Annotated in this window: 48 protein-coding genes (2 of these 48 cut by a window edge); 30 read left to right on the top strand and 18 right to left on the bottom strand. The window is 69.9% G+C overall.

What is annotated here, in order from left to right; genetic code table 11:
* The 5 genes from VPH43_RS02635 to VPH43_RS02655 all read left to right on the top strand — a co-directional run.
* Positions 1–372, top strand: the 3' portion of a protein-coding gene (locus VPH43_RS02635) for a BLUF domain-containing protein (RefSeq protein ID WP_328576204.1). 24 nt of this gene lie to the left of the window's left edge; only the last 372 of its 396 coding nucleotides appear in the window; its start codon lies beyond the left edge, outside the window; it ends in the stop codon at positions 370–372.
* An 81-nt stretch (positions 373–453) separates the two neighbouring features.
* Complete coding sequence (ku, locus tag VPH43_RS02640; protein ID WP_328576088.1) at positions 454–1371, top strand: non-homologous end joining protein Ku; 918 nt, start codon at positions 454–456, stop codon at positions 1369–1371.
* Positions 1368–2213, top strand: a complete 846-nt coding sequence (locus tag VPH43_RS02645) for a tetratricopeptide repeat protein (RefSeq protein WP_328576089.1) — start codon at positions 1368–1370, stop codon at positions 2211–2213. Before ku (VPH43_RS02640) ends, VPH43_RS02645 begins: the two co-directional genes overlap by 4 nt.
* A 5-nt stretch (positions 2214–2218) precedes the next feature.
* Entirely contained in the window at positions 2219–3103 is an 885-nt protein-coding gene (gene ku / locus VPH43_RS02650) for a non-homologous end joining protein Ku (protein ID WP_328576090.1), read from the top strand.
* Between the two features lie 91 nt (positions 3104–3194).
* Positions 3195–3935 carry an SDR family oxidoreductase gene (locus VPH43_RS02655; protein WP_328576091.1) on the top strand — a complete coding sequence of 247 codons (741 nt, stop codon included), beginning with the start codon at positions 3195–3197 and terminating at the stop codon, positions 3933–3935.
* Here the strand turns inward: VPH43_RS02655 and VPH43_RS02660 are convergent.
* Genes VPH43_RS02660 through VPH43_RS02670 form a run of 3 tightly spaced genes read right to left on the bottom strand, consistent with a single transcriptional unit; the run spans position 3816 to position 7067 of the window.
* On the bottom strand, positions 3816–4817 hold the full coding sequence (locus VPH43_RS02660; protein ID WP_328576092.1) for a LysR family transcriptional regulator: 1002 nt from the start codon (positions 4815–4817) through the stop codon (positions 3816–3818). The genes VPH43_RS02655 and VPH43_RS02660 overlap by 120 nt on opposite strands.
* Before the next feature lie 5 nt (positions 4818–4822).
* The gene (locus tag VPH43_RS02665; RefSeq protein WP_328576093.1) at positions 4823–5638 is read right to left on the bottom strand and encodes a YihY family inner membrane protein; all 816 of its coding nucleotides are present in this window, start codon (positions 5636–5638) and stop codon (positions 4823–4825) included.
* Between the two features lie 34 nt (positions 5639–5672).
* Entirely contained in the window at positions 5673–7067 is a 1395-nt protein-coding gene (locus tag VPH43_RS02670) for a peptide MFS transporter (RefSeq protein ID WP_328576094.1), read from the bottom strand.
* 191 nt (positions 7068–7258) lie between these two features.
* Here VPH43_RS02670 and VPH43_RS02675 point away from each other — a divergent pair, with 191 nt between their 5' ends.
* The 3 genes from VPH43_RS02675 to lnt are packed head-to-tail and all read left to right on the top strand — an operon-like array spanning position 7259 to position 11561.
* Entirely contained in the window at positions 7259–8362 is a 1104-nt protein-coding gene (locus tag VPH43_RS02675) for an SGNH/GDSL hydrolase family protein (RefSeq protein WP_328576095.1), read from the top strand.
* A 14-nt stretch (positions 8363–8376) separates the two neighbouring features.
* Positions 8377–9093, top strand: coding sequence for a hypothetical protein (locus VPH43_RS02680; RefSeq protein WP_328576096.1), 717 nt, complete (start codon positions 8377–8379; stop codon positions 9091–9093).
* 47 nt (positions 9094–9140) lie between these two features.
* Positions 9141–11561 (top strand): apolipoprotein N-acyltransferase, encoded by a 2421-nt coding sequence (gene lnt, locus VPH43_RS02685; protein ID WP_328576097.1) that lies wholly within the window; start codon positions 9141–9143, stop codon positions 11559–11561.
* Positions 11562–11583: 22 nt separating this feature from the next.
* On the opposite strand, the gene VPH43_RS02690 is transcribed toward lnt, so the two are convergent.
* Positions 11584–12468: a LysR family transcriptional regulator gene (locus VPH43_RS02690; protein WP_328576098.1), complete on the bottom strand. Its 885-nt coding sequence runs from the start codon at positions 12466–12468 to the stop codon at positions 11584–11586.
* A gap of 81 nt (positions 12469–12549) precedes the next feature.
* Between VPH43_RS02690 and VPH43_RS02695 the strand changes: the two genes are divergently transcribed.
* Genes VPH43_RS02695 through VPH43_RS02710 form a run of 4 tightly spaced genes read left to right on the top strand, consistent with a single transcriptional unit; the run spans position 12550 to position 15656 of the window.
* Positions 12550–12972 carry a DoxX family protein gene (locus tag VPH43_RS02695; protein ID WP_328576099.1) on the top strand — a complete coding sequence of 141 codons (423 nt, stop codon included), beginning with the start codon at positions 12550–12552 and terminating at the stop codon, positions 12970–12972.
* A 1-nt stretch (position 12973) separates the two neighbouring features.
* The gene (locus VPH43_RS02700; protein ID WP_328576100.1) at positions 12974–13651 is read left to right on the top strand and encodes a glutathione S-transferase family protein; all 678 of its coding nucleotides are present in this window, start codon (positions 12974–12976) and stop codon (positions 13649–13651) included.
* Positions 13652–13702: 51 nt separating this feature from the next.
* Entirely contained in the window at positions 13703–14923 is a 1221-nt protein-coding gene (locus VPH43_RS02705) for a helix-turn-helix domain-containing protein (RefSeq protein ID WP_328576101.1), read from the top strand.
* A gap of 55 nt (positions 14924–14978) precedes the next feature.
* Complete coding sequence (locus tag VPH43_RS02710) at positions 14979–15656, top strand: Vgb family protein (RefSeq protein ID WP_328576102.1); 678 nt, start codon at positions 14979–14981, stop codon at positions 15654–15656.
* Between the two features lie 52 nt (positions 15657–15708).
* Here VPH43_RS02710 and VPH43_RS02715 read toward each other — a convergent pair whose 3' ends face one another.
* From VPH43_RS02715 to VPH43_RS02740, 6 genes are read right to left on the bottom strand one after another with little or no spacing between them, the layout of a single operon-like run.
* Positions 15709–16896: an MFS transporter gene (locus tag VPH43_RS02715; RefSeq protein WP_442909194.1), complete on the bottom strand. Its 1188-nt coding sequence runs from the start codon at positions 16894–16896 to the stop codon at positions 15709–15711.
* A gap of 37 nt (positions 16897–16933) precedes the next feature.
* On the bottom strand, positions 16934–18880 hold the full coding sequence (gene arsN2 / locus VPH43_RS02720; protein ID WP_328576103.1) for an arsenic resistance N-acetyltransferase ArsN2: 1947 nt from the start codon (positions 18878–18880) through the stop codon (positions 16934–16936).
* A gap of 55 nt (positions 18881–18935) precedes the next feature.
* On the bottom strand, positions 18936–19664 hold the full coding sequence (locus tag VPH43_RS02725) for an MIP/aquaporin family protein (RefSeq protein WP_328576104.1): 729 nt from the start codon (positions 19662–19664) through the stop codon (positions 18936–18938).
* 13 nt (positions 19665–19677) lie between these two features.
* Positions 19678–20112, bottom strand: a complete 435-nt coding sequence (gene arsC / locus VPH43_RS02730; protein WP_328576105.1) for an arsenate reductase (glutaredoxin) — start codon at positions 20110–20112, stop codon at positions 19678–19680.
* A 35-nt stretch (positions 20113–20147) separates the two neighbouring features.
* Positions 20148–21029, bottom strand: a complete 882-nt coding sequence (locus VPH43_RS02735) for a sterol desaturase family protein (RefSeq protein ID WP_328576106.1) — start codon at positions 21027–21029, stop codon at positions 20148–20150.
* Between the two features lie 8 nt (positions 21030–21037).
* Positions 21038–21370, bottom strand: coding sequence for an ArsR/SmtB family transcription factor (locus VPH43_RS02740; protein ID WP_328576107.1), 333 nt, complete (start codon positions 21368–21370; stop codon positions 21038–21040).
* A gap of 243 nt (positions 21371–21613) precedes the next feature.
* On the opposite strand from VPH43_RS02740, the gene VPH43_RS02745 reads away from it, so the two are divergent.
* Positions 21614–23731 carry a phosphocholine-specific phospholipase C gene (locus VPH43_RS02745; RefSeq protein ID WP_328576108.1) on the top strand — a complete coding sequence of 706 codons (2118 nt, stop codon included), beginning with the start codon at positions 21614–21616 and terminating at the stop codon, positions 23729–23731.
* Positions 23732–23751: 20 nt separating this feature from the next.
* On the opposite strand, the gene VPH43_RS02750 is transcribed toward VPH43_RS02745, so the two are convergent.
* On the bottom strand, positions 23752–24942 hold the full coding sequence (locus tag VPH43_RS02750; protein ID WP_328576109.1) for an MFS transporter: 1191 nt from the start codon (positions 24940–24942) through the stop codon (positions 23752–23754).
* A 38-nt stretch (positions 24943–24980) separates the two neighbouring features.
* Between VPH43_RS02750 and VPH43_RS02755 the strand changes: the two genes are divergently transcribed.
* The 6 genes from VPH43_RS02755 (at position 24981) to VPH43_RS02780 (ending at position 32045) form a co-directional block, all read left to right on the top strand.
* Positions 24981–25964 carry a chromate resistance protein ChrB domain-containing protein gene (locus tag VPH43_RS02755; protein WP_328576110.1) on the top strand — a complete coding sequence of 328 codons (984 nt, stop codon included), beginning with the start codon at positions 24981–24983 and terminating at the stop codon, positions 25962–25964.
* 82 nt (positions 25965–26046) lie between these two features.
* A complete protein-coding gene (locus VPH43_RS02760) occupies positions 26047–27162 on the top strand; it encodes a chromate transporter (protein ID WP_442909195.1) in 1116 nt (371 codons plus the stop codon).
* A 17-nt stretch (positions 27163–27179) separates the two neighbouring features.
* Entirely contained in the window at positions 27180–28088 is a 909-nt protein-coding gene (locus tag VPH43_RS02765) for a Fe-Mn family superoxide dismutase (protein ID WP_328576112.1), read from the top strand.
* 218 nt (positions 28089–28306) lie between these two features.
* The gene (gene groES / locus VPH43_RS02770) at positions 28307–28597 is read left to right on the top strand and encodes a co-chaperone GroES (protein WP_046114190.1); all 291 of its coding nucleotides are present in this window, start codon (positions 28307–28309) and stop codon (positions 28595–28597) included.
* A 30-nt stretch (positions 28598–28627) separates the two neighbouring features.
* Entirely contained in the window at positions 28628–30271 is a 1644-nt protein-coding gene (gene groL, locus VPH43_RS02775; RefSeq protein ID WP_328576113.1) for a chaperonin GroEL, read from the top strand.
* An 82-nt stretch (positions 30272–30353) separates the two neighbouring features.
* Positions 30354–32045 carry a DUF1631 family protein gene (locus tag VPH43_RS02780; protein ID WP_328576114.1) on the top strand — a complete coding sequence of 564 codons (1692 nt, stop codon included), beginning with the start codon at positions 30354–30356 and terminating at the stop codon, positions 32043–32045.
* Between the two features lie 10 nt (positions 32046–32055).
* Here VPH43_RS02780 and VPH43_RS02785 read toward each other — a convergent pair whose 3' ends face one another.
* Positions 32056–32937 carry an alpha/beta fold hydrolase gene (locus VPH43_RS02785; RefSeq protein WP_328576115.1) on the bottom strand — a complete coding sequence of 294 codons (882 nt, stop codon included), beginning with the start codon at positions 32935–32937 and terminating at the stop codon, positions 32056–32058.
* Positions 32938–32972: 35 nt separating this feature from the next.
* The gene (gene yihA, locus VPH43_RS02790; RefSeq protein WP_328576116.1) at positions 32973–33656 is read right to left on the bottom strand and encodes a ribosome biogenesis GTP-binding protein YihA/YsxC; all 684 of its coding nucleotides are present in this window, start codon (positions 33654–33656) and stop codon (positions 32973–32975) included.
* A gap of 52 nt (positions 33657–33708) precedes the next feature.
* Between yihA and VPH43_RS02795 the strand changes: the two genes are divergently transcribed.
* The 8 genes from VPH43_RS02795 to VPH43_RS02830 all read left to right on the top strand — a co-directional run bounded on the left by VPH43_RS02795 (position 33709) and on the right by VPH43_RS02830 (position 43185).
* Positions 33709–34368, top strand: a complete 660-nt coding sequence (locus VPH43_RS02795) for a c-type cytochrome (RefSeq protein ID WP_328576117.1) — start codon at positions 33709–33711, stop codon at positions 34366–34368.
* Positions 34369–34440: 72 nt separating this feature from the next.
* Positions 34441–36558, top strand: coding sequence for a cytochrome c biogenesis protein ResB (locus VPH43_RS02800; RefSeq protein WP_328576118.1), 2118 nt, complete (start codon positions 34441–34443; stop codon positions 36556–36558).
* Positions 36555–37919: a c-type cytochrome biogenesis protein CcsB gene (gene ccsB, locus VPH43_RS02805; RefSeq protein WP_328576119.1), complete on the top strand. Its 1365-nt coding sequence runs from the start codon at positions 36555–36557 to the stop codon at positions 37917–37919. Before VPH43_RS02800 ends, ccsB begins: the two co-directional genes overlap by 4 nt.
* Positions 37920–37948: 29 nt before the next feature.
* A complete protein-coding gene (locus VPH43_RS02810; protein WP_328576120.1) occupies positions 37949–38314 on the top strand; it encodes a hypothetical protein in 366 nt (121 codons plus the stop codon).
* 671 nt (positions 38315–38985) lie between these two features.
* Positions 38986–39969 (top strand): protein-methionine-sulfoxide reductase catalytic subunit MsrP, encoded by a 984-nt coding sequence (msrP, locus tag VPH43_RS02815; RefSeq protein WP_328576121.1) that lies wholly within the window; start codon positions 38986–38988, stop codon positions 39967–39969.
* A gap of 139 nt (positions 39970–40108) precedes the next feature.
* Positions 40109–40744 carry a sulfite oxidase heme-binding subunit YedZ gene (locus VPH43_RS02820; RefSeq protein ID WP_328576122.1) on the top strand — a complete coding sequence of 212 codons (636 nt, stop codon included), beginning with the start codon at positions 40109–40111 and terminating at the stop codon, positions 40742–40744.
* A 92-nt stretch (positions 40745–40836) separates the two neighbouring features.
* Entirely contained in the window at positions 40837–42537 is a 1701-nt protein-coding gene (locus VPH43_RS02825; RefSeq protein ID WP_328576123.1) for a tetratricopeptide repeat-containing diguanylate cyclase, read from the top strand.
* A gap of 93 nt (positions 42538–42630) precedes the next feature.
* Complete coding sequence (locus VPH43_RS02830) at positions 42631–43185, top strand: hypothetical protein (RefSeq protein WP_328576124.1); 555 nt, start codon at positions 42631–42633, stop codon at positions 43183–43185.
* Positions 43186–43192: 7 nt separating this feature from the next.
* Here the strand turns inward: VPH43_RS02830 and VPH43_RS02835 are convergent, their stop codons facing one another.
* The 3 genes from VPH43_RS02835 to uvrA all read right to left on the bottom strand — a co-directional run bounded on the left by VPH43_RS02835 (position 43193) and on the right by uvrA (position 51825).
* Positions 43193–44050, bottom strand: coding sequence for a hypothetical protein (locus tag VPH43_RS02835; protein WP_328576125.1), 858 nt, complete (start codon positions 44048–44050; stop codon positions 43193–43195).
* Positions 44050–46035 (bottom strand): ATP-binding protein, encoded by a 1986-nt coding sequence (locus tag VPH43_RS02840; RefSeq protein ID WP_328576126.1) that lies wholly within the window; start codon positions 46033–46035, stop codon positions 44050–44052. Before VPH43_RS02840 ends, VPH43_RS02835 begins: the two co-directional genes overlap by 1 nt.
* 144 nt (positions 46036–46179) lie before the next feature.
* Positions 46180–51825 (bottom strand): excinuclease ABC subunit UvrA, encoded by a 5646-nt coding sequence (gene uvrA / locus VPH43_RS02845; RefSeq protein ID WP_328576127.1) that lies wholly within the window; start codon positions 51823–51825, stop codon positions 46180–46182.
* A 210-nt stretch (positions 51826–52035) separates the two neighbouring features.
* Here uvrA and VPH43_RS02850 point away from each other — a divergent pair, with 210 nt between their 5' ends.
* The 3 genes from VPH43_RS02850 (at position 52036) to VPH43_RS02860 (ending at position 55987) form a co-directional block, all read left to right on the top strand.
* Positions 52036–53139 (top strand): ABC transporter substrate-binding protein, encoded by a 1104-nt coding sequence (locus VPH43_RS02850; protein ID WP_328576128.1) that lies wholly within the window; start codon positions 52036–52038, stop codon positions 53137–53139.
* Positions 53140–53266: 127 nt separating this feature from the next.
* Positions 53267–54370, top strand: coding sequence for an ABC transporter substrate-binding protein (locus tag VPH43_RS02855; protein WP_328576129.1), 1104 nt, complete (start codon positions 53267–53269; stop codon positions 54368–54370).
* A gap of 6 nt (positions 54371–54376) precedes the next feature.
* Entirely contained in the window at positions 54377–55987 is a 1611-nt protein-coding gene (locus VPH43_RS02860) for an ATP-binding protein (protein ID WP_328576130.1), read from the top strand.
* Between the two features lie 14 nt (positions 55988–56001).
* Here VPH43_RS02860 and VPH43_RS02865 read toward each other — a convergent pair whose 3' ends face one another.
* A complete protein-coding gene (locus VPH43_RS02865; RefSeq protein ID WP_328576131.1) occupies positions 56002–56952 on the bottom strand; it encodes an alpha/beta hydrolase in 951 nt (316 codons plus the stop codon).
* Between the two features lie 82 nt (positions 56953–57034).
* On the bottom strand, positions 57035–57201 hold the 3' end of the coding sequence (locus VPH43_RS02870) for a GFA family protein (protein ID WP_328576132.1). Its footprint extends 283 nt past the window's final position; only the last 167 of its 450 coding nucleotides appear in the window; its start codon lies beyond the right edge, outside the window; it ends in the stop codon at positions 57035–57037.

Consider the following 57201-nt stretch of genomic DNA (forward strand, 5'->3'; position numbering starts at 1 on the left):
CCCGGCCTGGAAGAAGTGGAGCTTCGTCAGCTGTTCGGCGAGGCGGAAGTGCTGCATCGGCGCCTGGACCTGTCCGGCGTGCTGGCGTACACCGGCCAGCACTTCGTGCAGGCGATCGAAGGCCCGCCCGGTGAGGTCACCCACTTGCTGACGCTGATACAGGCCGATCAACGCCACTCCGGCATGCGGCTGTTCTGCGACGAGTCCCCCGCTCACAGGCAATTCGGCACCTGGAGCTGGCTCTGCCTTGACAGCCCCGATGTCATCGCCGGAGCGGATGTGTCGCTGGCCTCGCCGAATGCGGACTGTGCCGAGGCCAAGGCGCTGGTGCTGCAGGTGCTGGAACACGCTCCGCCGGAGAGCCGGTTCTGATCGCTCGCTGACCTTCCCCCGGCGGCAAAGCGTGGCCAAGGCACGCGCTTTGCCGCAGTGCCTCGATTGAGGAGAACCGCCATGGCAGCACGATCGATCGCGTCACTGTCCCTCACCTTCGGGCTGGTGTCCATCCCGGTGCGGGTGTTCTCCGGCACCGAGAGCTCCGGCACGGTGAGCTTCAACCTGCTCACGCCGGACGGCTCGCGGGTGAAGCAGCAGTACATCTCGCAGAAGGACGGCCGCGTGGTCGAACGCTCCGAGATGATCAAGGGCTACGAGTTCGAGAAGGACCGCTTCGTCACCTTCACCAAGGAGGAGCTGAAGGCGCTGGAGGAAGGCGCCAGCCCCACAGTGGACATCGTGGCCTTCATTCCCGAGAAGTCGGTCGACCCGATCTTCTACGACAAGGCCTACCTGCTGGCGCCGGACAAGCGCGGCGCCAAGCCCTACGCCCTGCTGGCCGAGGCCATGCGCCGCAGCGGGCGCTGTGCGCTGGCCACCTGGGCCTGGAAGAGCAAGCAGTACCCGGTGCAGATCCGCCCCGCCGAGGACGGCCTGGTGCTGCAGCAGCTGCTGTATGCCGACGAGGTGCGCTCGCTGAAGGACCTGGACATCGAACGGGCCACGGTGAGCGAGGCGGAGCTGAAGCTGGCGCTGCAGATCATCGAGCAGATCTCGGAAGAGACCTACGATCCCACGCGCTTCAAGGACACCGAGAAGGAGCGCATCCTGGCCGCCATCGACGAAAAGATCGCCGGCAAGCAGATCGTGGCGCCCTCGCATGCCGAGCCGGCCACCGGCGCCCAGGTGATCGACCTGGTGGAGGCGCTGCGGGCCAGCCTGCGCGGCGGCAAACCCAAGGCCGCGGCGCCCAAGGCGGCCAAGGCCGCCGAGCCGGTGCCTGCCGTGCAGCTGGGTGAACGCAAGTCGGCGCGGCGCGCCACCCCGGCGGCCGAAACGGCCGAGCCCGCGCGCAAGCGGGCGCGCGGCAAGTGAGCCGGGCCGCGACCAGCGAGCCCGCCTACACGCTGCGCAGCACGCAGGACGCGCTCGGCGTGTCGCGGGCGGTGCTCAAGGGCCTGATCGAGGCCGGCTTCGTGAGCCCCGCGCGCGGGCCGCGACAGGAATACCGCTTCTCGTTCCAGGACATCGTGCTGCTGCGCACCGCCTACGAGCTGCAGGCCGCCGAGATTCCGCCACGCCGCATCGTGGCCGCGCTGAAAAAGCTGAAGGCGGAGCTGCCCGAGACCGCGCCGCTCACCGGCCTGCGCATCAGCGCCGTGGGCAGCGACGTGGTGGTGAGCCAGCGCGGCCAGCGCTTCGCGGCGCATTCCGGCCAGCTGCTGCTGGACTTCGAGGTGGCACAGCAGGAGGGCCAGGTGGCGCTGCTGTCGCGCAAGCCTGCCGTGTCGGCGGTGCAGCAGCGCAGTGCCGCCGACTGGTTTGCCGAAGGCGAGCAGCTGGAGCCCACCGACCGCGCGGCCGCGGAGGCGGCGTATCGGGAGGCGCTGGCGCAGGACCCGGACTTCGCCAACGCCTACGTCAACCTGGGCGCGCTGCTGTGCGACGCCGGCCGCTGCCAGGACGCGCTCACCGTGTTCGACCTGGCGCTCGCGCGCTGCCCAGACGAAGCGCTGCTGCACTTCAACCGCGCCATCGCATTGGAAGACCTGGGGCAGGACGAAGCCGCGCTGCACAGCTACGAGGCCGCCATCCGGCTGATGCCCGACTTTGCCGATGCGCACTTCAACGCGGCCCGGGTCTGCCAGGACAAGCTGGCCCGGCCGCAGCAGGCGCTGCGCCACTTCAGCGCCTATCGACGACTTCAGAAGAGGTAAGACCCATGGCACGCGCAATCTGGAAAGGCGCCATCTCCTTCGGCCTGGTGCATGTACCGGTGTCGCTATATCCGGCCTCGCAGGAAAACGAGGTCGATTTCGACTGGCTGGACCAGCGCACCATGGACCCGGTGGGCTACAAGCGCATCAACAAGCGCACCGGCAAGGAGATCGACAAGGAGCACATCGTCAAGGGCGTGAAGACGGAGAACGGCGAGTACGTGGTGCTGTCGGACGACGAGATCCGCGAGGCCTACCCCAAGACCACGCAGACCATCGAGATCCAGAGCTTCGTGCAGGCGCAGGACGTGTCCTTCGTCTACATAGAGAAGCCCTATTACCTGGAGCCGGCGAACAAGGCGGAGAAGGTCTACACCCTGCTGCGCGAGGCCATGGCCGATGCCAGCCTGATCGGCATCGCCCGCCTGGTGATCCACAACAAGGAACACCTGGCCGCGCTGCTGCCCGCCGGGCCGGCGCTGATGCTGGGCACCTTGCGCTGGGCCGACGAGATCCGCCCGGCCGACGCGTTGAACCTGCCGCCGCAGGGCAAGGCGCAGCTCAAGGACAGCGAGCTCAAGATGGCGCGCCAGCTGATCGGCGAGATGACCACCGCGTGGAAGCCGCAGGACTATCGCGACGAGTTCAGCGACGCCATCCGCGAGCTGGTGGCGCGCAAGGCCAAGGCGGGCGAGACGGAGAAGGTGGCGCCGCTGGAGGAGGCGCCCAGCGAGGCCGATGCCTCCAACGTCGTGGACCTCACCGAGCTGCTGAAGAACAGCCTCGGGCGCACCACCGGCAAGGGGGGCAAGGCCAAGCCGGCGGCCGAGCCCCGGGCCAGCAAGGCGGAGGACAAACCGGCCCGGTCGCGGGCGCGCAAGCGGGCCTGAGGCGCCCGGCAACCGCGCTGCATCGGCGCTGCCGATGCAGCAACGGAAGTTCCCGCTGGCCGGAGCCCTGCATGCGCCCCACCATGGGCGCATGGACAACAACAACCCTCTTCAAGGACAACGGATCGTGGTGGTGGGCGGCAGCTCGGGCATGGGCCTGGCGCTGTCGGCGCAGCTGTTGAAGCGGCATTGCGACGTGACGATCGTCGGCCGTTCGCAGCACAAGCTGGCCGCCGCCGCGGAGCAGCTGGGCACCGCTGGGTCGCTGCGGCTGCATGCGGCCGACGTGACGCAGGAACCGCAGGTGCAACAGCTGTTCGAGGCGGCGGGCCCGGTGGATCACATCGTCTGCACCGCGGCCGACATCCGCGGCGCCTATGAGCTGCTGCCCGATCTGGCGCTGGCCGCCATCGAGCGCGCGCTGCGCTCCAAGGTGATCGCGCCCCTGCTGCTGGCCAAACACGGTGCGCCGCACTTGCGCCCCGGCGGCTCCATCACCTTCACCTCCGGCATCGCCGCCTACCGGCCGCGGCCCAAGGGCGTGGCGGTGGCTGCGATCAACGCCGCGCTGGAAGGCATGGTGCGTGCGCTGGCGGTGGAGCTGGCGCCCCTGCGGGTGAATGCGGTGTCGCCCGGCTGGGTGCGCACCCCCATCTGGCAGGACGTGGCCGGTGTCGACAGCGACGCGCTGCTCGATACGATGGCGCAGCGCCTACCGGTGGGCCGGGTCGGCACCGCCGACGACATCGCCGACGCGATCCTGTTCCTGCTCGGCAACGGCTACACCACCGGCACCGTGCTGCACGTGGAGGGCGGGCACCGGCTGGTGTGACGCCAGTGCCTGGCGCAGCGCCGTGATGAAGGGGGCCAGCTCCCGCGGCAGCGGCCGGCCAGCGGGGGTGAGCAGACAGATCGGCAGCCCGTCACCAGCCGGCGAGAGCGCCCGCAGCACGATGCCGGCGCCTGCGCCCTGCAGCGCACGGCGCGGCAGCACCGTCACCCCCAGCCCGGCCGACACCATCTGCAGCAAGGCGGGCACGCTGTCCGCCACACCGCGCAGCTGCGGCTGCACAGGCGCCTGCTGCAGCAGCGCGTCGAGGTAGGCACGATAGCGGCAGCCGGGTGTGGTGAGCACCAGCGGGCAGGCCGCCAGCTCGTGCGCCGCCACCGCAGCACCGGCTGCCAGCGCATGGCCAACGGGCAGCACCACCATCGGCTGGTCGCGCGCCAGTTCCTCCACCTGCAGCGCCGCCTGCGCGGCCGGCCAGCCATGCACCAGGCCCAGATCGGCACTGCCGTCCAGCACGGCGGCAGCGGTGGCCAAGGAGTCGCGTTCCTGCACTTGCACCACCAGGGCCGGATGGCGCTGCGCATGGCGCGCCACCAGCGGCAGCAGCACGCTGGTGCACAGCGTCTGCGGCGCCACCACGCACAGTGTTGCGCCGCTATCACCCACCTCGCCGCGCGCCTGGCGCAGCGCGTCGTCGGCCAGCGCCAGCAGCTGGCGCGCGCGCTCCACCAGCCGTTCGCCGGCCGGGGTGAGCGCGAGCGTGTTGTGGGTGCGCACGAACAGCGGCTGGCCCACGCTGGATTCCAGCGCCTGCATCTGCTCGCTCACGCTGGACTGCGACAGGTGCACCCGCTGCGCCGCCTGCGTGAAGCTCAGGGTGTCGGCGGCAGCGAGAAAGGTCTTCAGTTGGCGCAGCTGGAACATCGCTTTCAGTTTCTCCTGGCCTGGGTCTTGATGCCCCGGCCGAGGTTGGCGCTGACCAGCGCCGCGGCCAGGGTGACCAGCCAGGAAAAGTACACCCAGAGCAGGAAGAGCGGAAACGCGGCGAAGGCGCCGTACACCGCCTTGTAGGTGGGCAGCTTGAGCACGTAGGCACCGAAGCCGCGTTTGCCCAGCTCCAGCGTGATGCTGGCGAGCAGCGCGCCCACGATGGCGTCGCGCTTGCGCACCCGGGTGTTGGGCACGAAGTAGAACAAGCTGCCCAGGCCCAGCGTGCCGAGTGCGATGGGCCCCAGCGTCAGCACGAACTGCGCCGCCGGCGGCAGCGGGCCGATCAGGCCCAGCGAGGCGCCCAGCAGGTGCGAGGTGGCCCACAGGCTGAGCGCGAGCAGCGGCGGCCCTGCGAGCAGCATCAGCACGTACATGCCCACGCGCTTGAGCAGCGGCCGGTTGCGCTTGACCTCCCACAGCTGGTTGAGCGCGTTTTCCACCGTGAGCAGCAGCGCCACCGCGGCGGCCAGCAGCAGCAAGGTGCCCAGCCCGGTGAGGCTGCCCGCGTTCGCGGCGAACTGGTGCAGCACCTGCAGCACGGTGCGCGAGATGTCGGCCGGCATCACGTTCTTCAGCAGGTGCTCCTCCAGCGCGTCCTCCAGCCAGGCCAGCCGCGGGAAGCGCAGGAACAGCGCGAAGCTCACCGCGATGAAGGGCACGATGGACAGCAGCGTGGTGAAGGTCAGGCTGCCGGCGATCTGCGCCAGCCGCTCCTTGCGCGCGCGCTGGATCGTCTGGCGGGTGAGGCTGAACATGCGAGCTGCCTTGGCGATGCGGCGATGGCGCGCCTCAGCGCTGCGCGTCGGGCGCCAGCAGCCGCCCGAACACCAGCCGGACACCCAGCAGCAGCACACCTGCGCTGGCCACCAGGGCCGCATGCAGGGCCCAGAACTGTTGGCCGGGCATGGTTTCCAGGAAGCCGGCCAGCCAGCCGACGAAGGTGTTGCCGAGGAACAGGTGCAGGTAGTACACGCCGATCACCAGCCCTTCCAGCCGCTGGGGCGCGACGCGCGAATACAGCGCCAGGCCCACCGGCAGCACGTTTGCAAAACCCAGGTCGTTGAGCACCGTGTAGCCCAGCGTCCAGGCCAGGCTGACCTTCTCGTGCGAGTTCTCAACCATGCCGGCGGCCAGGATCAAGAGTGCCGGCCCGCCCGCGCCGATGAGCGAGCCGAGCGCCATCTTGGTGAGCTCGTCGGGCTCGCGCCGGCGCTGCGCCCACCAGCGCCAGAAGGCGATGGAGGCCACCATGGTGGCAGTGCTCACGAAGGCGTCCACCGCCTGCAGCCAGGTGACGGGCACCTCCCAGCCGAACAGCACCAGGTCCATGTGCTTCTGCGACCACAGCGGGTAGGCGTTGGTGAACTGCTGGTTGCCCACGATGGACAGCATCAGCACCGGGATCAGCGCCACCAGCAGCACCAGGCGGGCCTTGTCGCGGCCGGTCATGCCGGCCGGCGCCACGGCGGTACCGCCGCCGGCATCGCGGGCGCGAACGCGCGGCTCGGGTGGCAGCCAGCGGCGGCCCCACAGGTACACCAACAGCCCGATCACCATGCCGACGCCGGCAGCGCCGAAGCCCCAGTGCCAGGCGACCTTCTCGCCCAAGGTGCCGCAGACGATGGGCGCCAGGATCACGGCGATCTGCACGGCCAGCATGAAGATCTGGAACGCGCTCGCGCGCCGTTTGTCCCCCGGTGCGTACAGGTCGCCCACCTGCGCGGCGATGTTGCCCTTGAAGCAGCCCACGCCCACCAGCAGGCAGGCGAGCGCCGGCAGGAAGCTCACTTCGAAGGCCATGAGGAAGTGGCCCAGCGCCATCAGGCTGGCGCCGATGACCACCGTTTTCGTGCGGCCGAGCAGCCGGTCGGCGAGCAGCCCGCCGAACAAGGGCGTCAGGTACACCAGCCCGGCGTACAGGCCGAAGACCGCGGAGGCCAGCTGCTGCGGCGAGCGCGGGCCGGTGGCGCGCTCGATGAAGGCGCGCAGGCTGTCCATGCCGGCCACATGGCCGATGTTCTCTGGCAGGAACAGGTAGTTGCTGAGGTACAGCACCAGGAGCGCCTGCATGCCGTAGTAGGAGAAGCGCTCCCACAGCTCGCAGAAAGCGAGCCAGCCGAGGCCGGCCGGGTGGCCGAAAAAGGCGCGGTCGGCGCGCCGTTCAGGGACGGTGGCGGAGTTCATCGCGCGGCATTGTCGCCGCCTGACCCGGCGAGCCAAGTCCATGACTTGCCGGCGCGGTCAGCAGGCAGCAAGGGATTCCACGGAGGTGCCCCACGGGGCCCGGGTCTAGGCTGGGTCGGCTACCGCAACAAGGGAACCCTGCGGAATCGAGCGCTCTGTTCCCGCACCAATATCAGGCCAAGGAGACACAGATGACGACGAGATGCTTTCCCGCGCTGCGGCGCACCGCGCTGCGCGTGCTGATGCCCGCGCTGGCGATGCTGGCGGCCGCTGCGCCAGCGGCGGCCAACACCCTGACCCAGAACGTGTCCTGGACCATCGACCGGGCCAACACCACCGCCAAGTACCGCGTGGTGGCCTACGGCGACTCCATCTACGCCGGCTACAACGGCTCGGTGTTCAACGCCGCCAAGTACGCCGCGCCCACGGTGGATGCGGAATACCTCTCTGCGCTGTGGAATGCCGACATCGAAAGCGTGCGCCGGGCCAAGTCGGGCGCCGTGGCCTCGGACGTCTACAACAACAAGATCGTGGCCGAGAAGTCGTACATGCAGGCCAGTTCCACCCGCGTGGTCACCTTCGAGATGTGCGGCAACGACGGCCTGCAGGCGCGCTCGGCCTTCAAGGGCCAGACCGGCACCTGCGACTACTCGGGCATCAACAACGCCATCAACAACTGCAAGACCTATGTGGCCGCGGCGATGGACTTCATCAACGCGAATGCGTATGCCGGCACCAAGCTGAAGGTGATCTCCAACCTGCACTACCCGGGCTACGCGGCCGACAACGTGCAGAGCGCCTGCCGGGACGCGAGCACCGGCCAGACGGTGAACATGCAGACGCTGTTCCTGCCGAAGATCGCGACGATGAACTACTGGATGTGCGAGTACGCGCGGCAGAAGGGCTTCCAGTGCGCGGACAACTTCGCGCAATACATGGGCGCCGACTACGACAGCAACGGGGACGGTCAGGTGGACTCCGACGCGCTGCGCTACGTGGCCGGCGAAAGCGAAGCCAGCTACGTCAACCGCATCGCAGGCACGCTGCGCCCCACGATACGCGACGCCAACGCGCACTTCGTGTCGGCCAGCAGCAGCTTCGACTACATCCAGTCGGACGACACCCATCCCACCTACACCGGCGGCACGGTGAGCGCCGGGCTGTTCGGCGGCACCACCGGATCGGGCGCGCCGCGCTACACCTCGTTCACCAACGGCAAGAACCCGATCTGGAACCAGTACGGCCATGAGCGCATGGGTTGGGCGGTGTCCACCACCAACCCTGCCGCGCCCTGAGCCGACAACACGCCATGGACGGGCCGCGTCGTCCCGGCCCGCCTGCCCATCCGGCAGGCGGTGACCCGGCGTGGCGGCCGTCGTGGTTGTTGCTCGCCCTGGCGGTCGGCCTGGTGGCGGGCGGCGTGGTCTACGGGCTGACCCTGCAGGCATCGCCCAAGCCGGCGAACGCGCCTGCGCCGGCCGTCGTGACGGCTGCGGCCAGCGTCCCCGGCAGCCCGCCGCCGGCCCCGGCCGCTGCAGCGAGCGGGCCGGCCCAGGCGGTGCCGCAGCCGGGCACCACGCCCCGCCCTGCCGCCCCACCGGCGCAACGCATCGCCCGCATGCGCGATCCCGACGGTGACCAGTCGCCCGACCTGGCCGACTATGTGAACGAGGGTGAAAAACCGACCATGGCCGAGGTGATCGACCGCCTGCACCGCGCCGGTGTGCGCACCGGCCTGGGCGCCTTCCAGCCACCCGGCACCCGCCCGCCGCTGGTGGGGTTGGCGGTGCCCGAGGACTACGTGCTGCCCGAGGGCTACGTGCGCCACTACCAGGCCACCGACGACGGCCAGCGCATCGAGCCCATCCTCATGTACTCCCCCGACCACCGTTTCGTGGACGCGGCGGGCCGGCCGATCGCGATACCGAAGGACCGGGTGGTGCCGCCGGAAGCCGCACCGCCGGGCCTGCCGATCCGGCGCATCGTGGTGCCGCCACCCACCGACACCGGAGGGCCGGGCCGCTGAACGCCGCTGCTGCCTTCTTCCACCGCCACGCCCGCGCGGCGGCCGGTGTGCTCGCCAGTGCCCTGCTGTGCGGCCTGTATGCACGCGGCGGCGCGGGCTGGCTGCTCGGTTTCGTCGCCCTGGTGCCCTGGCTGCACACGCTGGACCGCAGCCGCACGCTGGTTGGCACGCTGCTGGGCGCCTGGGGCATGTGTGTGGCCTTCACCGCCGCCGGTTTTGCCTGGTTCGGCAGCGCCATCGGCCAGTACACGCAGTGGGGCGAAGCCGCCGGCCTGGCCCTGCTGCTGGTGGCCGCGCCGCTGTTCCAGCCGCAGATCCTGGTGTTTGCGCTGGTGCGCCACCTCGCCCGCCGCTGGCACGGGCCCGCACTCTCCGCGCTTGCCGGCGCCGCCGCGTGGGTGGCCACCGAATGGTGGGTGCCGCGGCTGCTCGACGACACCCTGGGGGTGGGCCTGCATCCGTCGAGGCTGCTGCGCCAGGCCGCCGACCTGGGCGGCACCGCCGGCCTCACGCTGGCGCTGCTGCTGGTCAACGAAGGCGTGGCGCGGGCCTGGGCGCAACGAGCAGGCGGCCTGCGTGCGGCCGCGCGGCCGCTGGCCGCCGCCGCGCTGGTGCCGCTGCTGCTGGCCGGGTATGGCGCCGCCACGCTGTCCGCACAAGCCACGCCCACCACCCAGCCGCTGCGCCTGGGGCTGGTGCAGTCCAACATCGTGGACTACGAACGCCTGCGCCAGGAGAAAGGCGCCGCGGCGGTGGTGCGCGAGGTGCTGGACACCCATTTCGCGATGAGCTACGACGCGGTGGAGCGCCAGCATGCGGACGCGGTGCTCTGGTCGGAAACGGTGTACCCCACCACCTTCGGCCATCCCAAGAGCGAAGCCGGCGCGGAGCTGGACCGCGAGATCCTGGCGATCGTCAACGCCGCCGGCGTGCCCTTCGTGTTCGGCACCTACGACCGCGATGCCGCCGGCGAGTACAACGCCGCCGCCTTCGTGGCGCCGGGCACCGGCCTGCTCGGCCTGTACCGCAAGGCCCGCCCCTTTCCGTTCACCGAGTACGTGCCGCCCTGGCTGGACGGGCCGGCGCTGAGGCGCTGGCTGCCGTGGACCGGCCACTGGCAGCCGGGGGACGGTGCGCGCGTGTTCCCGCTGCGCCTGGCCGACGGCCGCGAGATCCCCGTGCTGCCGCTGATCTGCCTGGACGACATGGATACGCAACTGGCGATCAACGGTGCCCGGCTGGGCGCGCAGGCCATCCTCACCTTGTCCAACGACGCCTGGTTCAGCGCACATCCGCAAGGCGCCGAGCTGCACCTGGCCGCGGCCGCGTTCCGCAGCATCGAAACCCGGCTGCCGCAGTACCGCGCCACCACCAATGGGCACAGCGCCGTGATCGACGCCACCGGCAGCGTGGTGGCCGGCTCCCGGATGGGGGAGCGCACGCTGGTGATCGGCGCGCTGCCGGTGCCGGTGCCGCCGCGCACGCTGATGGTGGCCTGGGGCGACTGGGTGGGACGTGCGGCTGCGGGGTTCCTGGCGCTGCTGGCCCTGGCCACCGCCTGGCGCTCGTGGGCCCCAGGTGCGGCAGCTGCCACGCAGCCGGCGCAGGCGGTGGCTGCCCTGCCCGCCCGGGTATCGGTGCTGCCGCCCGCGGCGCGCCTGGCCGCCGGTGCGCTGCGCAGCTTGGCGCGCGCGAGCCTGCTGTGGATGGTGGCGGCCGTGCTGCTGGGCGATGGCGCGCTGCAGGCCAACACGTTGGCGCAGGTGAGGCTGTTTGCCGCGCTGGTGCTGCTGCCGGAAGCCGCCGCCTGGTGCGTGCTGCAGGCCTTTGCCGCACGGGCCGGCATCGAGCAGGGCGCGCTGGTGCTCACACGCGGCGCGCGCCGGCTGGAACTTCCGCTGCGCGACATCGCCGCGGTGCAGCCCTGGCGCCTGCCCATCCCCGGCCCCGGTGCAGCGCTGCGCCTGGTGTCGGGCGCGCATTGGCCGTATGGCGTCGCGCATGCCGACCCGGTGGGCCTGGCGACGGCGATCGCGGATGCGGGTGGCGCCGCGGCGCCACCGCGCCCCGCCTCGCGTGCCAGCCTCTATGCGCAAGCCCGCGGCGGCGCGCCGCGCGGCCGCCTGGACCAGTGGCTGGCCAAGTTCGTGCTGTTCCCGCTGATGCTCGCGATCCCCGCCTTCCGCCTGCACCAGCACATCGCCTACGGCAGCACCTTTGGCGAGGCCTACAGCTTCGGCCTCGGCGCCTGGCTCGCCACCTTTGCGCTGTGGTGGGCCGCCTGGGCGATCGGCGTGGTGCTGTGCGCTGCCGCCCTGCGCGCCGCGATCGAAGCCGGCACGGTGATGGCCGTGCTGCTGCGGCCCGGGCAGGCGGCTTCGTTGCGGCGCTGGCTGGAGCGCCTGGGCCTGGCCGCGCTGTACCTCGGTTTGCCCGCCTGGCTGCTGCTGCGCGCGGCGGCGAGTTGACACGCGGCCGGGAACCCCGGCGCTACGGCATCACCAGCGACTGCGCGAGGTGGCCGTACACGGCGGACACCCGCCGAAGATGCCGGGACTCCGGATGCGTGAGCACCCACAGGTCGGTCTGGGCTTCCTCCAGCGGCTCGCCCAGGCGCACCACGTCCTTGCGGCCCTCGGCCAGGAACAGCGGCACGATGCCCACGCCCAGGCCCAGCCCGATCATCTCCAGCACCGACAGGATGCTGTTGACGCGATAGCGCGGTGTCACCTTCGGCAGGTGCCGCTTGCGCCAGACCACCGACGGATGCTCCGGCAGCGCATCGTCGGGGGCGATCCAGTCGGCCGCGGCAGCGTCCATCGATGCCGCGCGCCGCCCCCCAGGCCGCTTGGCGCCATACAGCGCCATGCGGATCGCGCCCACCCGCTTGCCCACCAGGTGCTGCGGCGGGCGCCGGGTGGCGCGCACGGCGATGTCGGCGTCACGCCGGGTCAGGCTGGCCAGCTCGTTGCCGGTGTGCAGCTCGTAGTGCAGCAAGGGGTGTTGCTGCTGCAGGCCCAGCAAGGCGGGGGCAACCAGGCCATGCAGCAGGGTGTCGGTGGTGGTGATGCGCACCACACCCGACACCTGGGCCGGCGACAGCGCCAGGGTGGAGCGCGCCGCCTCCAGCGCGGCCTCCATCTGCTCCGCATGCTCGCTCAGCTGCCGGGCCACCTCGTTGGGGCCGTAGCCCGCGCGGGTGCGTTCGAACAGCGGCTGCCCCAGGCCACGCTCCAGGCGCTGCAGGCTGCGGAAGACGGTGGAGGCGTCCACACCCAGCCGTTCCCCCGCGGCGGCCAGGGTGCCGCCACGCACCAGGGCCAGCACCACCTCGAGGTCGGCCGCACTCACGGTGTATTGCGTCAATGCAATCATGCTTTGCCCTTTGGCCTATTCACGCTTCGGTTCTGCAATCCTACAGTGGGCTCACCGCAACCTCCTCCTGAAGGATCAACGATGGACTCCCCCTCCTCTTCCACGCCCCTGGGCATCGCCCTGCTGCGCATCAGCCTGGGCGTCATGTGGATCTCCCATGCGCTGCTGAAGCTGCTGGTGTTCACGCTGCCCGGCACCGCCCAGTACTTCGCCAGCATTGGCTTCCCCGGTGTGCTGGCGTATCCGGTGTTCGCGGCCGAGTTGATCGGCGGCGTGGCGCTGGTGTTCGGTGTGTATGCGCGGCAGGTGGCCGTGGGGCTGCTGCCGATCATGGTGGTGGCCGCCTGGGTGCATGGCCCCAACGGCTGGGTGCACACCAGCGCCGGCGGCGGCTGGGAGTACCCGGTGTTCCTGATCGTCGTGTCGATCGCGCTGTGGCTGCTGGGCGATGGCGCCGGCGCGCTCAAGCGCAGCACGCGGCTGACGTTTGCACCGGCGCACTGACATGGGGACCACTTCACTCACCCTGGTGTCGCATCCGCTGTGCCCGTATGTGCAGCGCGCGGCCATCGTGCTCGCCGAAAAAGGCCAGGCCTTCGAACGCCGCGACATCGACCTGGCGCACAAGCCGGCGTGGTTCCTCGCGGTGTCGCCGCTGGGCAAGACGCCGGTGCTGCTGGTCGATGGCGAGGCGATCTTCGAATCGGCCGTGATCTGCGAGTACCTGGAGGACACGCTGGTGCCGGCGCTGCACCCAACGGACCCGCTTCGCCGCGCCCAGCACCGCAGCTGGATGGAGTTCGGCTCCGGTGTGCTCAACGCGATCGCCGGGCTGTACAACGCGCCAGAGGCCGACACCCTGGCCAGCCGCGCCCACGGGCTGCGCCAGATGTTCGAGCAGCTCGAGGCCGTGCTGGGCGAGGGCCCGTACTTCGAGGGTCCGCGCTTCAGCGTGGTGGACGCGGTGTTCGGGCCGGTGTTCCGCTACTTCGACGTGATCGACCGCATCGCGGACTTCGGCTTGTGGACCGGCCTGCCTCGGCTGGTGGCCTGGCGCGGCGCGCTGGCGCAGCGGCCCTCCGTCGAGGGTGCGGTGGCCCCGTCGTATCCCGATGCACTGCTGAAGTTCCTGCGCGAGCGCAACTCCGAACTCGGGCGCCGTGCGGCCATGGCGCCGGCGTGACGGGCAGGCGCGCGCTGCGCCGGCGGCCGGGGCGCGGTAGCCTCCGCCTCCGTGGACTCCCTGATCGCCGCCGCCGCACGCGCCCTCGCAGGGGGCGACACCCTGGGCGCGCTCAAGCGGGTGGCGCTGCGCGAGGACCCGCCGGCGCTGGCCTTGCGCGGCATTGCGATGGCCCACCTGGGCGAGCATGCGCGTGCGCGTGATCTGTTGCGGCGCGCCGCGCGCGCCTTTGGCGCCCATGAGACGCTGGCGCATGCGCGCTGCGTGGTGGCCGAAGCCGAGGTGGCGCTGGCGATGCGCGATCTCGCCGGCTCGCCGCGCGCACTGGCCCTGGCCGCGACGCAGCTGGAGGCACGCGCCGACCGGGCCAACGCGCTGCAGGCACGGCTGATCGGCGTGCGGCGCCTGCTGTTGCTGGGCCGGTTGGACGAAGCGGCGGCGGCGCTGGCCCAGGTGCAGGCCCAGGGCGGTCCGCCCGCGCTGGTGGCGGTGGCCGAGCTCACCAGTGCCGAGCTCGCCCTGCGCTCGCTGCGCAGTGACGACGCACAGGCCGCGCTCGAGCGGGCGCGGGAAGCCGCCGAACAAGCCGGCGTGCCGGCGTTGCAAGCGGAGGTGGCCGAGATGCGCGCCGCGCTGGACCGCCCCGCGGCCCGGCGCGTCGGCCACGATGGCGAGCAGCTGTTGCGGCTGGGCGAGGTGGCCGGGCTCATGGCCTCGGGCGCATTGGTGGTGGACGGCTGCCGGCACGAGCTGCGCGCCGGGGAGGCCCGGGTGCCACTGGCGCGCCGGCCGGTGCTGTTCACCCTGGCCCGCACCCTCGCAGAGGGCGGCTGCGGCGGTGTCGCGCGCGAGGCGCTGATCGAACGCGCCTTCCGCACCCGGCGCCCGGACGAGACGCACCGGGCGCGCTTGCGCGTGGAGGTGGGCCGCCTGCGCGCGCTGCTCAAGGGGCTGGCTCGCATCGACGCCACGGCGCGGGGCTTCGTGCTCACGCCAGCCGACGGACGCGCCACCGTCGTGCTGGCGCCACCGATCGATGGCGGCCCGGCGTCGCTGCTCGCGCTGCTGGCCGACGGTGCCGCCTGGTCCACCTCCGCCCTGGCGCTCGCATTGGGCGACAGCCAGCGCACGGTGCAGCGTTCGCTCGCGGAGCTGGAAGCGGCCGGGCGTGTGCGCGCCGTCGGCCTGGCGCGTGCGCGGCGCTGGCTCGCGCCACCGCTGGCCGGATTCACGACGATCTTGTTACTCCCCACGGCGCTGCCGCCTGAGTAGAGTGGCTGCTCGCGTCCCCACGGGGCGCTCGCCCGCCACCCAGCAAGGCATCGCCATGACAGACACCAGCCTCCACCACCCTGCCGAGGCATCCGTGCGCCCAGCCGAAGTGGTGCGCGAGTACGGGCCGTTTGCCGGTGCCAGCCGCGTGCATGGTGTCACCCATGACGGCGGCCAGGTGTGGGCCGCCACCGGCACGGCGCTGGTCCGCTTCGACCCGGCCAGCGGCGAGCCCAGCCGCACACTCCCCTGCGCCAGCGATGCGGGCACCGCCTTCGATGGGGTGCACCTGTACCAGATCGCCGAAGCGCGCATCGACAAGATCGACCCGGCCACCGGCGAAGTGGTTGCATCGATTCCCGCGCCTGGCCATGGCAGCGATTCGGGCCTGGCCTGGGCGGAGGGCAGCCTGTGGGTGGGGCAGTACCGCGACCGCCGGATCCACCAGATCGACCCGGCCAGCGGCGCGGTGCTGCGCACCATCGAGTCCAACCGCTTCGTGACCGGCGTCACCTGGGTGGATGGCGAGCTCTGGCACGGCACCTGGGAAGGCGACCAGAGCGAGCTGCGCCGTGTGGACCCCGCCACCGGCACCGTGCTGGACCGGCTGGCGATGCCGGAAGGCACTGGCATCAGCGGCCTGGAGTCCGACGGCGACGCCCTCTTCTACTGCGGCGGCGGAACGAGCGGCACGGTGCGCGCGGTGCGGCGCCCCAAGGCAACGCGCGGCTGACATCGCCGACCCGGCTGCACGCCGACGCCGCGGCCGGCCATAGCGCGCCGCCTCAGGCGGACAGCGCCTTGGACGCCGGCGGCGCGGGCACCTGCGCGGCCAGCCTGGCGCCACGCAGCATCAGCAGTGCCGCCAGCGCCGACAGCGACAAGCCGGACGACAACCACACCGCGCCCGCCCCCCAGCGGTCCAGAGCCACGCCAAAAGCAAAGGGCGCAAAGGCCTGCGCCACCCGGGCCGGCACCATCATCCAGCCTTGCCGGGCGCCATAACCCGCCGCACCGAACAGCACCAGCGGCAGCGTGCCCTTGGCAATGGTGAGGATGCCGTTGCCCGCCCCATGCAGGACCGCAAAGGCGGTGGCCACCGGGCTGCCGAGGGTGAGCAGCAGCACCGCACCCAGTGGATGCGCCAGCGCCGCCAGGCGCGCGGACAGCAGCGGATGCACCTTTCTCAGCACGCCGAACTCCAGCAGGCGGCCGCCCACTTGCGCCGGCCCCACCAGCGCGCCCACACCGACCGCCACCGCCAGGCTGGCCCCCGCGGCCTGCAGCAAGCGCGGCAGGTGAGCCGCCATCGCGGTGCTGACGAACCAGGTGGTGGCGAACACGAAGGACAGCAGCAGGGCCGTCCGGGTGCCGTGAGATGCGTCCGGTGCAGGCGCAACGGAGGGGAGGCCGGGGGCCGCCAATGCTGGCGCCACTTGCTGCCGGGCCGCACGCGGCAGCCAGGCATTCAGCGGCAGGCCCAGCAGCAGGTGCAGCCCGGCCCAGCCGAAACAGGCCTGGCGCCAGCCGAAGTGCGCCTCCATCCAGGCCGTCAGCGGCCAGCCCACCGTGCTGGCAAAACCGGCGACCAACGTGATGCCGGTGATCGGATTGCGGGCGCCCTGGTGGTACAGCCGCACCAGCGTGGCAAACGCTGCTTCGTAGAGCCCGCTGCCCATGGCCAGGCCCAGCAGGGCCCAGGCGGCAAAGAGCGTGAGCCGGTCCTGTGCCAGGCCCAGCGCCACCAGGCCGGCGGCGAACAGCGCGTTCGTCGCCATCAACACCGGCCGGCCACCGCGCAGGTCGATCAGGCGCCCTGATGCGGGGCCGACGGCCGCGGACACCAGCAGCGCGAGCGTGAAAGCCGCAAAGACGGTGGGCACGCCCACGCCGAGGTCGTGCGCGATCGGCGCGGCCAGCATCGCGGGCAGGTAGTACGAGGACGCCCAGGCCAGCGTCTGCGCCGCGCCCAGCGTGGCCACCACACGCGTCTGCGATGGAAGCAAAGCCTCAGCCACAGCAGCCGACCCGTTGCCGCGGTGGCGGTGCGCTCCCGCAGCCGGTGGCGCAGGAGGCGGACGCCCGTGCCGGGGCCGGCTGGGCGGGTTTCGGTTCCGAGCAGCCGCAGCCCGACTTGCCTTCGGCCTTCCTGGCTTCGTCCAGCGCGCAGCAGGCCGACGCGTCGGCCTGGGCCGGGCCGCCGCAGCAGCCCCCTTCGGCCGCGGGCGCATCGGCGCCGACTCCAGCGCCGCCGGCACTGCAGACCCCGGTCTCGGGCAATTCGAGCTCAACCCGGTCGGCCGCCTCCAGATCGCCGGCGATCGCGGCCACCACCGAGCGCGCCTGCTCGAAGCCGGTGGCCATCAGGAAGGTGGGCGCGCGGCCATAACTCTTGACGCCGACGGTGTAGAAGCCCGGCTCCGGATGCGACAGCTCCCGGTGGCCGTGCGGCCGCACCGTGCCGCAGCTGTGCAGGTTGGGGTCGATCAGCGGCCCCAGTGCCTCGGTGGACTCCAGCCACGGGTCCAGCTTCAGGCGCAACTCGCTCGCCAGCGACAGGTCCGGGCGCTGGCCGGTCGCGCAGATGATCTCGTCGACGCCTTCGACTCGCACCGGTTGCGACCGTGCGTCATCGCCTTCGACAGTGAGCGTGTGGCCGTCGCGCCGGATCGCGGTGATGCGCAGGCCGCTGAAGAACTCCAACGCGCCGGCATCGCGCAGCGCCTTGAGGTCGCTGCCCAGGCGCCCGCGCGCCGGCAGTGCGTCCGCTTGACCGCCGCCGAACACGCGGGTGGGCGTGGCGCCGCGCACCGCCCACGCGAGGCGGGTGCCCGGTGCCATGCGCGCGAGCTCCGCCAGGCCGAGCAGCGCATTGGCCGCCGAGTGCCCGGCGCCCACCACCAGGGTGCGCTTGCCGGCATAACGGCCGCGCTCGCGGCCCAGCACGTCGGGAATGCCGTAGGCGATGCGGTCCCTGTTCTGCGCCTCGCCGATGGCCGGCAGGCCGCTCGCGCCCAGTGGATTCGGGGTGCCCCAGGTGCCGGTGGCATCGATCACCGCGCGGGCCCGGTACTCCATCCATCCCGTTCCCTCCATCACCCGGATGACAAAGGGCGCCTGCTCGCGAGCGGCCGTCTTCACCTTGTCGACGCCTTCGCGGCTCACCGACAGCACCCGGCTGTTGAGCTTCAGCGCCCGCGCCACCTCGGGTCGCTGGGCGAAGGGCCGCAGCAGGCGCTCGACGACCTCACCGGCCAGCGGCAGCGAGTCTTCGGGCGGCGGCTGCCAGCCTGTGCGCTGGAGCATCGCTGCCATTGCTGCGTCGACGTTGTAGCGCCAAGGCGAGAACAGGCGCACATGCCCGTAGTCCGTCAGGTTCGTGCCGACCGAGGCACCGGCTTCGAAGATCAGCGGCTCGATGCCTCGTTCGATCAGCCGGGCCGCGGCAGCCAGGCCCACCGGCCCCGCGCCCAGGATGGCGACCGGCAAGGATCCCTGTGCCTTCGGCGCCTGGCGCAGCGTGACGGCCATCAACACCGCGTTGGCAGGACAGGCGCCCTGGAACTCTGCGGAAGCCTGCAGCGCCCGCGGCGCGTGCTCGCGGGGCTGCGGCTCGAACCCGAACCTCGGGAAGTAATCGGCCGCGGTGGTCGTCAGCAGGAACACCTGCCCGATGCCGCGGCGCGTGGCCTCCTGCAGCAGCAGGCGCACCAGCGACTCGCCGATGCCCTGGCCATGCAGGCCGGGCGCAATGGCCACCGAGCGCAACAGCGCCACGGCACCGTAGACCTCGGCGCCGGCGACGCCCACCACCTCGTTCCCGCTGAGGGCGACCACGAAGGTGGCGAGGTGTTCTTCGGCGCCCTCGAGGGGCAGATGGTTGGCGGTCAGCAGGGATTGGATGGCGGGCCAGTCCGAGGGGCCGGCCTGGCGAAGGGAGACGTTCTTCAGCGACATGAGGATGCCTTTCGATCAACCGAGGGAAGACAGCGTGGGCCTGCGGAGCGTTGGCTCAGCGAGGTGAAGGCCGGGCGTCGGGCGCGCCACCTTCCGCGCTGCCAGAGGCCTCGATCGCGTTGGGATGTCCCGCCGGGTGAAGCCGGGGTTCGAAGAGCCTGTGGAGGGTCAGCCCGATCGCGGCGCCCAGCAGCTGGGCGATCACGAAGCCCGGCACGCTGGCCGGAGCGATGCCCGCGAAGCTGTCGCTGAACATGCGGCCAAAGGCCGCCGCCGGGTTGGCGAAGGAGGTGGACGCAGTGAACCAGTAGGCCGAGCCGATGTAGGCGGCCACCATCGCGGCAGCGCGGCCTGCCGGGGCGCGCAGGATCACCAGCAGCAGGCCCGCGGTGGCCACCGCTTCGGCGATCCATTGGCCGGTGCCGGCACGCACCTTCGCCGACCACTGCAGGATCGGCAGGTCGAACATCGCATGGGCCAGCCAGGCGCCCAGCATGGCGCCGAGCAGCTGCGCGGCCACGTAGGGCAGCAGTGCTGTTTTCGGCAGCTCACCTCGCCACGCCATCACGGCGCTGACCGCGGGATTGAAGTGCGCCCCGCTGATGGGGCCAAAGACTTCGATCAGGATGTACAGCCCGCCCACCGTGGCGAGCGTGTTGGCCAATAGCGCGACGGCGACGTTGCCGCCGGCCAGGCGCTCGGCCATGATGCCGGAGCCGATCACGACTGCCAGCAGCAGGGCGGTGCCCAGCACTTCGCTGGTGAGCTTGCGGGGCAGGTCCATGCTGCAGCCGCCTTCAGTTCCTGGAGATCCCGGCCCGGCGCCCCGCCGCATCGATCACCACCTCGCCGTCCTCCTTGGTGAACGGCCCCTGCTGCGGCGACGGCAGGATGTCCAGCACCAGCTCGGAGGGCCGGCACAGCCGCGTGCCCAGCGGCGTCACCACGATGGGCCGGTTCATCAGCACCGGGTGCGCGACGATGAAGTCCAGCAGTTGCTCGTCCGTCCACTTCGGATCGTCCAGCCCCAGCGCCTCATACGGCGTGCCCTTGCGCCGCAGCAGCTCGCGCACGCCGATGCCCATGGCGCCGAGCAGGGCGGCCAGCGTCTCGCGTGACGGCGGTGTCTTCAGGTACTCGATCACCTCGGGCTCGACGCCGCTGTTGCGGATCATCGCGAGGGTGTTGCGCGAGGTGCCACAGGCCGGGTTGTGATAGATCGTGATGGACATGGTGGTCGGGCTTGATCAGAGTGCGGGCCAGCGGGTCAAACCCGGCAGCACCTGGGGGTGAACATGGAGGCCAGCTGCTGGACGTAGCCGGCCTTTGCGGGATAGCCGCCGCCGTCACCGAACAGGCCGATGCGGGCCGGCCGGTTGTCGGCGGCGCGATGACGGAAGGTGCCGAACACATGGTCCCAGAGCACCAGGGCGCTGCCGAAGTTGGAGTTGGCCTCGGCCGGGCTGGCCGAGTGGTGCCAGCGGTGCAGTTCGTTGGTGCTGAACACGTGGTTCAGCCAGCCGCTCGCACTGCGCACGTTCAGGTGCTGCAGCATCAGCACCGGCTGGGTCAGCGCCACCGCGCCCAGCAACACCTCCTTCGGCGCACCCAGCAGCAGCAGGGGCAGCAGGCTCACCGTGGTGTTGAGCAGGTGGTTCAGCGGATGGAAGCGGAAGTTGTTCAGCCAGTACAGGCGCTCGCTGCCATGGTGCAGTGCATGCAGCCACCACAGCGCCGGCACCTCATGATGGGCCCGGTGCGACCAGTACTTGGCGAACTCGATCCAGAGCACCGCCACGAGGACCTGCAGGGCAAGAGGCCACGGGCCCAGCCGCCACGCCGCAGGCCCGCCCGCAGGCGCAAGCAGCGCCACCGCAAGCACCGGCAGCAGCGCCTTCACCAGCGGATCGACCAGTCCTATCACCACGGCCGCGCTGGTCGCATCGACCGCCACATCGCCCTGCGACTGGCGCCACGAGGGGTCGAACGGGTGCCTGCGCTCCAGCAGCGCACCGGTGGCCAGCACCAGCACGCTCCAGCCCAGCACCACCGCCTCCAGCGGCCAGCCCAAGGCCAGGGCGGCACTGAAGACGGCCACGCTGCCGCCCACGGCGAGCAGATAGAGATGGCGTACCAGGAAGGTGGACATGCGGCGCCTCAGCAGCACGAGGAGGCCCGCTTGGACGCGGCCGTATCGACACAGGCCTCGCCCTTGCAGCAGTTCTCGGTGAGGTAGCCCAGCAGGGCATTCATGTGCTCGAAGGCCACCCGGTACACCAGGTTGCGGCTCTGGCGCTCCTGCGTCACCAGGCCGGCGTTCGTGAGCTCCTTCAGGTGGAAGGACAGCGTTGCAGCAGGGACCCCCAGGCCCTCCGCCATCACGCCAGGCGTCATGCCCCGGGCGCCGGCCACCACCAGGGCGCGGAACACCTGCAGGCGCAGGCCGTGGGCCAGGGCGGCGAGGGAGCGGACGACAACGGCTTCTTCCATGATTTGAGTATCATGGAAATATCGACAGATGGCAACCCCTATTCGGCTTCCGCGGCCGGCGCATGTTTTTGAGGCCAACCGCGCATGACGACCGGGCCATGGCGCAGCCGGGTCACGCTGCCGTCATCGCCCTGTCATGCCGAGGTCACCGCACCGCCCCAGCATGCGTGCTGCCGCAAGGGCCCATGAGGCGCTGGCCGCGCAGCGCCCTGCACACAACAACCCACAACCCGGGGGATCCCCATGTCGAACTCCAAAGGCCTCGCCCGCCGCAGCATCCTCAAGATGCTCGGTTCCGGCACGCTGGCTGGCGCCGTGCCGGCCAGCATCGCGCGCGCGCTGGAGGTGCCCGCGCACCAGCGCACCGGCACGATCAAGGACGTGCAGCACATCGTCATCCTGACGCAGGAGAACCGCTCGTTCGACCACTACTTCGGCACCTTGCGCGGCGTGCGAGGCTTTGCCGATCCGCGGGCGGTGACCCTGCCCAGCGGCAAGCCGGTGTGGTGCCAGCCGGACGGCACGGGCGAGCTGCTGCCCTTCCGCCCGCCGGTGGACAACGTGGGCCTGACCTTCCTGCAGGATCCGCCGCACGGCTGGAACGACACGCACGCGGCATGGAACGCCGGCAACCATGACGGCTGGGTGGCCCACAAGGGCGTGGTGTCCATGACCTATCACACCCGCAAGGACATCCCCTACCACTTCGCCCTGGCCGACGCCTTCACCATCTGCGACGCCTACCACTGCTCGCTGATGGGCCCGACCGACCCCAACCGGTATCACCTGTGGAGCGGCTGGGTGGGCAACGACGGTGCCGGCGGCGGCCCGGTGATCACCAATGCCGAGGCGGGCTACGACTGGTCCACCTACCCCGAGCGCCTGCAGGCCGCCGGCATCGGCTGGAAGGTCTACCAGGACGTGGGCGTGGGCCTGGACGCCGCCGGCTCCTGGGGCTGGACCAGCGACCCGTACATCGGCAACTACGGCGACAACGCGCTGCTGTACTTCCACCAGTACCAGAACGCGCATCCCGGCAGCCCCCTGGCCGACCGCGCCAAGACCGGCACCCGCATCAACGACCTGGGCCGCGACCCGATACGGCTGCTGGACATCTTCCGCGACGACGTGGCGAACGGCCGCCTGCCGCAGGTGAGCTACATCGCGGCACCGGAAGCCTTCACCGAGCACCCCAACTTCCCGGCCGACTACGGCGCCTGGTACATCTCGCAGTTCATCGACATCCTGGCCTCGCATCCGGAGGTGTTCAGCAAGACAGTGCTGTTCATCCACTACGACGAGGAAGGCGGCTTCTTCGACCACATGGTGCCGCCCACGCCGCCCGCCTCGCGCGCGCAGGGCGCGTCCACGGTGGACACCGTCAACGAGATCTACCCCGGTGACCGCCAGCACCCCAAGGCGCCCTACGGCCTGGGCATGCGGGTGCCGCTGCTGGTGGTCTCGCCCTGGAGCAAGGGCGGCTGGGTCAACTCCCAGGTGTTCGACCACACTTCGCTGATCCGCTTCATCGAGGCCCGCTTCGCCGACGAGAAGCCGGGCCTGGTGGAGACCAACATCACGCCGTGGCGCCGCGCCGTGGCAGGCGACCTCACCTCCTGCTTCGACTTCGCCCGGCCCCATGCGCGGCCGGTGGCGCTGCCCACCACCCAGGCCTACCTGCCGCCCGATTCGGTGCGCCACCCCAACTACCCGCTGGCCACGCCTGCGAACCCGCAGATGCCGGTGCAGGAGCCCGGCGTGCGGCCCGCGCGCCCCCTGCCCTACGTGCCGCGCGTGCACGGCCGCCTGCATGCGAGCGACGGCGCCTTCCATATCGACTTCGCCAACACGGGGCGCGCGGCCATCGTGTACCACGTGCGTTCGGCCAAGGGCCAGCATGCGCCGCGCAGCTACACGGTGGAGCCGCAGCGCCTGCTGTCCGACAGCTGGCCGCTGGTGGCCATCGGCGCCAGCGAATACGACATCACCGTGCACGGCCCCAACGGCTTCCTGCGCGCCTTCAAGGGCAGCGTGGCGGGGGCACGGCCCTCGCAGCTGGACGTGCGCGCCAGCTACGACGAGGGCCGCGAGACACTGATCCTCACCCTGAGCAACAACGGCCTCAGGCCCGCCGCGGTGAACGTGGACTGCGGCTACACCGGGCAGCGAGTGCCGGCCCTGCTGGGCCCCGGCGATTCGACGTCGCAGCGCTGGCTGCTGCAGCGGCAGCACAGCTGGTACGACCTGCGCATCAGCATCGAAGGCGACTCAGCGTTCGAGGTGCGTTTTGCCGGCCACATGGAGACCGGCGAGCCCAGCATCAGCGATCCGATGATGGGGCGGGTGGCGTTGCAAGGCTAGGGCATGCACCGCCGGGCTGCTCATGCGGGCTCGCTCAGCGAACGGCCGCGGCAAGAGCGCCACAACACCAGGTCGTAGGCGATCTTCAGGACGCCACAGGCCACCAGCGGCGCGGCGATCCAGCCGCTGGAAAACAGCGCGCCCGCCAGCGCGGGGCTGACCGCGGCCGCCAGGCTGCGCGGCACGGCGGTGGCGCTCGCTGCAGCGGCCCGTTCCTGCGGCGTGACCACGGCCATGACGTAGGCCGAGCGGGTGGGCACGTCCATCTGCGACAGCGCGCTGCGCAGCAACAGCAGGCCCAGCGCCAGCGGCAGGCTGGGCGCCCAGGCCGCCAGCACCAGGCACACGCTGGACGGGATGTGGGTGAACACCATGGTGTTGAGCAGCCCGATGCGGCGCGCGACCCCCGGTGCCGCGAGCTGGGAGGCCGCGCTCAGCAAGCCCGTAAAAAAGAAGAACGTGCCCGCCTCGCCCAACGAGAGCCCGAAACGCTGTAGCAGCCACAGCGACAGCAAGGCGTTGACCACCAGGCCGCCGGCAAACGCGTCCACGCTGAACAGCAGCGCCAGCCGCATCACGATGGCGCGCGATGGCCCGAGCGCAGCGACGGGTGCCGCGGCGGCCGGCGCATCGGCTGCCGCCCGGGGCCGGTAGACCCACCACACCACCAGCCCGACCAGCCCATAGAGCACGAACATGGCCCGGATCGCCAGGATGCGCGGGATGCCGAGCGAGGCCGCGACCAGGTCCGGCAGGCCGGCGCCCAGCGCGCCCACCGCCGCCAGCAGCGCCCCGACCACGCTGTAGCGCGCGAACAGCACCGTCCTGGCATGCCCGCTGGCCGCGGCGGACAGGCGGGCATGCTCCAGCGGCAGGAACACGCTCACGTCGCCGCCGCTCGGGTTGAGGGTGCCGACGAAGGCCACGACGAGCAGGGGCCAGAACGACATGGCCAGCGCAAATCCGGCGCCGGTGGCCGCCATCAGCAGCGCCGCCCCGGCCAGCAGGGCATGGGAAGCCCACCGATGGCCCCAGGCCCCCACGGCCAGCGTCGCAAGGGCCGACCCGAGCAGCGTTGCGGTGGCGACCAGGCCGACCTCCAGGCTGCCGAGCCCCAGCGCCACCAGATACGCCGGCAGCAGCACCGCCATGTAGCCATCGACCAGGGCGCGAAGGCCGCGGGCCAGCAGGATTGCGCGCTCATCTGACATCTTTGTAGGATACGCTACATTGCAGTTATATTAGCGACATGATTCCTGGCGCGTCTCCAGCACTTCCGGATTGGCTGCTCCTCGTGGTGTCCCTGCCCACCCAGAGTGCCACCGCCCGCATGCGGGTGTGGCGCGGCCTCAAGGCGCTGGGGTGCATGGCCTTGCGTGATGGTGCCTACCTGCTGCCCGCGGGGGGCCAGCGCGAGCTGGCGCTGCGCGAGCTGGGCGACGAGTGCACGCGCGAGGGCGGCGTGGCCTGGCTGATGGCCGTGCAGGCGCGCTCGCCGGACGAAGCCGCGGCCTACCGGCAGCTGTTCGACCGCCAGGAGGACTACTCCGAACTGCGCAAGAGCTGGAAGGAAGCCAACCGGTCCCTGGCACGGCTGTCCCCCACCGAGCTGGTGCGCTTGCAACGCAAGCTGCAGCGCGACTACGAAGCGCTGCAGCAGATCGACTTCTTTCCATCCGACGCCAGCACCGAGGCCGCTGCGCAGTGGCTGGCGCTGGCCAAGCGCATCGCGCAGCTGCTGTCGCCCGACGAGCCGCAGGACACAGCCGGCCAGGTGCCGCGCCTGGACCGCCAGGCCTACCGCGGCCGCACCTGGGCCACGCGCCGCCGCCCGTGGGTGGACCGCGTGGCCAGCGCCTGGCTGATCCGCCGCTTCATCGACACCGACGCGCGTTTCAAGTGGCTGGCCCAACCTTCGGACTGCCCCAGGAGCGCCCTCGGTTTCGACTTCGACGGCGCGGCCTTCACCCACGTGGGCGACCGGGTCACCTTCGAGACCCTGATGGCCAGCTTCGGGCTCGAGGACGACCCCGCGCTGGCACGCCTGGCCGCCATGGTCCACCAGCTCGACGTGGGCGGCGAGCCGGTGCCCGAAGCGGCGGGCTTCGAAGCCGTGCTGGCGGGTGCGCACGAACGGCTGGACGACGACGATGCCCTGCTGGCCGAGATGAGCGCCGTGCTCGATTCCCTGTACGCCCACTATGGCCGCCCGCGGGCCGGGACCAACGCTTGAGACCATCACCGTGAACGACACCCCTGCATCCAACGCACCGCCGGCACCGGCCCCCTACACCCTCTGGCAATTGGTGGCCTACATGCTGGGCCTGGGCACCTGGGGCTTCGGCGGCCCGGTGGCGCTGGTGGGCTACATGTACCGCGACCTCGTGGAGAAGCGCCGCTGGATGACCGAGGCCGACTACAAGGAAGGCATGGCCATTGCGCAGCTGATGCCCGGGCCGCTGGCCGCCCAGCTCGCCATCTACCTGGGCTTCGTGCACCACCGCGTGCTCGGTGCCACGCTGGTGGGCCTGGCCTTCGTGCTGCCCTCGTTCCTGATGGTGGTGGCGCTGGGCGCGGCGTACACCGCCTTCGGCGGCATCGGCTGGATGCAGGCGGTGTTCTACGGCGTGGGCGCCGCGGTGATCGGCATCATCGCGATGAGCGCCTACAAGCTGACCACCAAGAACATCGGCAAGGACAAGCTGCTGTGGGCGATCTTCCTCGTCAGCGCGGGGGTCACGATCGCCACGCAGTCCGAGGTGATCTGGCTGTTCCTTGGCGCCGGCGTGCTGGTGTGGCTGGTGCGGGTGCCGCCGGCCTGGCTCAAGCGCAGCAGCGTGCAGGGCCTGGGCGCGCCGGTGGCCGGCTTCTTCGCCCTCGGCTCGCTGGACCCCGACAAGCTCAAGCAGATCGCGCTGTACTTCACCTATGCCGGCAGCTTCGTCTTCGGCAGCGGCCTGGCGATCGTGCCCTTCCTCTACAGCGGCGTGGTCAAGGAGTACGGCTGGCTCACCGACCGGCAGTTCGTCGATGCGGTGGCGGTGGCGATGATCACGCCCGGGCCGGTGGTCATCACCACCGGCTTCATCGGCTACCTGGTGTCCGGCTTCTGGGGCGCGGTGGTGGCGGCGCTGGCCACCTTCCTGCCCTGCTACCTGCTGACCATCATCCCCGCGCCGTATTTCAAGAAGCATGGCAAGCGCCCGGCGATCGTCGCTTTTGTCGATGGCGTGACCGCGGCCGCGGTGGGCGCGATCGCAGGCGCGGTGGTGGTGATCGGGCAACGCTCCATCACCGATGGGGTGACCGCCGCGCTGGCGCTGGTGACTGCCGCCGTGCTGTGGCGGTTCAAGAAGGTGCAGGAGCCGGCCATCGTGCTGGCGGCCGCCCTGATCGGCCTGCTGGTCCATCCCTTGATGACGCGGGCCTGAGGCCCGGAGAGGACACCATGAACGTCGAACCCCGCCCCTTGGCCCTGGACCTCACGCGCCTGCAAGGCCTGTCCGCACGCCTGGTCGCGAGCCACCATGAGAACAACTATGCCGGCGCGGTGAAGCGCTTGAACGCGATCCGCCAGCAGCTGCAGCAGCTCGACTGGGCCGGCGCGCCGGTATTCACGGTCAACGGCCTGAAGCGGGAGGAGCTGATCGCGGCCAATTCCGCCTGGCTGCATGAGCTGTACTTCGACGGACTGGGCGGCGACGGCGAGCTGCCGGACTGTGGCCTGTCGATCGCGCTGGAGCGCGACTTCGGCTCGGTGGAGCGCTGGCGCGCCGAGTTCACCACGCTGGCCAAGGCCATGGGCGGCGGCTCGGGCTGGGCGCTGCTGTCGTGGTCATCGCGCGAAGGGCGCCTGCTGACCCACTGGGCCGCGGACCACACCCACCTGCTGGCCGGCGCCACGCCGATCCTGGCGTTGGACATGTACGAACACGCCTACCACATGGACTTCGGCGCCAAGGCTGGCGCCTACGTCGATGCGTTCATGCAGAACATCCGCTGGGATGCGGTGTACCAGCGCTATGGCGCGGCCGTGGCGGCGGATGCCGCTGCGCTGGCGGCCGAGCCTGTGGCCGTGGCGCAGGCCGCGCAGTTGATCGACGTGCGGCGCGCGCAGACCTATGCCAGTGCGCACTACATGCTGCAAGGCGCCCGCTGGTGCGACCCCGCCAGGCTGGCATCCTGGAGCAGCGAGCTCGACCCGGACCGGCCGGTGCTCGTGTACTGCGCCCACGGGCTGGACATCGGCCGCTCCGCGGCCCTGGCCCTGCGCGCCCGCGGCTTCGACGCGCGCTTCGTCACCGGCGGCATCGAGGCCTGCCGCGCTGCGGGCCTGCCGCTGGCCGACAGGCCGTAGCGCCAGCCGCTCCACTTTCCCGGCCAAGCGGCCGCACTGGCCGGTGATTTGAAACAAGTCTCTTGAAGCGCGCAGTCCGAACCCTATAATTCGTCTGCTAGCACTCGCCGCCGGTGAGTGCTAATGGGGCAGATTCAGGACGCCCCAACTGATGTGAAGAAGCACTAACTATCGCTGCGCTTCCCAATCACTCTTACCGCACATTTCAAGGAGATGCAATGAAACTTCGTCCTTTGCACGATCGTGTGATCGTCAAGCGCTTGGAACAAGAAACCAAGACCGCCTCGGGCATCGTGATTCCTGACAACGCTGCCGAGAAGCCGGACCAGGGCGAAGTCCTGGCTGTCGGCCCGGGCAAGCGCAATGAAAAGGGCGATTTCGTGGCCCTGAACATCAAGGTGGGCGACCGCGTGCTGTTCGGCAAGTACAGCGGCCAGACCGTCAAGGTCGATGGCGACGAACTGCTGGTGATGCGCGAAGAAGACCTCTTCGCCGTCGTCGAGAAGTAATCCACCCCCAAGAATTCCGGAGAGATACACATGGCAGCAAAAGACGTCATCTTTGGCGGCGAAGCACGCGCCCGCATGGTTGAAGGCGTGAACATCCTGGCCAATGCGGTCAAGGTCACGCTGGGCCCCAAGGGCCGCAACGTGGTGCTCGAGCGTTCGTTCGGCGCCCCCACCGTCACCAAGGACGGTGTGTCGGTGGCCAAGGAAATCGAGCTGAAGGACAAGCTCCAGAACATGGGCGCCCAGATGGTCAAGGAAGTTGCTTCCAAGACCTCGGACAACGCCGGTGACGGCACCACCACCGCCACCGTGCTGGCCCAGGCCATCGTGCGCGAAGGCATGAAGTACGTGGCCGCCGGCATGAACCCGATGGACCTCAAGCGCGGCATCGACAAGGCCGTGCTGGCCCTGGTGGAACAGCTGAAGAAGCAGTCCAAGCCCACCACCACGAGCAAGGAAATCGCCCAGGTTGGCACCATCTCCGCCAACAGCGACAACTCCATCGGCGAAATCATCGCCGAGGCGATGGACAAGGTCGGCAAGGAAGGCGTGATCACCGTCGAAGACGGCAAGAGCCTGGCCAACGAGCTGGATGTCGTGGAAGGCATGCAGTTCGACCGCGGCTACCTGTCGCCCTACTTCATCAACAACCCCGACAAGCAGAGCGCGATCCTCGAGAACCCGTTCGTGCTGCTGTTCGACAAGAAGATCAGCAACATCCGCGACCTGCTGCCCACGCTGGAGCAGGTGGCCAAGGCTGGCCGTCCGCTGCTGATCATCGCTGAAGAAGTCGAAGGCGAAGCGCTGGCGACCCTGGTGGTCAACACCATCCGCGGCATCCTGAAGGTCGTGGCCGTCAAGGCGCCTGGCTTCGGCGACCGCCGCAAGGCCATGCTGGAAGACATCGCCATCCTCACCGGCGGCAAGGTCATCGCTGAAGAAGTGGGCCTGACGCTCGAGAAGGTGACGCTGGCCGACCTGGGCCAGGCCAAGCGCGTGGAAGTGGGCAAGGAAAACACCACCATCATCGATGGCGCCGGTGCCGCTGCCGACATCGAAGCCCGCGTGAAGCAGGTGCGCATCCAGATCGAGGAAGCCACCAGCGACTACGACCGTGAGAAGCTGCAAGAGCGCGTGGCCAAGCTGGCCGGCGGTGTGGCGGTGATCAAGGTCGGTGCCGCCACCGAAGTGGAAATGAAGGAAAAGAAGGCTCGCGTGGAAGACGCGCTGCACGCCACCCGCGCTGCCGTGGAAGAAGGCATCGTGGCCGGCGGTGGTGTGGCCCTGCTGCGCGCCCGTCAGGCTGCTGGCGAGATCAAGGGTGACAACCCGGATCAAGACGCCGGCATCAAGCTGGTGCTCAAGGCGATCGAAGCCCCGCTGCGCGAAATCGTCTACAACGCCGGCGGTGAGCCGAGCGTGGTGGTCAACGCGGTGTTGGCCGGCAAGGGCAACTACGGCTTCAATGCGGCCAACGACACCTACGGCGACATGATCGAGATGGGCATCCTGGACCCGACCAAGGTGACCCGCACGGCGCTGCAGAACGCCGCCTCCGTGGCGTCGCTGATGCTGACGACCGAAGCCATGATCGCCGAGGCCCCCAAGGACGAAGCTCCGGCCATGCCGGGCGGCGGCATGGGTGGCATGGGCGGCATGGGCATGGACATGTAAGTCCAGGCATAAAGTCGCTGATCATCGAAAGGGCCGCAGCAATGCGGCCCTTTTTCATGTCGGCGAGCGGGATAATTCACGGGTGAACAGGCCCACACCAGCCACCCATCCGCTGCTGCTCCAGTTCATCGAGGACGAGCTCGCCCGTGCGCCCTTGCTGATCGACGAGGTGCTGCAGGGGCTGGCCGACGCGCCGCTGCGCTTCGACCCCGAGGCCACCTCCGTCCAGCGCCGCCAGGTCATCGACCAGCACGAGGCGCTGCACCGCCACCGGCCGTTCATGGTGAAGGCCTTTGCCCAGACGCTGCGTGAGCAGGTGGGCACGGCCGCGCGCGAGCAGGCCGCCGCGGTGCGCGGCATCACGCTGGAAGAGGCCGACGAGCTCAGCCTGTCGCTGGTGGACGAGGACGAGGTGGCCACCGACGTGGAGCTCCAGCGCGCCATCGTCATGATCCACAGCACCGCGGAATACGAGCTGCGCGAGTTGCGCAGCTTCACCTCGGCGCTGGTGGGCGACGTGCATGTGGCGCACGACACCAATCCCTTCCGGCCGGAAGCCTATGCCCGCGCCCTGCTGGCCGCCGTGCGCGCCATGCAGGCGCCGGCCGCGGAGCAGCTGGCCTTGATGCGCCAGGCGGTGGCGCCGCTGGCGCAGGCGCTGCGCAAGGCCTACGCGGCGGCGAGCACCCGGCTGGAATCCCAGGGCGTGGAGCCCGGCACCTACCGCACCATCGTCATGCCGCCCGGCAGCGTGGGCCCGCGCACCAAGGTGCATGCGCCGCGCGCCGACCTGCATGCGCTGCGCGACAGCATGCCGGTGCCCTTCGACATGGAGCCGAACGCGCCGCCGGCCCCGTTGCATTCGCCGCACGCCGCGGTGCCGCACAGTGCGTCCGCTCCGCAGCGCACGGCCACCGCCGGCCCGCGCGCGCCCGAACTGCCCCGCCTCGGCGAAGCCCCCACCCAACGGCTGGACCAGCAGCTGATCGAGCTGCTCACCCGCCTGTTCGACGCCATCCTGGCCGACCGTGCGCTGCCGCAGGACGTGCAGCTGCTGCTGTCGCGCCTGCAGACCTCCGCCGTGCGGGTGGCGCTGCGCGACCCCGGCATGCTGGACAGCTATGAACACCCGGTGTGGGAGTTCATGGACCGGCTGGCCTTCGACGCCGAACGCCTGGCGCCCGACGCGGCCGCGCGAGAAACGTTCCTTCGCTATGCGCAGGGGCTGGTCGACAACATGGTGCATGAGCCGGTGCAGGACGCCGGCCTGTACCGCTGGGGCATCGACCGTTTTGTGAGCTACGAAGACCACCTGCTGGTGCAGCAATGCCAGGAGGTGCAAGCCCAGATCGATTCGCTGCGCTCGGCCGCGCTGGCCGACAGCGACGCCGGCGTGCCCGTGTCCCCCACCGCCACCAGCCAGCCACTGGATGTCGGCAGCCTGGAGACCGTGCCGGCCGAGCTGATGGACGTGGCGCCGGCCACCGGTCGGCCCGCGGCCACGGCGCCCTCCGGCCTGCCCGCGGTGGACCCCGGCGAGTGGCTGGGTGTGTTCCTGCAAGGCGGCTGGCGCGAGCTGCGCCTGCTGTGGCGCGATGCGCGCGGTGAGCTCTGGCTGTTCCGCCAGGGCGGCGGCCGCACCTGGGCGCTGCGCCGCGCGGCCTTGGAGCGCCTGCATGGCGCCGGGCTGGCCGAGACCATGAGCCCGCCCTCGCTGGTGCAGCATGCGGCCCAGCAGGTGCTGCGCCAGGTGCCGCAGGCCGGGCGCGCCTGAGCGGGCCGCTTCAGCGGCCCAGCATTTGCTCGATCTGCTGCACCACCCGCTGCGGCTGCTCGTGCACGATCCAGTGCGACGCACCCGGCACACGCACCACCTCGCCCTGCGGCAGATAGGCCTCCAGCCCGTTCAGCAGGCCGGGCAGCAGGGCATGGTCGGCCTCGCCCCACAGCACCCGCGTGGGCAGGTTCACCGTGGTGAAGTGCGGCGGCAGGGTGATCTTCATCACCTCGTCGTCCGGCCCCGTGGGCGGCTTCAGCGGCGAGGCACGGTAGTAGTTCAGCGGGCCGGTGAGGCCGCGTGACCAGACCGCCCGGTACTGCGCCTTCACTTCGTCCGTGAGCCAGGCCGCCTGGCCGAAAAACGGCCACAGGCGGGCGTAGTCGTTCTCCGCCAGCAACACTTCGGCATCCGGCCGGCAGAGGAAGCTCATGTAGGCGCTGGCCGCCTGCTGTGCCGGGTCATGCTGCAGGTCGCGCAGGAAGGTGGCCGGGTGCGGCGTGTTGATCGCCAGCAGGCGCTTGAGCAGCTCCGGCCGCTGGGCCGCCAGGTTCCACGCCAGCGCGCCGCCCCAGTCGTGCGCCACCAGCAGGTCCACCGGGCCGCCGGTGGCCTCGATCAGCGCCGCGATGTCGCCCATCAGCAGCTTCGGCTTGTAGGCCGCCACGTCGGTGGGCGCGGAGGAGCGCTCATAGCCACGCAGGTTGGGCGCGATGCAGTGGAAGCGCCCGCCCAGCGCGGCCATCACCTCGTCCCACACGAAGGCGGCCTCGGGAAAGCCATGCAGGAACACGATGCGCGGCGCGCCCGGCGGCCCGCTGCTGCGGCAGGAGAGCGTGATGCCGTTGGGCAGTGGCAGGTCGAAGGTGGTGATCTCGGCGGCGTGCATCGCCGCAGTATGGGCGCCTCAGCCGCCCCGCGCGGTCAAGCAGGTGACAGCGGATGGGCCCACTGGTAGAGGGTCTGCGCGGCGTCGCCCACGCCCTTCTTGCTCAGCGCGGAGAACAGCGTGATGCCGACATCCGCGTCGTCGGTGGCCAGCTGGCCCAGCACCTCGGTGGCCGCGCGCAGGGCGGCATCGGCCTCCTTGCGGTTGAGCTTGTCGGCCTTGGTCAGCAGCACCAGCAGCTTCACCTCGCCGGTGCCCACCCGCGGTGCCACGAAGGCCAGCAGCTGCTTGTCGAGCTCGGTGAAACCCAGGCGCGAATCGATCATCACCACCACGCCCGAGAGGCTGCGCCGCACCTCCAGGTAGTCGGCCATCACCTGCTGCCAGCGCAGCTTGGCCGAGCGCTCCACCGCCGCATAGCCGTACCCCGGCAGGTCGGCGAAGAGCGCATCAGGCGCGTCCTTGGGGCCCACCTCGAACAGGTTGATGTGCTGGGTGCGGCCCGGCGTCTTGGAGGCGAAGGCCAGGCGCTTCTGCTGGGCCAGCATGTTGATCGCGGTCGACTTGCCGGCGTTGGAGCGGCCGACGAAGGCGATCTCCGGCAGCTCGTTCACCGGCAGCTGGTCGAGCTGGCTGGCGGTGGTGAGAAAACGCGCGGTGTGCGTCCAGGCCAGGGCCTGCTTCTCGGCGGCGGAGGGGGTGGGAACGGCGGGAGACATGGGGCATTGTAAAATCGATGGGTTTGCACCCAACGCGCCCCCAAAGAGAACCATGAAGGTCACCCTCGCACTGATCCGTTCCACCTCCGCGGCCGCGGCAGTGGGCCTGGCCGCCGTGTTCGCGGCCCCGGCCTTCGCCGAGGAGGCCGCCAAGGGCCCGGCCAAGCCCGACCTGGCCAAGGGTCAGGCGATTTCCACCCAGGTGTGCGCCGCCTGCCACACGGCGGACGGCTCGCGTGGCAGCCCCGCCAACCCGATCCTGCAGGGCCAGCACCCCGACTACATCACCAAGCAGCTGGCCGACTTCAAGTCGGGCAAGCGCCAGGGTGGGCAGGCCGCGGTGATGAAGGGCTTTGCCTCGGCGCTGAGCGAGGACGACATGCGCAACGTGGCCGCGTTCTATGGCGGCAAGCAGGCCAAGCCCGGCTTCGCCACCAACAAGGAACTGGTGACGCTGGGCGAGAAGATCTACCGCGGCGGCATCCCGGACAAGCAGGTGCCCGCCTGCGCCGGCTGCCACAGCCCCAACGGCGCCGGCATCCCGGCCCAGTACCCGCGCCTCGGCGGCCAGCATGCCGCCTACATCGAAGCGCAGATGACCAACTTCCGCGCCGGCGCCCGCGCCAACGGCCCGATGATGCTGACCATCGCGGCCAAGATGAGCGACCGGGAGATCAAGGCGGTGTCGGACTACGTGGCCGGCCTGCGCTGACCTTTCGCCACTGCAACACACAAAAGGCCGGTCGCCGCACCGGCCTTTTTACATGGCACTCACAATTCCGAGATGAGCTCCCCCACCACCTCCGGCCTCGAGATCCGCGCACGGTCCCGCTCGCTGCGTGATGCGGTGGAGCTGGTCTCGTCGATGCGCTTCGCGATCTCGCTGCTCACGCTGATCTGCATCGCCTCGGTGATCGGCACGGTGGTGAAGCAGCATGACCCGCTGAACAACTACGTCAACCAGTTCGGCCCCTTCTGGGCCAGCGTGTACGACGCGGTGGGCATCTACACGGTCTACAGCGCGAGCTGGTTCCTGCTGATCCTGGGCTGCCTGGTGCTGTCCACCAGCCTGTGCATCGCGCGCAACACGCCGAAGATCATCAACGACCTCAAGGCCTACAAGGAAAGCGTGCGCGAGCAGGCGCTGCAGTCCTTCCACCACAAGGCGCAGGGCGAGCTGGCTGAGAGCCGCGAGGCCGCGATGGCGCGCCTGTCCGGCCTGCTGGGCCGCGCCGGCTGGAAGGCCAAGGCACAGGTGCGCGACAACGGCACGATGATCGCCGCGCGCAAGGGCATGGCCAACAAGATCGGCTACCTGTCGGCGCATTCGGCGATCGTGCTCATCTGCCTGGGCGGCCTGTTCGACGGCGACCTGGTGGTGCGGGCGCAGATGGCGTTGCTGGGCAAGAGCGTGTACACCGGCGGCGGCTTCATCAAGGACGTGCAGCCGCAGCACCGCCTCTCCACCGCCAACCCCACCTTCCGCGCCAACCTGTCGGTGCCCGAAGGCGCGCGCGCGGGCACGGCGGTGATCAACATGTCCGACGGCGTGGTGCTGCAGGACCTGCCCTTCGACGTGGAGCTGAAGAAGTTCATCGTCGAGTACTACGACACCGGCATGCCGAAGCTCTTTGCGAGCAACATCGTCATCCATGACCGGGAGACCGGCCATGCCACGCCGGCCACCGTGAAGGTGAACGAGCCGGTGTTCCACCGCGGCGTGGCCATCTACCAGAGCAGCTTCGACGACGGCGGCTCCTGGGTGAAGCTGCATGCGGTGCCGATGAACGGCGCCGGCGAGCCCTTCGACGTGGAAGGCCGCATCGGCGGCAGCACCACGCTGAGCAAGGGCAGCGAGAAGGTGGCCCTGGAATTCGCCGGCCTGCGTGTGATCAACGTCGAGAACCTCGGCGGCCCGGCGCAGGCGAGCGGCACCGACGTGCGCAAGGTGGACCTGGCCAGCTCGCTGCAGAAGCACCTGGGCTCCGGCGCGAAGGGCGATGCCGAGAAGACGCTGCACAACGTGGGCCCGTCGGTGAGCTACCGCCTGCGCGACCCGGCGGGCCAGGCGCGCGAGTTCAACAACTACATGCTGCCGGTGGAGCTGGAAGGCCAGCGTGTGCTGCTGGCCGGCGTGCGCGACAACCCCGACCAGAACTTCCGCTATCTCCGAATCCCGGTCGACGACAAGGACTCGATCGACACCTGGGCCCGCCTGCGTGCCGCCCTGGCGGACCCGGCCCGGCGTGAGATGGCGGCGCGCCGCTATGTGTCGCTGGCCACGCCGCCGGACAAGCCCGAGATCGCGCCGCAGCTGTTCACCACCGCCCACCGGGTGCTGGCACTGTTTGCCGGCGCCGAGCCGGCCAAGCAGGGCCAGCCGGCCACCGGCGGCCTGCAGGCGCTGGCCGACTTCATCGAAGGCAGCGTGCCCGCCGCCGACCGGCCGCGCATCTCCGAGGTGCTGCTGCGCATCCTGAACGGGGCACTGTTCGAGCTGACCAACCTGTCGCGCGAGCAGGCCAACCTGCCGCGCCTGGCGCCCAGCGAAAGGACGCAGCTGTTCATGACCCAGGCGGTGGTGTCGCTGTCGGACAGCTTCTTCTACCCGGCGCCGGTGCTGCTGCAGCTGGCCGATTTCAAGCAGGTGCAGGCCAGCGTGTTCCAGGTGGCGCGTGCACCGGGCAAGACACTGGTGTACCTTGGCGCGGTATTGCTCATCGTGGGGGTGTTCGCCATGCTGTACATCCGGGAACGCCGGGTGTGGATCTGGCTCCAAGAGGAGCCGGGCGGGCAGCGCACCCGGGCGACCGTCGCCCTGTCCACCACCCGCCGCACGCTGGACTCGGACGCCGAGTTCGACCAGTTGACGAAAGCCATCCTGCAGGAGGGCACCGCATGACCACCAGCACCACGACGATGACCATGGGCCGAGCCGGCCTGTTCCAGGGCCGCAGCCTGTTCGACTGGCTGTACGCGCTGGCGGTGGTGCTGGGCGCGGGTTATGCCTTCCAGCGCTATGGCGCCTCGATGGACGTGTACGAAAAAGGCATCCTCGCGGGCGCGGCGCCGGCGCTGATCGCGCTGGGCTGGTTCTGGGGCTCGCTGCGGGTGCTGGCCCTGGCGGTGGGTGGCAGCGCCTTGCTGGCGATCAGCCTGTACAGCCGGGTGACCGACGGTTTCGGCGCCGACTTAGGCGCCGGCGAGAAGCTGTTCCTGCTGAAGTACTTCCTCGCCAGCCAGAGCGCGATTCTCTGGATGGGCGTGCTGTTCCTGATGAGCACGGTGTTCTACTGGATCGGCTTCTTCGCGCCGGTGCCCGCCGGCGGCACGGCAGCCGCCGACAACACCGCCCAGCGCCTGGGCTCACGCATCGCCTGGGCCGGCGTGTTCTTTGCGCTGACGGGCACCCTGGTGCGCTGGTACGAAAGCCACCAGATCGGGCCGGACATCGGCCACATCCCGGTGAGCAACCTGTTCGAGGTGTTCGTCCTCTTCTGCTGGCTCACCACCACCTTCTACCTCTACTTCGAGCAGCACTACCGCACCAAGGCGCTGGGCGCCTTCGTGATGCTGGTGGTGAGCGCCGCAGTGGGCTTCCTCGCCTGGTACAACTTCGAGCGCGGCGCGCAGGAGATCCAGCCGCTGGTGCCAGCGCTGCAGAGCTGGTGGATGAAGCTGCACGTGCCGGCCAACTTCATCGGCTACGGCACCTTCGCGCTGGCTGCGATGGTGGCGTTTGCCTTCCTGGTGAAGCAGCATGCCGCCGAAGGCCGCTGGTGGAAGCTGGCACCGCTGTGGCTGCTGGGCGTCGTGCTGTGCTTCGAGCCGCTGGTGTTCCGCAAGGGCGCGACCAACAGCACCAGTTACTGGGCGGTGTACTTCGGCATCAGCGCCCTCATCGTGGCGGGCATAATCGCCTTGCGCGGCCGCATCGCCGCCCGCCTGCCGGCCTTCGAGGTGCTGGACGACGTGATGTACAAGTCCATCGCGGTCGGTTTTGCCTTCTTCACCATCGCCACCATCCTGGGCGCCTTCTGGGCGGCCGAGGCCTGGGGCGGTTACTGGAGCTGGGACCCGAAGGAAACCTGGGCCCTGATCGTGTGGCTGAACTACGCCGCCTGGCTGCACATGCGGCTGATGAAGGGCCTGCGCGGCGCCGCATCGGCATGGTGGGCGCTCACTGGCCTGGCCGTGACATCGTTCGCGTTCCTGGGCGTCAACATGTTCCTGACCGGCCTGCACTCCTACGGCGAGTTGTGACCGCGGGCAACGCAGGGCTATAGTCGGCCATGCCCTTCGTCCGCCGCTCCGCCTCGGGTCAGATCGACAGCCTGCATCGCCACCAGAGCGATGACGCCCGCGAGTTCATGGCGGACGACCACCCGGACGTCCTCGCCTTCCTGGGCGTGACGCCGCCGCGGCGCGAGGACTTCGACCGCCTGGATGCGGACTTCGTGCGCGTGATCGAGGACGTGATCGACACGCTGATCGTCAAGAACGTCATCAACATCACCGATCTGCCGGCGGAGGCGCAGGCGAAGCTGTTTGCGCGCAAGAGCTTCCGGGAGCGGATCACGAAGAATTCGTTGCGCCTGTTCGGCGATTCGGGGTTTGCCGATGTCGTCGATGACACCGGGTTTGCGGATCTGCGCTGAGGGGCTTTGTTTGGTTCCTGGCCTTCGGCCTTGGGCGGTATCTGGCCACTCGTGTGCAGCCCGCGGGTCGCGCCCCGCCGGCGGTCACTTTCTTCACTGGCATGAAGAAAGTAACCAAAGAAGGTGCCTCCGAATACCAACATCCGATCAGGTTCGCTGACACCGAATCGGGGCCCGGTTTTCGGGGAGCACGCTGACATTGCCGCAGACCCGAGGCCACTTCGCACCTGCCAGGCACATCGACCCGACCTGTCACTCGACCACGAACCAGCCTCCGCATGCCATGTCCGAGCGAGCGCAGCGAAGCGCCCGCACACGGAGGCTGGAAAGCGGTCCAGCGCGCGCTGCACACAAGCCAAGGCACTTGCCACAAGTGGCCTCTGGTCTCTGCCGACCGAGCGGGCCTCCAGAGAACCGGGCCCCCTACCGGCGTGAGGGAGCGAAATCGGATGTTCGGTTTTCCAAGGCTCTTCTCTTGGTGACTTCTCTTGAGCCAGCAAGAGAAGTGACCGTCGGCCGGGCGCGACCGGCGGGCTGCACGCGAGTGGCCAGAAACCCACCCGGCCGACAGGCCAAGAAACAACCCCACGGCATCCGCCCAAAGGAACCCCGCGTAAGGTAACAACGTCGAACCCGACTGACAGTTCAAGTCAGCCCCAACGGAGCCCCGCATGCACTTCCTCAAGGACCGTGGTTTCACCCACGCCACGCCCTCGGACATCACCCCGCGCGGGGTTTACGAGCAGCGGCGCCAGCTGATCAAGGGCCTGGCCGGCACCGCCCTCGCCGGTATCGCGGCACGCGACGCCATCGCCCAGACCTCCGGCCCCGGCAAGCTGCCCGCCCTGCCCGGCGCCAAGAGCAGCGTGCCCGGTGCCATGACGATGGAGAAGCTCACCTCCTACACCGACGTCACCAGCTACAACAACTTCTACGAATACGGCACCGACAAGGCCGACCCCGGCCGTGCGGCCCACATGCTGAAGACCCGGCCGTGGACCGTCGCCGTCGAAGGCGAGGTGAAGAAGCCGAAGACCTTCGACATCGACGAGCTGCTGAAGCTCTCGCCGATGGAAGAGCGCATCTACCGCCTGCGCTGCGTGGAAGGCTGGTCGATGGTGATCCCCTGGGTGGGTTACTCGCTGGCCGAGCTGATCAAGCGGGTGGAGCCCACCGGCAATGCCAAGTTCGTGCAGTTCATCACCTTGGCCGACAAGGCGCAGATGCCCGGCGTGCGCTCCGGCGTGCTGGACTGGCCCTACTCCGAAGGCCTGCGCCTGGACGAGGCGATGCACCCGCTCACGCTGCTCGGCTTCGGCCTGTACGGCGAGGTCATGCCCAACCAGAACGGCGCCCCGGTGCGGTTGGTCGTGCCCTGGAAATACGGCTTCAAATCGGCCAAGTCCATCGTCAAGATCCGCTTTGTGGACAAGCAGCCGCCCACCAGCTGGCAGACGGCCGCGCCGCAGGAATACGGCTTCTATTCCAACGTGAACCCGGCCGTGGACCATCCGCGCTGGAGCCAGGCCACGGAGCGCCGCATCGGCGAGGCCGGTGGGCTGTTCGCCAAGCGCAAGCCCACCCTGCCCTTCAACGGCTACGAGGCGCAGGTGGCGCCGCTCTACGCCGGCATGGACCTGAAGAAGAACTTCTAGAAATGAGCTACCCCCCGAGCGCCTCCGGCGCTCCCCCCTGGCAGGGGGGCGCTGCCAGCGGCCCGGCGGAGCCGGATCCGCGGCAGCCGCTGGGCTTCGCGGGTGGCATGCGAAGGGCACCCCGCGTGCTGGTCGAGGAATGTCTGCATTGAGAAAAACGCTGCTGCTGCACCCGGCCGCCAAGCCGGTGCTGTTTGCGCTATGCCTGCTGCCGCTGGCGTGGCTGGTCTATGCGGCCATCGCCGACCAGCTGGGCGCCAACCCGGCGGAGGCGCTGATCCGCCGCACCGGTGACTGGACCTTGCGCGGCCTGTGCCTCACGCTGGCCATCACGCCGCTGCGCCAGTGGACCGGCCTGCACGCACTGGCACGCTTGCGGCGCATGCTGGGCCTGTTCACCTTCTTCTACGGCTGCCTGCATTTCACCTGCTACAGCTGGCTGGACCAGGGCTTCGAGCTCGATGTGATCGCGCGCGACATCGCCAAACGGCCGTTCATCCTGGTGGGCTTTTCCGCCTGGCTGCTGATGGTTCCGCTGGCGGCCACCTCCTTCAACCGGGCCATCAAGGCGCTGGGGCCCCAGCGCTGGCAGGCGCTGCACCGGGCGGTGTATGGCACCGCGCTGCTGGCCCTGCTGCACTTCTTCTGGATGCGGGCGGCCAAGCACAACTTTGCCGAGTGGTCGGTGTATGCCGCGGTGCTGGGGGTGCTGCTCGGCTGGCGTGCCTGGCGCGCCTGGGCGCCCTCTGGCCGCCGCCCGGCGCGCGCCGCCTGAGGGCCGCAACGGCGCGCCAAGCGTGCACTGTGGCACCGTCCGGCGCGCCGGCACCTGACATCGTGGAGCCAACGGCCTGCACAATGACCCGCGTGGACCGCGACGCTGTGCCTCCTTCACCGGCAACACCGCCGCCCGATGCGGTCGCGGCGCTGCTGGCTGCCTCACGCGGGGCGCTGGCGAGTGCCGACCACCGCAGCGGCCTGGCCCAGGCCCAGCAGGCACGCGAGGCCCTCACGGCCGAAAGCGGCCTGCGGCTGGCGCAGGCACTTTCGCTCGAAGGGCAGCACCTGTGGCGCCTGGGCCGCTTCGAAGACGCCGTGGTGGCCGCCCGCGAGGCGCTGCACCTGTGGCAGGAGGTGGGCGACCCGGCCGGCCATGCCGATGCGCTGTGCCTGCTGGCAGTGAGCTACACCGAGCTCGGCCTGCATGAAGAGGGGCTGAAGAGCGCCACCGCGGCGTTCGAGCTGGCGCGTGCCCACGGCCTGCAGCGCGAAACCACGCTGGCGCTCAACCGCATCGGCGTGTGCCACGAGCGCCTGGGCGACCCCGACCAGGGCGAGCGCTTCCTGCTGCAGGCGCTGTCGCGGGCGCGCGAGCAGCGCAGCTTCGACGACACGGTGCAGGCGCTCAACAACCTGATGGCCAACACGCTGGGCGCCTATCACCTGCACTCGCGCCGCGGCGACCCCGAGGTGGCGCACCAGGCGCTGCAGCGCGCGCGCCAGTACGGCGGCCAGGCGGTGGCGATGGCGCGGCGCGACGGCGACGTGTACCGGCGCATCGTCACCCAGGGCAACCTGGCGGAAGTGCTGGCGATCGCGGGCGATTTCGAGCAGGCCGGCGCCCTGCTGGACGATGCGGTGGCCGAAGCGCGCAGCCACGGCTATCGCGCGGTGGAGATGCGCAGCCGCCACAACCTGGGCGAGATGCGCCTGCTGCAGGGCCGGCACGAGGAGGCCGTGCAGCTGCTGCACACGGTGCTGGACGACCTGCGCCGCGGCACCGACCACGAGACCACCCGCATGCGGGTGCATTCCGCGCTGTACCGGGCCTACAAGGCGCTGGGCCGCTTCGAGCCGGCGCTGGCGCACTGCGAGGCCTACTACGCGATCGAGATGCAGCGCTCGGCGTTGCAAGCGCAGGCCCAGGCGCGCCTGATGGTGAACCGGCTGGACATGGAGCATGCGCTGCAGATGGCCGACCGCGCGCTGATGGACGCCGCGCGCGAACGCATCAAGGCCAGCGAGCTGGAGGCGCAGAAGCGCGCATTGGAGGCGCACTCGCAGGCGCTGCACCGCGATGCCCACGAGGATGCGCTCACCGGGCTGCACAACCGCCGCCGCGCCGACCAGGCGCTGCCCCAGCTGATCGCGCAGGCGCGCGCCCAGGGCCAGCCGCTGCAGGTGGCCGTGATGGACGTGGACTGGTTCAAGGGCGTGAACGACCAATACGGGCATGCGGTGGGCGACGAGGTGCTGCGCACGGTCGCGCAGATCCTGCAGGAGCGCCTGCGCACGCGGGACCTGGCCGCACGCCTGGGTGGCGAGGAGTTCCTGGTGGTGCTGGTGGATTCGCTGCCAGCCGCGGCGCTGGAGGTCTGTGAACGCCTGCGCGCCGCGGTGCAGCAGCATCCCTGGGATGAGCTCGCGCCAGGCTTGCAGGTGACCGTGAGCATCGGTCTGGCCGATGTGGGCGAAGCGGACGACGCCACCCAGGCGATGCAGCGTGCCGACGACGCGCTGTACCGCGCGAAAAACGAGGGCCGCAACCGGGTTTGTGCAGCGGCGTGATTTCCGCCACGCGCAGCGCCCCCGCGAACCAAGGGCGCGCCCCCGAGACGGGGGGCTTTCCGCAGGGGAGCCGGCGCCTAGCATGGGTCAACCATGCAGACCCTTTCGCACCCCTCCCTGGCGCTGGTGGACGGCGCCGCACGCGACACGCTGACCCTGGCGCTGCGCACGCTGGAACTGGCCGAGCAGGCAGGCGCGGCGCCCACCGCCCGGCTGCAGGCCCTGGCCCTCGTGGCACGCGCCTATCGCGGCCTGGGCGCCTTGTCCCAGGCCGAGAGCTACCTGCAGCAGGCGCTGCGCTGGGCCGATTGCGTGGGCGGGGCGGACGCCGGCGTGGACCTGTTGTGCGAGCTGGCCGAGCTGGCGGTGCAACGGGCCGACGGCTGCATCGAGGACGACCCCGTGGCCGCCCGCCTGGCGCGCGAGCGCGCGCGCGACCTTTGCTTCGACGCCGCCGCCCGCGCCAGCCGCACCGCCGACGCGCAATGGGAAGTGCATGTGCTGCTGCGGGTGAGCGACGTGCTGGACCGCAGCGGCGACCGCCACGACGCCATCAGCCTGCAATGCCGCGCCCTGCAACTGCTGGTGCAGTACGAGTTGCCGATGCTGGACAACGCCGCGGCGGCGTTTGACCAGACGCTGATGTAAGGCGGGGTCAGCGGCCTCGCACGGGGTCGAACCACAGCTCCTTGCGCTCAGCAGGCGTCTCGGGAGTCAGCAGCGGGTTGCGAAGTTCGATCACGACACGCTCCTGCAATCGCGCCCGGCGCACGTGGTCGCCCCAGTATTCGAGAAACAGCCTCTCGAACGACTGGTCGGCAATCGCCGCTTCCAGCCCTTTGCGAATGTGCTCGGCGAGCTTCACGTTGCGCGGGCTGACGAAGAAGTAGGAGTCGTAGAAGTAGTGCAGTGCGACGCGCTGCTCGATGTCGAGCTTGTCGCGGTGCACCTGCTGCTCGTCCCAGATCTCCATCACGCTGCGGGGAAAGTAGTCGAAGCGCCCGTCGGCCAGCATCTCGAACAGGCCCGGGTAGGTGGACCCGGTTTTCACCTGGATGCCGTTGCCCTGCAGGATCTTCGTGTCCGGCCATTCGGCCCCTTGCGCGATGCGAATCGACGCCAGGTCTGCCTGGCGCGCAATGTGCGAGAAATGGCCCTGCTCCCCTTTGCGGATGAGGCCGATGCGCCATCCCAGAAGGCCCCGGTTGAGCGGAATGCGCACCGGCAGCAGCCGGCGCTCCCGCTCGGCCGACGTGGGTATCGGGCCGACGTCGATGGTCCGGCCCGCCTCGAGCTCCAGCACCTGGCGCTCCTGGTTCATGCGCACCGAGGCATCCACCACCCGGTAGTCCCCGCCACTTTTCGAGAGCGCCAGTTCGAGCAGTTTGCGGGGATAGTCGTAGCGGCGGTCCCCGGCTGTCTCGCGCACCGGGTAGCGCACCAGTTCGACGGCCGCGATGCAGCCGTGCCATGCCAGCAAGGCGGCCAGTGAAAGGTGGACAAAGCGCATCATCAGCGTTCCCCTTGGGTGGCTTGCGGAGGCAGGGTGTGCAGGCGGCCCGAGACGGCGGTTTCCTCGGCGGCAGGCAGTGGCAGGTCGAACCAGAATAGGCTGCCCTCGCCCAAGCGGCTTTCCACGTGAAGGTCGCTGCCCATGGCCCGCGCCAGCTCGCGGCTGATCGCCAGGCCCAGCCCGGTGCCGCCCTGCCGCCGCTTGGCATCGGACACCTGCTCGAAGGGCCGGAAGAGCCGGGCGAGCTGCTCTGCATTCATGCCGATGCCGCAGTCCTGCACTTCGAACCGCAAGACGGTGGCACCGGCCGGCACGCGGCGCACGCGCAATACCACCTCGCCCGTGTCGGTGAACTTCACGGCATTGGACAGCAGGTTCAGCAGCACCTGCCGCAGCCGCTTCGGATCCACGCACACGACGCTCGGCAGGTCCTGCTGAACGCTCAGGCTGAAGCGAAGTCCCTTGGCTTCGGCGCTCACGCGCACCATCTCGCCGATGACACCGAGATAGGGCCCCAGCTGCACCGGCTCGGGATACAGGTCCAGGCTCGCAGCCCCCATGCGCGCGAGATCGAGGATGTCGTTGATCAGCGTCAGCAGGTGCTGGCCGCTTTGCTGGATGATGTTCACCGCACGCGCCTGGCGCTCGTTCAGCGCCGTCTCGGCTTGAAGGATCTGCGCAAAACCGAGGATGCCGTTCAGCGGGGTGCGCAACTCGTGGCTCATGCGCGAAAGGAAGTCGGACTTCGCCTGATTGGCCCGCTCTGCTTCGTCGCGGGCCTCCTGCAAGGCCGCGGTTCGCTCGCGCACCCGGGACTCGAGGTACCGGTTCGCGTCGCGCAGCGCTTCCTCCGCGAGCCGGCGGCTGTCGATGTCCACCAGCGCCCCCACGGCGCGCAGCGGTTCGTTGGCGGCACCGCGTTCGACGACACCGCCGCGCACGGACATCCACCGCCATCCTGCGCGTGCATGGCGCATCCTCGCTTCGATGCGCAGGTCGGACGTTGCGCCCGCAAGGTGCTGCCTGATCGTTTCCATCGTCCCGGCAGCATCGTCCGGATGCAGTAGCCGGCGCCAGAACCGCGGTGCGACCGCCAGCTCCTTCGCGGACAACCCCAGGATGCGCGCGCTCTGCTCGTTGCCATAGAGCCTGCGAGCGGCGAAGTCGCAGTCCCACAACCCCGCCCCTGCCGCCTCCATCGCCAGCCGGAAGCGCAACTCGCTCTCCGACAGCCGCTCATGCGAGGCGTGCAGGTCCACCTGCGCTCGATACAGCGATCGCAACAGCCCGTTGATTGCGTCCTTCACCGTGTCCAGGATGTCCGCCTGGCCGGGTTTGCTGGCAGGCCTTCGCAAGTTCAGGGTCTCGGGCGGCGCGGCGAGGCCTCCCGGGTGGATTTCGATCTGCTTCACGAAATCGGCCACCCGCATCAGGTGCTGGGTCACGAGGCGGTGAAACACCACCATCACAAAGCCGGCCACCAGGAGTGTCTTGATGCCGTTGGAGAGCAGGTCGATCAACGCGCGGTCCCACACGCGCTGGATGGCGTGGTCGATGCCGGCCACGACGCGCAATGTGCCGATGCCGACGGTAGCGCCGCCCTCCGTCTGCGCCAAAGGCAATGTCACCACCTGCTGCCTGCTCGATGTGACGGTGCCTGCGGCCCAGCGTGTGCGGCCCTGCACTTCGATGCCCGCGTACTCGATGTCGCGCAGGCGCAGCAGCCCATCGAGCTGGCTTTGGGTGAGCTCGCCGTCGACTTGCCAGACACTGCGCGAGAGCGACGGAACGGCGCTCGTTTCAATGAAGCGCAGCGACTCCGAGATCGCCTGCAGATCCCGCCGGTAACCGGTGTACAGGTCGACGGTGGTGATGACGGCCGTGATGATAGAGCTGAAACCGACCAATGCGATCAGCAATCGCCTGGCAAGGCGGTTGCCACCACCCCACCGGCGGAGCATGTCGGATCGAGCGAAATGCGCCATGAGGGAGTGGCCGTGTAGCAGCGCCGGCACGGAACCTTCCCACCATTCGGCAGGCTGAAGCTTCCCTTGCGCGGCTAACAGACGTGCAAGCTCAAGAGCATGTTCCTCGGGTTCAGCTTGTCAAGAGGAAAAGCTTGGGGGCCTTCAGCGTGCCAGCACCGGCGCCAGCGCCACGCCGGTGTGCGTCTGCGCCGCCACCACATCCTCCGGCGGGCCTTCGGCCACCACGCGGCCGCCGTTCGTGCCACCCTCCGGCCCCAGGTCGATGATCCAGTCGGCTTCGGCGATCACGTCGAGGTCGTGTTCGATCACCACCACGCTGTGGCCACCGTCCACCAGCCGGTGCAGCACGCGGATGAGCTTTTCGACGTCGGCCATGTGCAGGCCCACCGTGGGCTCGTCCAACACGTACAAGGTGTGCGGCGGTTTCTGCCCGCGCCGGGTCACGTCGTCGCGCACCTTGCTCAGTTCGGTGACCAGCTTGATGCGCTGCGCCTCGCCGCCGCTCAAGGTGGGTGAGGGCTGGCCCAGGGTGAGGTAGCCCAGGCCCACGTCCTTCAGCAGCTGCAGCGGATGCGCGATGCTGGGCATGGAGGCGAAGAAGTCCACCGCCTCGTCCACCTCCATCGCCAACACGTCGCCGATGCTCTTGCCGCGCCAGCTCACCGCCAGCGTCTCGGCGTTGAAGCGCAACCCGTGGCACTGGTCGCAGGGCACCTTCACGTCGGGCAGGAAGCTCATCTCGATGGTGCGCATGCCCTGGCCTTCGCAGGTGGGGCAGCGGCCTTCGCCAGTGTTGAAACTGAAGCGGTTGGGCGCATAACCGCGCGCCTTGGCCTCCAGCGTCTCGGCGAACAGCTTGCGGATCGCGTCCCAGAAGCCGATGTAGGTGGCCGGGCAGGAGCGCGGCGTCTTGCCGATCGGCGTCTGGTCCACCTCCAGCACACGGTCCACCGCGCCGCTGCCTTCCAGCGCCGCGCAGCCGTGCAGCAGGGTGGCCTTGCCGCGGTTGTTCACCACCGCCTGCACGTTGGCCAGCAGCACGTCGCGTGCGAGCGTGCTCTTGCCGGAGCCGGACACCCCCGTCACCGCCACCAGGCGCTGCAACGGCACGCGCACGTCCAGGCGCTGCAGGTTGTGCAGGCTGGCACCCTTCAGCTGCAACGCGAGGCCGTTGCCGTCCACCGGCCGGCGTGCCTTGATAGGGTGCTTCAGCGGGTGGGCGAGGAAACGGCCGGTGAGTGAATCCTCATGGCGGGCCAGCTCTTCGGCGCGGCCCTGGGCGATCACCCGGCCGCCGCGTTTGCCGGCGCCGGGGCCGATGTCGATGATGTGGTCGGCGCGCCGGATGGTGTCCTCGTCATGCTCCACCACCACCAGCGTGTTGCCCTTGTCGCTCAAGGTCTGCAGGGCGTTCAGCAGGATCTGGTTGTCGCGCGGATGCAGGCCGATGGTCGGCTCGTCCAGCACATAACAAACCCCCTGCAGGTTGCTGCCGAGTTGAGCGGCAAGGCGGATGCGCTGGGCCTCGCCGCCGCTCAAGGTGGGCGCGGCGCGGTCGAGCGTGAGGTAGTTCAGGCCCACCGCCTCCAGGAACTCCAGCCGGCTGCGGATTTCGGTGACCACGTCGCGCGAGATCTCGGCGTTGCGGCCGGTGAGCGCCAGCAGCTCGATCCAGTGGCGGGCCTCGCCCACCGAGTCGCGCGCCACGTCGTTGATCGGCCGGCGCTCGAAGGTCACCGCACGCGAGACCTCGTTCAGGCGTGCGCCCTGGCAGTCCGGGCAGGGCTCGTCGGCCACGCCCTCCACCTCGGTCTCCTCGGATGGAAAGCTCTGCTCGCGGCCGCGGTTGTCGTCGTCGCGCACCGAATCGTCATAGGCCTTGCGTTGCTCGCGCGTGAGCGTGAGCCCGGTGCCCACGCAGGTGGTGCACCAGCCGTGTTTGCTGTTGTAGGAGAACATGCGCGGGTCCAGCTCGGGGTAGCTGGTGCCGCAGGTGGGGCAGGCGCGCTTGGTGGAAAACACCTTCACCTGCCCGTGCGCCGCGGTGGAGGCGCCGCGTTCCATCAGGTCCGCCAGGCCGTCGAGCGGATGCAGCAGGTGCATCACGCCCTTGCCGATGTCCAGCGTCTTCGCCAGCAGTGCCCGCAGCTCGGCTTCGTTTTCCGGCTGCAGCACGATGTCGCCCACCGGCAGCTCCAGCGTGTGCTCCTTGAAGCGGTCCAGCCGCGGCCAGGGGTCGACCTTGATGAACTCGCCGTCCACCCGCAGGTGGGTGTGGCCGCGCGCCTTGGCCCACTTGGCGAGGTCGGTGTACACACCCTTGCGGTTCACCACCAGCGGCGCCAGCAGGCCCACATGCTGGCCGCGGTGATCGCGCAGCAATTGCGCCGCGATGCTCTCGGCGCTTTGCGGCATCACCGGCGTGCCGTCCTTGGTGCAATGCTGCACGCCCAGCTTCACATACAGCAGCCGCAGGAAGTGCCACACCTCGGTGGTGGTGGCCACCGTGCTTTTGCGGCCACCGCGCGACAGGCGTTGCTCGATCGCGACCGTGGGCGGAATGCCGTACACCGCATCCACCTCGGGCCGGCCGGCCGGTTGCACGATGCTGCGGGCATAGGCGTTCAGCGACTCCAGGTAGCGCCGCTGGCCCTCGTTGAACAGGATGTCGAAGGCGAGCGTGCTCTTGCCCGAACCGGACACGCCGGTGACCACGCTGAACTTGCCGCGTGGGATGTCCACCGACATCGACTTGAGGTTGTGCTCGCGCGCGTTCACGATGCGGATCGCATCGTCGCCTTCGGCGGCCGCACGGCGCGCCTTCTTCAGGTAGGTCTGCAGCGGCACACCCTCTTCTGCCTGCAGCGCGTACCCCATCTGCTGCTCGTACTGGCGCAGCGCCAGGCCGGTGTGCGAATCCTTGCAGGCCTTCACGTCTTCCGGCGTGCCCACGCACACCACCTCGCCGCCAGCGTCGCCGCCCTCCGGGCCGAGGTCCACGATCCAGTCGGCCGCGCGCACCACGTCGAGGTTGTGCTCGATCACCAGCAGCGAATGGCCCGCGTCCAGCAGCTTGCGCAGGGCGCGCATCAGCTTGGCGATGTCGTCGAAGTGCAGTCCGGTGGTCGGCTCGTCGAACAGGAACAGCGTGCCTTTCTTCGCCACCGCCTGGCGTGACGCGCTGGCAGTGGACGCCGCCTCCGCCAGGAAGCCGGCCAGCTTCAGCCGCTGCGCCTCGCCGCCCGACAGGGTGGGCACCGGCTGGCCCAGGCGCACGTATTCCAGGCCCACGTCCACGATGGGTTGCAGCTTGTTGATGACCTCGCGGTCCTCCTTGAACAGCTGCGCCGCTTCGCTCACCGTGAGCTCCAGCACGTCGGCGACAGACAACTGCCGCGGCCCGCGCACGATCTTCACCTCCAGCAGTTCGGCGCGGTAGCGCGTGCCATCGCAGTCGGGGCAGCGCAGGTACACGTCGGAGAGGAACTGCATCTCCACATGCTCGAAGCCCGAGCCGCCACAGGTGGGGCAGCGGCCATCGCCGGCGTTGAAGCTGAACATGCCGGGGCCGTAGTTGCGCTCCTTGGCCATGGGCGATTCGGCGAACAGCTTGCGGATCTCGTCGAACGCGCCCACGTAGCTCGCCGGGTTGGAGCGTGCCGTCTTGCCGATCGGGCTCTGGTCCACGAACACCGCATCGGCCAGCCAGTCGGCGCCCAGCAGGCGGTCGTGTTCGCCCGGGGTTTCGGTGGCCTTGCCGAAGTGGCGCGCGAGCGCCGGGTACAGCACGTCCTGCATCAGGGTGCTCTTGCCGGAGCCCGACACGCCGGTCACGCACACCAGGCGCTGCAGCGGGAACTCCACGCTCACGTTCTTCAGGTTGTGCTCGCGCCCGCCTTCGAGCAGCAGCTTCGGCGTGCTCTCGTTGACGAAGCGGCGGATGCCCATGCCCACATGCTTGCGGTTGCCCAGGTAGGCGCCGGTCAGGGTGTCAGCCTGGCGGATGTCCTCCGGCGTGCCGTCGAAGACGATCTGGCCGCCCTTCTCACCCGGGCCGGGGCCCATGTCGATCAGCCGGTCGGCCGCCAGCATCACCGCCGGGTCGTGCTCCACCACCACCAGCGTGTTGCCGGCATCACGCAGCCGGTGCATGGCCTCCACGATGCGGTTCATGTCGCGCGGGTGCAGGCCGATGCTCGGCTCGTCCAGCACGAACATGGTGTTGACCAGCGAGGTGCCGAGCGCGGTGGTGAGGTTGATGCGCTGCACCTCGCCGCCGCTGAGGGTGCGGCTCTGCCGGTCCAGCGTGAGGTAGGCCAGGCCCACGTCGCACAGGTAACGCAGCCGGGTGCGGATTTCATCGAGCAGCAGCTTGAGCGCTTCGTCCAGCAGCGCGTCGCTGAGCGAGATGCCGTCGAAGAAGCGCCGCAGGGTGGACAGCGGCAGCTGCATCAGGTCGTGCACGCTCAGGCCCGGCAGCGCTTCCAGCTGCTCGCGGTGCCAGTCGGCGCCCACCGGCATGACGCGCTTGGCCGGCGGCAGCACCGAGTCCGCATCCGCCTTGGAGCCCAGGCGCCACAGCAGCGCCTCCAGCTTCAGGCGCGCGCCGCCGCAGGCCAGGCACGGCGTGTAGCTGCGGTACTTGGACAAGAGCACGCGGATGTGCATCTTGTAGGCCTTGCTCTCCAGGTACTCGAAGAAGCGCTTGACGCCGTACCACTGCTTGTTCCAGTTGCCGTTCCAGTGCGGCGAACCCTCGATCACCCAGGCGCGCTGCTGCGGCGTGAGCTGGGCCCAGGCGGTGTCGCGCGGGATGCCGGCCTCGCCGGCGTACTTCATCAGGTCGTCCTGGCATTCCTTCCAGGCCGGCGTCTGCATCGGCTTGATGGCACCGGAGCGCAAGGTCTTGCGCTCGTCCGGGATCACCAGGCCGAAGTCCACGCCGATCACGCGGCCGAAACCGCGGCAGACCTCGCAGGCGCCGACGGCCGAGTTGAAGGAGAACAGCGCCGGCTGCGGCTCGCCGTAGCGCAGGTCGCTGTCGGGGCAGTGCAGGCCGGTGGAATAGCGCCAGAGGTCGGGCTCACCCTCTTCCTTCAGCACATAGATGTTCACCCGCCCGGAGCCGCGCTTGAGCGCGAGTTCGATGGCCTCCATCGCCCGCACCTTCTCCGCGCCACTGATGCGAAAGCGGTCCGCCACCACATCCAGCACCTTGCGCTCGCCCACCACCCGCTCGGCCTGCACCCGCGTGAAGCCGCTGGCTGACAGCCACTGCTCCACTTCCGCCGGCGTCACGCTGGCCGGCAGCTCCACCGGGAAGGTGACCACCAGGCGTGGATCGCCGTGGGCGGCACAACGCTCCAGCAGCTCGGCATAGATGGTGTCCGGCGTGTCATGGCGCACCCGCTTGGCCGTCTTGCGGTCGAACAGCTCGGCGGCCCGCGCATAGAGCAGCTTGAGGTGGTCATTCAGCTCGGTCATGGTGCCGACCGTCGACCGCGAGGTGCGCACCGGGTTGGTCTGGTCGATCGCGATCGCCGGCGGCACCCCGTCCACCTTGTCCACTGCCGGCCGGTCCATGCGGTCCAGGAACTGGCGCGCGTAAGCCGAGAAGGTCTCCACGTAGCGGCGCTGGCCCTCGGCGTAGAGCGTGTCGAACACCAGGCTGGACTTGCCGGAGCCCGACGGCCCGGTCACCACGGTCATCTCGCCGGTGCGCACGTCGAGGTCCAGGTTCTTCAGGTTGTGCTGTCGAGCACCGCGGATGCGGATCAGGCCGGTCATGGGGTGGGGAGAGAGGGGTTCTGCGGGGTGGGCCGAACATTCTAGGGACGGCCCTTTGCCCTTGGTTTTCCGCGTCCGAAACGCGCACTGTTGCCGGCAGCTTTTCACGCGGGCTGGAGATGTCACCAAAGGTACCTGCGCTTTCCCGCATTGCCGGCGGCACCATCGCTGGCCAGACTCCCCGCCGTCCTACCCACCGGTATCCCGTCCATGATCCGCACCCTGCTTGCCGTGGCCTTGAGCGTCTGCGCCCCCTGGGCCGCGGCCCAGATCGTGATCGGCCAGACCGCCGGTTTCACCGGGGCCGAAGCAGCCAGCGTGAAGGAGAACACCGAAGGCGCCAAGCTGGTGTTCGAGCGGGTCAATGCCGGCGGCGGCATCAACGGCCAGAAGATCGAGCTGGTGTCGCTGGACGACCAGCGCAACCCCAAGCTGGCGATCGACAACGCGATGAAGCTGGCCAACCAGCACAACGTGCTGGCCCTGCTGCTGAGCAGCGGCACCGCGCCCACCTTGGCCCTGAAGCCGCTACTGGAGGAGCACAAGCTGCCGCTGGTGGCCCCTGCCAGCGGCGCCATGGCGCTGCGCACCCCGGTGCAGCCATGGATCTACGCGGCCCGCGCACCCTACCAGCGCGAGATGGAAAAAGCGGTGCAGCACCTGGTGAGCACCGGCGTCACCCGGGTCGCGCTGGCCCATGTGGACGACCCCTTCGGCGCCGACGCGGCCGCCGGCGTGCTGCGGGCGCTGGACCGCTCGCACCAGCGCGCCGCCTTTCTGTTGAAGTTCAAAGGTGACCGGCCCGACATGTCGGCCATCGTGGCGGGCGTGATGAAGCTGGACATCCAGGCCGTGGTGATCCTGGGCCCGGCCGCAGCCGTGGCCGACGCCACCCGGCAGCTGCGCGCCAAGGGCTCGCGCGCCACCGTGGTCACCGGCTCCAACAACGCGTCGCCGGAGTTCATCAAGCTGCTGGGTGATGCCGGCCGCGGCGTCATCGTCACCCAGGTGATGCCCTTCGAGCGCTCGTCCACCGCTTCCATCGTGAAGGAGGCCTACGACCTGGCGGCCGCCAAGGGCATCAGCGAGGTGACACCCGCGATGCTGGAAGGTTTTGCCGGCGCCAAGGTGCTGGTGGAGGCGCTGCGGCGCGCCGGCAACAAGCCCACGCGCCAGAAGCTGCGCGACGCGCTGGACGGCATGAACAAGGTGGACATCGGTGGCCTGGAGGTGCGCTACAGCCCGCAGGACCATGGCGGGCTGGACTATGCCGACTTGTCGATCATCGGGCCGGACAGCCGCTTCCATCGCTGATCACTTCGCGGTAGCCCGCGCCGCTGCAAATGGCCGTGACATTTGACGCGCCGCTGCGGTTACCCACATTGCGCAACCGCAGCCGGCTGACCAGACTGCACCCATCGCCACCTGGAGGGGCCTTTTGATGAACCGCTTCGTTCTCGCACTTGCCCTGACCCTGGCCGCACCGCTGGCCAGCGCACAGATCGTCGTCGGCCAGACCTCCGGCTTCACCGGCGCGGCAGCGGCGGGCGTGAAGGAAAACACCGACGGCGCCAGGCTGTATTTCGACTTCATCAACGCCGGCGGCGGGGTGAACGGCCAGAAGATCGAGCTGGTGTCGCTGGACGACAAGTTCGATCCCAAGCTGGCGGCCGAGAACGCGAAGAAGCTCATCACCGACCACAACGTGGTGGCGCTGTTCATGAACCGCGGCACGCCCCACACACAGGCGATCAAACCGCTGCTGGAGCAGTACAAGGTGCCGCTGGTGGCGCCCTCCACCGGCGCGATGGTGCTGCACAACCCGGTGAACCCGTGGATCTTCAACGTGCGCGCGCCTTACCAGCGCGAGGCCGAGAAGGCGGTGGAACACCTGGTCAGCACCGGCGTCAGCCGCATCGCCGTGGTCCATGCGGACGACAGCTTCGGCGCCGACTGCGCCACCGGCGCCCTGCGTGGCTTCGACAAGGCGCACATGCGCGCGGCCTTCGTGCTGAAGGTGGACCGGGACAAGCCGGACTTCGGCCCGGTGGTGGCCGGCGCCACCAAGCTGGACGTGCAGGCGCTCATGATGATCGGCTCAGCCGCCGCCGTGGCCGAAGGCACGCGCCAGCTGCGCGCCGCCGGCTCCAAGGCCACCGTGGTCACGGTGTCCAACAACGCCTCGGGCGGTTTCATCAAGCTGATGGGCGACAACGCCCGCGGCACCATCGTGAGCCAGGTGTTCCCCTATGAACGCTCGCTCTCCGCGCCCATCGTGAAGGAAGCCTACGACCTGGCCATGGCGAAGGGCATGACCGAGGTCACGCCCGCCATGCTGGAAGGGTATGCCGGCGCCAAGGTGCTGGTGGAAGGCCTCAAGCGCGCCGGCCCCAGCCCCAGCCGCCAGAAGCTGCGCGACACGCTGGAAACCATGGGCCGGGTGAACATCGGCGGCCTGGAAGTGAACTACAGCCCGAAGAGCCACACCGGCCTGCTGTACGCCGACCTGTCCATCATCGGCCCCGACGGCAAGTTCAGGCGGTAGCCTGCGATGGCCAGCGATGACCCGCGCATCGCCGAGCTGGAGCGCGCACTGGCCGAAGCGCTGGCCCGCTGCGCCCAGGCCGAACAGGCCGCCCAGGCCAAGGGCCGGCTGATCGCCCATGTGAGCCATGAGATCCGCACGCCGCTCAATGGCGTGCTGGGCCTGACCGAACTCGCGCTTCAGGCCGCACAAACCCCTTCGCAGCGCCGCCACCTGGTGATGGCGGTGGAGGCCGGCCACGCACTGCTGCAGATGGCCAACGACCTGCTGGACATCTCGCGCCTGGAGGCCGGCAAGATGGTGCTGCACGAAGAGCCCTTCGACCTGCCGGAAACGCTGGCCTCGGTGTTCCGCGGCGTGATGCCGCAGATGCGCAGCAAGGGCCTGCTGGTGCGCTTTGACCACCGCGGGCCGGTGCACTGGGTGCGTGGCGACGTGACGCGGCTGCGCCAGATCGTGACCAACCTGCTGGGCAATGCGGTCAAGTTCACGCCGGCGGGCGAGCTGGTGCTTACCGCGGAAGTGGTGGTCACCGGCGCCGACACCTGCCTGGCCACCATCCGGGTGCAGGACACCGGCCCCGGCCTGCACCCCGCCTTGCGCGACCGCCTGTTCGAGGCCTTCGAACAAGGTGGCGAGTTGCCGGCACGCGGCCAGGGTGGTGCCGGCCTCGGCCTCTCCATCGCGCGCGGCCTCGCCCGAGCGCTCGGCGGCGAGCTGGCGGTGGACAGCCAGCCGGGCCAGGGCTGCACCTTCACCCTCACCCTGCCCTTCGGCCTGGCCACCGATCCGGACCCGCTGCCCATGCCCGCGCCGGGCCGAGCCTGGCTGGTGTTTCCCAACCCGCACATTGCGCGCTGGGTCGAACAGCGCTTGCACCGCCTGGGCTGGTCCTCGCTCGGCTTCGACACCCTCGAGGCGGCAGTGGCCCACGCCGGGCGGCTGGCGCTGGCCGACCAGCCGCAACTGCTGCTGGTGTCCGAACGCGCGCTGCGGCCGGACAGCAACCTGGCCGCCGCCCGCGCCGCGCTGCCGCAAGCGGAAATGCACCTGCTGGTGCGGCCCGACTGGAACGTGCCGGCGCTGGAGCGCGAAGCCCTTGCGTTGGGTTTCACCCTCAACATCGCGCCGCTGTCGCCGCGCGACCTGATGCGAATGGCCGGCGCCGCCGCCACGCCCCACAGCCCGCCACCACCGGGCAGCGCCCCGGCGCCCCTGCCCGGCTGGCAGGGCGGCGTGCTGCTGGTGGAAGACAACCCGGTGAACCAGCTCATCGGCGAGGAGTTCCTCAAGGCGCTGGGCGTGCCGGCCCGGGTGGCCGACAGCGGCGAGGCCGCGCTGCGCGCCTGCCTGGCCCAGCCGCCGCAACTGGTGCTGATGGACGTGCAGATGCCGGTGATGGACGGCCGCCAGACCTGCCGCCGCCTGCGCGAGATGCAGCACGAGGGCCGGCTGCCGGGCTTCCCCATCCTGGCGCTCACCGCGCATGCGATGGGCGCCGAACGCGAGCAGTGCCTGGCCGCCGGCATGGACGGCTACCTCAGCAAGCCGCTGATGCTGCACACCCTGCGCGAGGAGCTGGCGCGCTGGCTGCCCGGGGCCGTGCACCACCGCTGAAGGCGGCGGGTTCTTCAGCGCATCGTCCTCGCCAGGAAGGCATTCACTTCGGCATGCAGCCGGCTGCGCTGCTGCTCCAGGTGCATCAGGTGCGTGGCGCGCGGGATGCAGACATCGGCCTTGTCGCGGCTGCCCAGCGCGGCGAGCAGGCGCGCTGCATCGTCGTCGTTGCACAGCGAGTCCCAGGCGCCCCGCACCAGCAGCGTGGGAGCCTGCACGCCACCCGGCTCGTAGACCCAGTGGCCGGCCCACAGGCGCTCGATCTCGGCCGACGGTCCATCGGGCACCCGCACGGCGAGCGGCCGCCGCTCATGGGCGTGCGGATCGGTCGCCAGCCAGTCGGCGCCCCAGGCCTCGAAATGCGCCTCGTCCAGCACCTGCTCCTCGCCGCGCGGCACGTCCGCGATGAAACGTCGGTACTGCGCAAGCAGCGACACCAGGCGATGCGAACTGGCCGGCCCGGGCGCCGGGGCCGCCCCGTGCCGCAGGACGATGGGGCCGAACAGCGCCAGCGCCTGCACGTCCTGCGGTCGTGTGGCGGCGTACTGCGTCGCCACGCAGCCACCCCACGAATGACCCAGCAGGGCGATCGGCCGGTCGCCGTTGCACTGGCGCACCGCCGCAACGCCGCGTTGCAGCTGGGCCAGCCATTGCGGCAGACGGCCCGCAGGCGTGTCGTCTGCACCGGCCGGGTAGCGGTCGGACGCGCCATACCCGGCGAAGTCCAGGCCCCAGGCCCGCAGGCCTGCCGCATTCAGCTCATCGGCCCACGAGCGGCCGTCGAAACGCCGGAAGACCGACAGGTCTGCGCCGAAGGTGGATCCGTGCACGTAGAGCACATCACCCACGGGCGCAGGGCTTGAGGTCGCCTGCAGATGCAGCGCGAGCGTGGGCTCGCCGGCTTCTTCGAGGCGGAAGGTATCGTGCAGGGCAGCTGGCGTGGAGGCGTTCGGGGCGGGCGGCATGGTGCATGTCGGTGGTGTCGGTCACCGATGGTCACCGCCCGGGCGCATCACGCTTCGATGGGGATAGAAGTGTGGATGCAGGTCAGGATCGGACTGGGCGCTCGTCCGGATGCGAGATGCGGCCGGTGTCGAAGGTGGGCAGCCCGGCGGCATCGCCGTACCACCGCATGCGGCTGGACCACCATTGATGGATGCGCGGCGGCACAAGCTCGGGCTCGTCCAAGGTGCCCAGCATCGCAGACACGAGCC

The organism is Ideonella sp. BN130291 (assembly GCF_036231905.1).
In the GTDB taxonomy this organism is placed as follows: domain Bacteria; phylum Pseudomonadota; class Gammaproteobacteria; order Burkholderiales; family Burkholderiaceae_C; genus CAMLIZ01.

Excerpts from the sequence above, each read along its gene's own strand:
- arsN2 (WP_328576103.1), bottom strand. The coding sequence starts at position 18,880 with ATGTCGCTGAAGAACGTCTCCCTTCGCCAGGCCGGCCCCTCGGACTGG.
- VPH43_RS02785 (WP_328576115.1), bottom strand. The coding sequence starts at position 32,937 with ATGCACGCCGCCGAGATCACCACCTTCGACCTGCCACTGCCCAACGGC.
- VPH43_RS02795 (WP_328576117.1), top strand. The coding sequence starts at position 33,709 with ATGAAGGTCACCCTCGCACTGATCCGTTCCACCTCCGCGGCCGCGGCA.
- VPH43_RS02680 (WP_328576096.1), top strand. The coding sequence starts at position 8,377 with ATGGACGGGCCGCGTCGTCCCGGCCCGCCTGCCCATCCGGCAGGCGGT.
- VPH43_RS02765 (WP_328576112.1), top strand. The coding sequence starts at position 27,180 with ATGAACGTCGAACCCCGCCCCTTGGCCCTGGACCTCACGCGCCTGCAA.
- VPH43_RS02840 (WP_328576126.1), bottom strand. The coding sequence starts at position 46,035 with ATGGCGCATTTCGCTCGATCCGACATGCTCCGCCGGTGGGGTGGTGGC.
- uvrA (WP_328576127.1), bottom strand. The coding sequence starts at position 51,825 with ATGACCGGCCTGATCCGCATCCGCGGTGCTCGACAGCACAACCTGAAG.
- VPH43_RS02810 (WP_328576120.1), top strand. The coding sequence starts at position 37,949 with ATGCCCTTCGTCCGCCGCTCCGCCTCGGGTCAGATCGACAGCCTGCAT.
- VPH43_RS02660 (WP_328576092.1), bottom strand. The coding sequence starts at position 4,817 with ATGTTCCAGCTGCGCCAACTGAAGACCTTTCTCGCTGCCGCCGACACC.
- VPH43_RS02750 (WP_328576109.1), bottom strand. The coding sequence starts at position 24,942 with ATGTCAGATGAGCGCGCAATCCTGCTGGCCCGCGGCCTTCGCGCCCTG.
- groES (WP_046114190.1), top strand. The coding sequence starts at position 28,307 with ATGAAACTTCGTCCTTTGCACGATCGTGTGATCGTCAAGCGCTTGGAA.
- VPH43_RS02755 (WP_328576110.1), top strand. The coding sequence starts at position 24,981 with ATGATTCCTGGCGCGTCTCCAGCACTTCCGGATTGGCTGCTCCTCGTG.
- VPH43_RS02800 (WP_328576118.1), top strand. The coding sequence starts at position 34,441 with ATGAGCTCCCCCACCACCTCCGGCCTCGAGATCCGCGCACGGTCCCGC.
- VPH43_RS02740 (WP_328576107.1), bottom strand. The coding sequence starts at position 21,370 with ATGGAAGAAGCCGTTGTCGTCCGCTCCCTCGCCGCCCTGGCCCACGGC.
- VPH43_RS02725 (WP_328576104.1), bottom strand. The coding sequence starts at position 19,664 with ATGGACCTGCCCCGCAAGCTCACCAGCGAAGTGCTGGGCACCGCCCTG.
- VPH43_RS02820 (WP_328576122.1), top strand. The coding sequence starts at position 40,109 with ATGTCTGCATTGAGAAAAACGCTGCTGCTGCACCCGGCCGCCAAGCCG.
- ku (WP_328576090.1), top strand. The coding sequence starts at position 2,219 with ATGGCACGCGCAATCTGGAAAGGCGCCATCTCCTTCGGCCTGGTGCAT.
- VPH43_RS02710 (WP_328576102.1), top strand. The coding sequence starts at position 14,979 with ATGACAGACACCAGCCTCCACCACCCTGCCGAGGCATCCGTGCGCCCA.
- VPH43_RS02670 (WP_328576094.1), bottom strand. The coding sequence starts at position 7,067 with ATGAACTCCGCCACCGTCCCTGAACGGCGCGCCGACCGCGCCTTTTTC.
- VPH43_RS02860 (WP_328576130.1), top strand. The coding sequence starts at position 54,377 with ATGGCCAGCGATGACCCGCGCATCGCCGAGCTGGAGCGCGCACTGGCC.
- VPH43_RS02735 (WP_328576106.1), bottom strand. The coding sequence starts at position 21,029 with ATGTCCACCTTCCTGGTACGCCATCTCTATCTGCTCGCCGTGGGCGGC.
- VPH43_RS02865 (WP_328576131.1), bottom strand. The coding sequence starts at position 56,952 with ATGCCGCCCGCCCCGAACGCCTCCACGCCAGCTGCCCTGCACGATACC.
- VPH43_RS02850 (WP_328576128.1), top strand. The coding sequence starts at position 52,036 with ATGATCCGCACCCTGCTTGCCGTGGCCTTGAGCGTCTGCGCCCCCTGG.
- ccsB (WP_328576119.1), top strand. The coding sequence starts at position 36,555 with ATGACCACCAGCACCACGACGATGACCATGGGCCGAGCCGGCCTGTTC.
- VPH43_RS02655 (WP_328576091.1), top strand. The coding sequence starts at position 3,195 with ATGGACAACAACAACCCTCTTCAAGGACAACGGATCGTGGTGGTGGGC.
- VPH43_RS02700 (WP_328576100.1), top strand. The coding sequence starts at position 12,974 with ATGGGGACCACTTCACTCACCCTGGTGTCGCATCCGCTGTGCCCGTAT.
- VPH43_RS02855 (WP_328576129.1), top strand. The coding sequence starts at position 53,267 with ATGAACCGCTTCGTTCTCGCACTTGCCCTGACCCTGGCCGCACCGCTG.
- msrP (WP_328576121.1), top strand. The coding sequence starts at position 38,986 with ATGCACTTCCTCAAGGACCGTGGTTTCACCCACGCCACGCCCTCGGAC.
- VPH43_RS02675 (WP_328576095.1), top strand. The coding sequence starts at position 7,259 with ATGACGACGAGATGCTTTCCCGCGCTGCGGCGCACCGCGCTGCGCGTG.
- ku (WP_328576088.1), top strand. The coding sequence starts at position 454 with ATGGCAGCACGATCGATCGCGTCACTGTCCCTCACCTTCGGGCTGGTG.
- VPH43_RS02665 (WP_328576093.1), bottom strand. The coding sequence starts at position 5,638 with ATGTTCAGCCTCACCCGCCAGACGATCCAGCGCGCGCGCAAGGAGCGG.
- VPH43_RS02830 (WP_328576124.1), top strand. The coding sequence starts at position 42,631 with ATGCAGACCCTTTCGCACCCCTCCCTGGCGCTGGTGGACGGCGCCGCA.
- VPH43_RS02760 (WP_442909195.1), top strand. The coding sequence starts at position 26,047 with ATGCTGGGCCTGGGCACCTGGGGCTTCGGCGGCCCGGTGGCGCTGGTG.
- groL (WP_328576113.1), top strand. The coding sequence starts at position 28,628 with ATGGCAGCAAAAGACGTCATCTTTGGCGGCGAAGCACGCGCCCGCATG.
- VPH43_RS02695 (WP_328576099.1), top strand. The coding sequence starts at position 12,550 with ATGGACTCCCCCTCCTCTTCCACGCCCCTGGGCATCGCCCTGCTGCGC.
- VPH43_RS02745 (WP_328576108.1), top strand. The coding sequence starts at position 21,614 with ATGTCGAACTCCAAAGGCCTCGCCCGCCGCAGCATCCTCAAGATGCTC.
- yihA (WP_328576116.1), bottom strand. The coding sequence starts at position 33,656 with ATGTCTCCCGCCGTTCCCACCCCCTCCGCCGCCGAGAAGCAGGCCCTG.
- VPH43_RS02835 (WP_328576125.1), bottom strand. The coding sequence starts at position 44,050 with ATGATGCGCTTTGTCCACCTTTCACTGGCCGCCTTGCTGGCATGGCAC.
- VPH43_RS02690 (WP_328576098.1), bottom strand. The coding sequence starts at position 12,468 with ATGATTGCATTGACGCAATACACCGTGAGTGCGGCCGACCTCGAGGTG.
- arsC (WP_328576105.1), bottom strand. The coding sequence starts at position 20,112 with ATGTCCATCACGATCTATCACAACCCGGCCTGTGGCACCTCGCGCAAC.